This is a genomic window from Streptomyces sp. NPDC018610 (assembly GCF_044391765.1).
Lineage (GTDB): Bacteria > Actinomycetota > Actinomycetes > Streptomycetales > Streptomycetaceae > Streptomyces.
Map to the genome: position 1 here is coordinate 45541 of NZ_JBISAL010000018.1, position 45862 is coordinate 91402.

Sequence of the window (45862 nt, forward strand, 5' to 3'; positions counted from 1 at the left end):
GGGGGCCGGGGGGGGGGGGGCACCCGGGGTTGGCCGGGGGGGGGGGGGGGGGGGGGCCGCGGGGGGGGGGGGGGGGGGGGGGGGGGGGGGGGGGGCCCGCGGCCCCCCCCCCCCCCCGGCCGTCAGTGACGCCTACCGCTCCGCCCGGCCGGGAGTGAGGCGTGCCGTCCCGCCCGGCCAGGTCGGATGCGTCCGAAAGCAATCTTGCAGGCCTCTGCAACTTTACCTAGGGTGCCGAATACAGGAGAAATGCGACGGTCCGGGCATCGGATCCGTGAGCCGGCCGCCCCGCGGCGGACCGGCCGGCGTTCCCGGTCCCGTGCGGATGGCTCTCCCCCCACGAGAGGCGGCACTCATGACGATCGGCAATCCCCGGCCCTACCCCTTCGAGGTGACCGACGAGCTGTACGTCGAACCGCGTCTGGAACAGCTCCGCGAGAGCGAGCCGTTGTGCCCCGTGCGGCTGCCGCACGGCGAGGCCGCCTGGCTGGTGACCCGGTACGAGGACGTGAAGACGGTCCTGGGCGATCCGCGCTTCAGCCGGGCCCGGGCGGTGACCGAGGACGAGCCCCGGACGCGCCGGCACCGCGGCCTGCCCGGCAACATCCTCGAGTTCGACCCGCCCGAGCACACCCGGCTCAGGCGCGTGGTGGCCAAGGCCTTCACCGCCCGCCGGGTGGAGGAACTGCGAGTGCGCACCCAGGCGATCGCCGACGGGCTCGTCGACGCCATGATCGCCCAGGGGCCGCCCGCCGACCTGGTGGCGGGCTTCGCCCTGCCCCTGCCCGTCACGGTCATCTGCGAACTGCTCGGTGTACCGCTGGAGGACCGGACGCGGTTCCGTCTGTGGTCGGACGCGCTCCTGTCCACCACCCGCTTCACCCTCGAGGAGGTGGAGCGTCACGTCGGCGAACTGGCGGCGTACATGGCCGGCTTGATCGCCGAACGGCGCAAGGAGCCCAAGGACGACCTGCTCGGCGTGATGGTGGCGGCGCGCGACGAGGAGGACCGCCTGACCGAGGACGAACTCGTGGCCATGGGCGTCAGCGTGCTGGTGGCGGGCCACGAGACGACCGCGAGCCAGATCCCCAACTTCGTGTACACGCTGCTCTCCCACCCGGAGCAGCTGGCCCGGCTCCGCGCCGACCTGGACCTCGTGCCCCAGGCCGTGGAGGAGCTCATGCGGTTCGTGCCGCTCGGCGACGCCGGCATCGCCCGCTACGCCCTGGAGGACGTCGAACTGAGCGGCGGGGTGGTGCGCGCCGGCGAACCGGTCGTCACCTCCAACGTGTCGGCCAACCGCGACGGCGCCGTCTACACCTGCCCGGAGAAGCTGGACCTGACCCGGCAGGAGGCCTCGCACCTCGGTTTCGGCCACGGTCCGCACCACTGCCTGGGCGCGCAACTGGCCCGTATGGAACTGCGCGTGACGCTGAGCACGCTGCTGACCCGGCTGCCGGGCCTGCGCCTGGCCGGCACCGACGGCGACCTCGTGCCGAAGGCCGGCACTCAGGTCAAGGGCTTCACGAAGATGCTCGTGACCTGGGACGAGGCATGACCGGCCCGGCCGGCGAGGGTCCGCGGCCCCCGGGCCCGGACGGTCCGTACGGCGCGGAGGGGCGGCCCCCGGACACCGGTGCCGGCGAGGACATGTGGCGTGTACGGGTCGACGAGAAGGCGTGCATGGCCACCGGCATCTGCGCGGGCACCGCGCCCGGACGGTTCCGCGTCCACGACGGCGCCTCGCACCCCACATCCGAGATCATCCCTCCGGCGCCGGAGGTGATCGACGCGGCGGAGTCCTGCCCCATGGAAGCGATCCTGGTGACCCACCGCGGCACCGGCGCCAGGATCGCCCCCGAGGAGTGAGCGCGGCGGGCCCCCGGCCCGCCCGCCACGCCGCACCCCCCCGGCCGGCGGCACCCCGCCGTCGGCCGCGGGCGTGGCCGGCGCGACTACGCTACGGCCATGACGGGCGAGACGAGGACGTCCCACCGGGAGCGGAGCAAGGCCAGACGCAGGGAGGCGATCAGGCGTGCGGGCATGCGCCTGTTCGCCGAGCGGGGCTACGACGGCACGACCATCGCCGACATCGCCGAAGCCGCCGAGGTCGCCCCCCGGACGGTCTCGCTGTACTTCCCCTCCAAGCACGACATCGCCCTGTCCGTGCCCGACGAGATCGCCGCCCGGCTCACCGCCGTCTTCAAGGACCGGCCCGGATACGGGTTCCTGGACGTCGTCGACGCCTGGCTCACCGGCGAGGCGGACGCCCTGGACCCGGAACTGCTGGCGCTGCTCACCGCGATGTTCGAGGCCAATCCCGCGCTCAAGGCGCACGGCAGCAGCCAGCTCACCGAAGCCGTACGTCTCACCGGTCCCGCGCTGGCGGCCGCGACTGGCCTGCCCGAGGCGCACCCGATGAACGCCGTCATCGGCTCCGCCGTGGGCGCCGCCCTGAGCCAGTACTTCGGCACCGTCCTGCGCCACGACGACGCACCTGGGACGCATCCCCTGTTCATGGCCTGTCTGCGCGCCCTGATCGACGCCGCCCGGCAGGGCGCCCCGCGGACCTGACGGTCCCCGCGTACCGCCCCGCCCGTCCTCATCGGCACGTCACGCGTTACGAATGCGAATTCGGGGGCAAGGTGGTGGGGTGGCGGATGTGACACCTGAAGGACAGACCGACCCCCTCGGCACGGAGCGGCCCCGGGAGACCCTCGCGACGATGCCACGGCAGGTGCGCGAGGAGCTGACCCGCAGACTCCGGCGCAGCAGGCGCGCCCTGCGGAAGGAGGACGTCCAGGTCGTCGAGCCGCCGCTGCTCAGGCGGGCGGTCGGCGCCTCCGCCCTCGGGAACTGCATGGAGTGGTTCGACTTCGGCGTCTACAGCTACCTCGCGGCCACCATCGGCAAGGTGTTCTTCCCCGGCGCATCCCCGGGCGCACAGGTGATCTCGTCCTTCGCCACCTTCGCCGCGGCCTTCGTGGTGCGTCCGCTGGGCGGCCTGGTCTTCGGGCCGCTGGGCGACCGCCTGGGCCGGCAGAAGGTTCTCGCCACCACCATGATCATGATGGCGATCGGAACGTTCGCCATCGGCCTGATCCCGAGCTACGGCACCATCGGCATCGCCGCGCCCGTCCTCCTGCTCCTCGCCCGCATGGTCCAGGGCTTCTCCACCGGCGGCGAGTACGGCGGCGCCACCACCTTCGTGGCCGAGTACTCGCCCGACCGCAGGCGCGGCTTCCTCTCCAGCTGGCTCGACTTCGGCACCTTCGTAGGCTACGCGCTGGGCTCCGCCCTGGTCACGGTCCTGAACCTCGCCCTCACCGACGCCCAGATGCTCACCTGGGGCTGGCGCCTGCCGTTCCTGATCGCCGGCCCGCTCGGCGCCATCGGCCTCTACATGCGGCTCAAGCTGGAGGAGTCGCCCGCCTTCCAGCAGCAGCTGGACGAACACGAGAAGAGCCTCGCCCAGAAGTCGGCGGGCAGCGAGTTCAGGACCATCGTCAGGGAACACTGGGCGGCCCTGCTGGTGTGCATGGGCATCGTGCTGCTCTACAACGTCACCAACTACATGGTGACCGGCTACCTGCCCACCTACCAGACCGAGACCCTGCACCGCTCCAGCGGCTCCGCCGACCTGCTGGTGCTGATCGGCATGGTGTGGATCGTGCTGCTCATCACCTTCATCGGCCGGCTCAGCGACCATGTCGGCCGCCGCCCCGTGTACGCGGTCGCGGCGGCGGCGATGATCGTCCTCGCCGTGCCCGCCTTCCTGCTGATCAAGATGCACGGCACCTGGCCGCCGGTCCTCGGCGTGCTGATCCTGTCCACGCTCCTGGCCGGCTTCGCCGCGCCGAGCGCCGCCACCCTGCCCGCGCTCTTCCCGACCGCCGTCAGGTACGCGGCCATGGGCATCGGCTTCAACTTCGCCGTCGCCGCGTTCGGCGGCACCACCCCGCTGGTCACCGCCGCCCTGGTCGGCGCCACCGGCAACGACCTCATGCCCGCCTACTACCTGATCGCGGCCGGTGTCATCGGCCTGGTGACCGTGAAGTTCCTGCCGGAGAGCGCGCAGGTGCCGCTCCACGGGTCCCAGCCGATGGTGGGCTCCGAGCAGGAGCAGCGCGAACTGCTGACCACGTCCGAAGCGCTGTACCGCGACGCCCGCTCACGCAAGGCGGCCTGAGGCCCCGCCCGGGCGCCCGGGCGGGGCCCCTATGCTCCGAGACGGTCGGCGAGTTCGGTGAGCGCGGCGCCCAGGGGCAGGTCGAGGCGTACGGCGGCGAGGTCGTCGCCGCGTGTCGGGCCCTGGTTGACGATGGCGACCGGCTTGCCCTGTTTTGCCGCGCGGCGCACGAACCGCAGACCGGACATCACCGTGAGCGAGGAGCCCGCGACCAGCAGCGCCGAGGCGGCGTCGACCAGCTCGTAGCAGTGCGCGACGCGCGGCTTCGGGACGCTCTCGCCGAAGAAGACGACGTCCGGTTTGAGGGTGCCGGTGCCGCACACCTGGCAGGGCACCGTGTGGAAGTCCGCCTCCTGCTCGCGCGCCGGCTCCGCGTCGCCGTCGGGATTCATCCGGGCGGCGATGTCGCGAAAGCCCGGGTTCGCCTCCCGCAGCCGCTGGTCGAGGTGGGCTCGTGAGACGGTGTTGTGGCAGGTCAGGCAGATCACCCGGTGCAGGCTGCCGTGCAGCTCGACCGCCTCGCGCGTGCCCGCCGCCGCGTGCAGACCGTCCACGTTCTGCGTGATCACTCCCATGACGCGCCCCGCCGCCGCGAGGCGGGCGACCGCCCGGTGCCCGGCGTTCGGCCGGGCGCTGACGATCGTCTCCCAGCCGAGATGGCTGCGGGCCCAGTAGCGGCGGCGGCTGTCCTCGCTGCCGGTGAACTCCTGGTAGGTCATCGGCGTGTGACGGCGGCGGCTGCCCGTGGGCCCGCGGTAGTCGGGGATGCCGGACTCGGTCGAGATGCCGGCGCCGCTGAGCACGAGGACCCGCCCGGCGGCCAGGAGCCGTTCCACCGTCCGCTCCCCGTGGGCGTCGGGCGGCGCGGAGGGCCGCGGTGCGGCGGCACCCGCCGGGGGGTCGGGCAGCGCGCGTACGTCCATGCGGGCAGGGTACGCCGACGCGGAGCGTCCCGCCGCGAGCCGGCCCGCGTATCGGAGCCCTGCCCTCCGGCGTCCCCGCACAGCAGTCCGCCCCGCCGACCACTGTCGGCGGGGCGGACTGCTGTGCGGCGCGCTCGGCGCGCCAGGCGGGGGAGCGGGAGGCGTCAGGCGGCCGTCGCCGCGGCGGGCTGGGGCTCGCTGTAGACGGTCTCCAGGTCGTCGACCGACGAGGCCGACGCGTTGTCGTACTTCGTGCGGTCCAGGATCTTCTCGCGGGCGGAGACGAGGACCGGGATGAGGGCCTGGCCGGCGACGTTGGTGGCGGTGCGCATCATGTCCAGGATCGGGTCGATCGCGAGCAGCAGGCCCACGCCCTCCATCGGCAGGCCGAGGGTGGACAGGGTGAGCGTCAGCATGACCGTCGCGCCGGTCAGACCGGCGGTGGCCGCCGAACCGATCACCGAGACGAACGCGATGAGCAGGTACTCCTTGATGCCCAGCGACACGTCGAAGATCTGCGCCACGAAGATCGCGGAGATGGCCGGGTAGATCGCCGCGCAGCCGTCCATCTTGGTGGTCGCGCCGAACGGCACGGCGAAGGACGCGTAGTCCTTCGGGACGCCGAGGCGGATCGCCGCCTGCTGGGTGACCGGCATGGTGCCGACCGAGGAGCGGGAGACGAACGCCAGCTGGATGGCGGGCCAGGCGCCCTTGAAGAACTGCAGCGGGTTCAGCTTGGCGACGGTGGCGAGCAGCAGCGGGTAGACGCCGAACAGGACCAGCGCGCAGCCGACGTAGATGTCGATGGTGAAGGTCGCGTAGTTGCCGAGCAGGTTCCAGCCGTACTGCACGATCGCGCGGCCGATCAGGCCCGCGGAGCCGATCGGGGCGAGCAGGATCACCCACCACAGCGCCTTCTGCAGCAGCTCCAGGACCGACTCGGAGAGGGTCAGGATCGGCTGGGCCTTCGTGCCGATCTTCAGGATCGCGATGCCGGCGACGACCGCCATGAAGACGATCTGCAGAACGTTGAGCTCGGTGAACGGCGTGACGACGTCCGTCGGGATGATGCCGGTGAGGAAGTCCAGCCAGCTGCCGGCGTGGTCCGGCTTGGCGCCGTCGGCCGCGGTGAGGTCGGAGCCGGAGCCGGGGTTGGAGACCAGTCCGATGACCAGGCCGATGACCACCGCGATCAGCGACGTGATCATGAACCAGAGCAGGGTGCGGCCGGCCAGCCGGGCCGCGTTGTTGACCTTCCGCAGATTGGTGATGGACACCATGATCGCGAAGAAGACCAGCGGGGCCACGGCCAGCTTCAGCAGCTGTACGAAGATGCCGCCCACCTTGTCGAGGGTGGTGGCCAGCCACGACACGTCATAGGTGCGGGCGACGAAACCGAGGACCAGGCCGACGGCGAGGCCGAGCAGGACCTGGGCCCAGAACGGGACGGGTATCCGGAAGCCGGTCTTCGCGGGCTTGGGATCGGTGGTGTTCGCGGACACGGACACACTCCAGCTGAGGACGCACGGAAAGGGACGAGCAACGAGGGGCGACAAGGAAGCGGCGACCGTGAAGAGGCGTCGGCGCCCCGCTGCGACGGGGGATCGCGGTCAGGCGCGACAGGCCGCGGACACGCAGCGGCAGAGATCGACGTGCAGGCGCGCCACGAGCGGTACGCCCATGACGGCGCGCCCGGCCTCGCGGGAGGCGTCGGCGCGGTGCGCGGCTGCTGTCTTCATAAATGAAACGTTAACACTTGTACTTTGAGAACATCAAAGCCGCCCTTTGGGTACGGCGTCGGCGCCGACTCACGACAGCGACCGCACGGCCGCGAACGAGTCCACCAGGGCGTCGGCGTGGGCCAGGCCGCTCTCCTCGGAGATCTCCCTCAACGTCTGCGCACGGCGGACCGTCGCGAACACCACCCGGCCCTCCGACTCGGCGCAGCCGTACACCGCCGGCCGCGGCAGACTGTTGTAGGCCCAGTGCGTCGAGAAGTAGTAGGCGCCCGTGTCGTGCAGCACCACCAGATCGCCCTCGGCCAGCTCGGGCAGCTCCCGGTCGTGCGCCACCACGTCACCGGCGAAGCAGCAGGGCCCGGCCACGTCCTGCCGCACGACCGGCGTCCGCTTCGGGCTGCCGTCCGGTCCGTACGCCGACGCCCGCAGCGGCCAGGCCTCGGGCATGAACACCGTGCGCGTGGCGATGTGCGCCCCTGCGTGGGTGAGGGCGACGCGCCGCCCGCCGGCGTCCTTGACGTACTCGACGACCGCGGCGATGAACCCGTTCTTGGCGAGCAGGGACCGGCCGAACTCGGTGACGACGCGGTACCGCCCGTCGAGCAGGCCCGGCTCGGCGGCCTCGAGCGCGGCGACGTAGTCGGCGTAGGTGGGCAGCGTCCTGTCGTCGGCGAAGTTCACCGGCAGACCGCCGCCGAGGTCGAGACTGGTGACCTGACGGCGCCCGGCCCGCTCGTTGATCTCCTCGGCCAGCCCGTACGCGGCGGCAAGCCCCTCGGCGATCAGCGGCAGCGCACACCCCTGCGAACCGACGTGCGCGTGCAGCCGGGTCAGCCAGGGGCGGCGGAGGAAGGCGTCGACGACCCGCTCGCGGGCGCCCGCGTCCCGCAGCGCCACGCCGAACTTCGAGTGCCGGGTCGCGGTGCTCATGGCCCCGATGGACCCGCCGCCGACCTGCGGATTGACCCGCAACCCCAGCACGGAGGCGCAGCCGGGCGGACGCAGGGCCCCGATCCGTTCCAGCTCGTCGAGATTGTCGGCGTTCACCGCGACCCCCAGAGCGAGCGCCTCCGCGATCTCCGCACGCGTCTTGGCGGGCGCGTCGAGCACGATGCGCTCCGGCGGGAAACCCGCGTCCAGCGCCAGCCGCAGTTCGCCGGGGCTCGCGACCTCGCATCCCATGCCCGTCTCGCGCAGCAGACGCAGCACCGGCACCAGGGAGCACGCCTTCACCGCGAACGTGTGCAGCACCTCCGGCACACGTGTGAACGCCGCGTGCAGCCCGGCCACACTGTCGCGCACGCCTCGGACGTCGATGAACCCGGCCACGGGGTTCGCGGGACCGAGGATCCCTTCGGCCACGGCCTGCCGCAGGGCACGCTCGACGGGCAGCCGGCCGGGAACGGTGTCGGAATCGGGCATCCACGGGCCTCCTCGCTGGAACGGCGACATCACGGGCTCGGTCGCACGCGAGCCTCGCCCGGGCGACGGACCGGGCACCAGCGTCGCGCCCGGCCGCAGGGCACGTCTTCAGACCACCCCACAAAGCCGGAGGACTCCTTCGTACACCCGCACAACACGAAGCGGACGCGCGGCGCCGACGCGACCGGGCCGCTCACGCCGGCGGGGGAGCGGCCAGCCGGGCGGCCACGGTGACCAGCAGCCGGGTGTCCGGATCGTCCAGGTCGACACCATGCCGCTCGCGTACCCGCCTGAGCCGGTAACGCAGGGTGTTGGGATGGACGACGAGCCGCCGCGCGGCGGCCGCGACATCGCCCCCGGAATCGAGGAAGGCGGCCAGACTCCGCAGCAGCTCACCACCCGCGGCCGCGTCCGCCCGCACGAACTCGTGCACCGGCCCCGCGCCCGTCTCCCACACCGGACGCAGCGCGTCCAGCATGCGCAGGGCCTCCAGCGTCGTGCCCACCCCGGCCGCACCGGAGTGGCGCGGCGGCAGGGGACGCCCGGCGGCCACGGCGCGCGCCTCCCGCTCCCGAAGCGCCCTCACCACGAGATCGGCGCGCTCACGGGACCGAGCGGCCCGCACCGACGGGACGACCGGACCGGCCCCCAGCCACACCGGAGCGGCATCGGGCACGGCGTTGGCCAGCAGGTCCAGCTCGCGGACGAGGGCGAGAACCTCCTCCTCGTCCTTCCCTACCCCCTGCTCCCGATCGTCCCGGCCCCGGTTCACCCCCTGTTCCCGATCGTCCCGGCCCCGGTTCCTGACCCCGTCCTCGGCCCCGTTCCGGCCCCTGGCGTCGCGGTCGCCCGGAGGCGGACCGCAGACGACCAGCAGCACCAGACGGGCATCCTCACGCAGCACCTCGGTGCCCGGACGCGACGCCGCGGCCCGCAGGGCCAGCACCTCCAGCCCCCGGTCGGCGTCCGCCGCACGGCGCTCGGCCACGACGACCGCGCACGCCGTGCCGGGGGACAGGCCCAGCGCCCACGCGTGCGTGCGCCGGTCTCCCGAACCGCTCAGGAGACCGCGCAGCGCGGACTCCCGACGCCGCACCGTGCCGCTCTCCCGCAGCCGCTCGCCGGCCAGCAGCGGAGCCGCCAGCGCGGCGGCGGACCGCAGATGCCCGGCGGCGTCGGGAGCCAGCGCGCCGCCGTCGGCCGCGGCCCAGATCGAGCCCAGCACCTCCCGCCCGCTGCGCACCGCGACCACCAGCCGCTCGGGACCGTTCGCGTCGGCAGGCCGGTGGATCACCTCGGCGGAGGTCCACAGGGCGCGCAGCAGGCCGCTGTGGCGCAGCTCGGCGACCCGCCACGCGGGCACCCGGCCGCCGAGGATCGTGGTGCGGCGCAGCGGATCGGCCGTCTCCCCGGTGGCGGAATGGGCCAGGACCCGCAACCGCGTGTCCTCGATGGTGATGGAGCCGCCCACCTGGGCGGCCACGCGCGCCGCCAGCGCGGCGAGCGAGGAGACCGCGCCCGGGTCCGCGGTCGGCGCACCGGCCGGGCCGGGGTGTCCGGCGACGGCGTAGGACAGGGCGCTGCGCAGCAGTGCCGCGGTCTGGGCCCAGTCGGCGCCCTCGGCGCGCACGAGCAGGGCGACGCCGGTCTCCTCGGCGGCCGCGACCAGTCCGGCACGCGCCTGTGCGTCGGCCGCTTCGTCCGTGTGCTCGGGGCCGCTCAGCACCACGGCCGAGGCCCCGCGCCGCGCGGCCTGCCGGACCGTCTCGGGCAGGGCGGGCGCCCCGACGGCCAGGAGCAGGGCGTTCTCCCGGCCCGGCCGCAAGTCGTCCAGGCCCACGGCCACATGACCGATCGGCACGTCCTGACCGGCCGGCGCGCACAGCAGGCGTACGGCCTCCACGTCGTCGAAGGACAGCAGGGCACGAAGGCTCGCGGCGTCCGCGCTCCCGCCAGGAGCCCCGTCGGCCCGCGCCGTCTCGTTCACCGGCCCATCCTCCCGCCCTCGCACGCCCGGCGATCCCCGCCGTCATCGTCGCAGACGGCATCCGTCCGGGACACGTGTGAGCCGGCCAGGGCCCCGACGGCCCTCGGCGACGATTCCGACGGCGCCGAGGGGGATGGCCGGGGCGGGCCGCGACATCCGAGAGCCCCGTGGCCGGCGGGTCGGGCCAGTTCGCCGAGCGCCTCCCAGGTGCGCAACCGGTCGTCCGGACCGCCGAGTTCGCCCGCCGTGACGACGACCTCGGTGGCGCCCGCGTCGCGGTGACGGCGGACCGTGTCGGCCAGGTTCTTCTCGTCGCCGATGGCCGCGAGCTCCACGGGGTGGGCCACGCCGGACTGCTCGGTGACACGGGCGTAGGACCTGGTCGCTCCCACAGTCATGCCGGTGCCGACGCACCTGCCGTGCGAGGGGATTCCGCTCCTGGATGAACAGTGTGCGTCAGCCGGTGCGGCGGCGCGAGGAGCGAGCGAAACGGGCCGCCCCCGGCGAAGGGAGCGGCCCGTTCCTGTGCCCTCGAGGAAGGCGGTGGGATCAGAACAGGATGCGGTAGGTGTTCCAGCCGCCGTTGCCGATCTTCACGCGGGACGCGTACGGGGCGGCGGCGTTGCCGGTGCCCTTGTACAGGTACAGCGCGCCGGTCTTGTCGCGGGCGACAAGGTCGGTTATCCCGTCGATGTCGATGTCACCGACGGAGATCAGCTTGTTGTACGTGTTCCAGCCGCCACCGATCTTCACGCGGGACGCGAACGGGGCCTTGTAGTCGCCGGTGCCCTTGTAGAGCCACAGCACACCCGAGCTGTCCCGGGCGACGATGTCGTCCTTGCCGTCACCGGTCAGGTCGCCCTTGCCGGTGATCTCGTCGTAGGCGTTCCACCCGGAGCCGACCTTGTAGCGCTGGGTCAGCTTGCCGTTGCCGTAGCCGAGGTACAGCCACAGGACACCGGAGCCGTCCCGGGCCAGCAGGTCGTCGGCGCCGGCGCCGCCGAGGTTGCCGGCCGAGAACACCCGGTTGTAGATGTTCCAGCCGCTGCCGATCACCGTGTTCGTGGAAGTGTTCCACTCGGTGTAGGACAGCTTGCCGCTGGTCACGTCCCAGATGCCGTCGGAGAAGCCGTCGGAGTCCTGGTCGACCTGCGTCATGAAGCTGGTGTACTGCCAGCCGCTGCCGCCCGTGTCGTAACGGGAGTCCAGACCGCCCTCGAAGTTGGGGTCGTTCTCCCACAGCTCGCCCGCGCTGTCCACGCCGAACAGGGGGTTGATCTGGGTGTTGCCGAGCCCCGCACGGATGCCGGACTTCGCGGCGCCCGACGGCTTGGCGTCGAGAGCCTTCGAAGCGGAACGGCTTCCGGACGCGTCGGCGGCGAAGGCGGAGCTCGCGCCGGTCGCCACCAGAGCGGCGGTGAGTGCCGCAGCCGTGACACGCGCCACCGTGCGGCGCGTGTTCAGGCCGGAACTTTTGGCCACGTGGGCCCTCCAGTTGGTCGTGAGGATTGGATCGCGGACCGTCGTGCGGCCCGGTGAGACCCAGGGATACCCGACGATCATTTACACGTGTCCTTCACGCGTCAACCAGATTTGCCCCTGGCACGAAAGTGCTACAGAAGTGGGACGTAAGTGAAACATGAGCCGTGCAACCATTTCCGGACTCACCGTCACGAACGGGCCGGTCGGCGCGTCGAAGCCGGCCCGCCCCGACGGCCGATCGTCGGCAGGCCCGCCGCCGGGGGTGGGCTCGTCACTCCAGGCGTGAGGGGCACGGGGGCCCGGCCTGCCCGTGACCGCGGACGACCTCCTGCCGACCGGAAAGGCCGCGTCCGTCGAGGCGCCGGCCGAGTCGTCATGCACCGCCACCGCAGCGGGCGGGAGGTCGGGGAAGCGCCGGCGCCCGCCCCGGGGCCTGCCGGCCGGAAGCCGTCGACCAGGGCGGGCAAGGCAGACAGGGCGGACGCCGCGTCACCTCCGGCGTGTCACCCGGCTTCCCGGTTCAGGACCCGGCGGGCCGCCTCGGCCTCCGCCGCCGGCGGAGACAGCTCGTCGAGGGTGTCGAGTTCGTCGTCCGCCTCGAGCTCCCGCTCCCAGGCCGCGGCGAGCCGCTCCTGCTCCTCGCGCGATCTGGCGCCGACGGTCTCCCGGTGGTCCGGGTCCAGGGCCGCCAGGAATCGTCCGACCGAGTCCGTCGGCATACTGTGCTCCTTGTCGCGTTCATCCATGTCTTCCGGCCTGCCCTCGGCCGCACACCGGGCTCCCGTACCGCGGACCGACGCGCGGCCGGCGCGGACCCACTCCCGGTCCGCGCCGACGCGCACACGTCACTGGGCAGGTTCGGCCGAGTCGAGGTGGGCGAACACCACGACGTTCGACTCGTAGTCCTGGATGGTGCGGTTGTAGCTGCCGCCGCACGTGATCAGCCGCAGCTCCGGATCCGAAGTGTCGGCGTACACCTCGTCGTTGGGGAAGTCAGCCTTGCTGAAGGTGTCGACGGCGTCGACCTTGAAGCTCGCCACGACGCCGTCCGACCGCGTGATGTCGATGCGGCTGCCGGGCTCGAGCGTCGACAGCTGGGCGAACACCGCGGGCCCGGTCTTCGTGTCGACGTGGCCCACGACGATCGACGCACCGCGCTCACCCGGCGAGGCCCCGTCCTGGAACCAGCCGACCAGGTTGGTGTCCTCTGCCGGTGGCGGGTCGAGCTGTCCGGAGGCGCCGATGGACAGGCCGGTGAACGGCGCGTCCACGTCGATGTCCGGGATCGAGATCCGCTTCGGCGCCGATCGCGGCAGCGCGATGCCGTCGGGGCTGGCGGATGTCTTGGGGTGGGGGAAGGCTGAGGCGGCAGTCGTGGGGCGTGCCGGATACGGCAGGCTCGCCCGCGTGGTGCCGAGTGAGTTGTGGATCAGGACGAGACCCAGTCCGACCGCTGCTGCGGGCCACAACAGCCGACGTCGGCGAGGACCCGTCGTGCGCCCGTTCTCGGGCTGCTCCGTCTGGGACGGCTGCTGCACGGCCATGCTCGGTGCCTTTCATGAACCGGTGGTGATGGGGCGATGCGGGCCGGCGGTCACGCCGTCGCCTCGGCCCCTGCCACGCTCCGGGCGAAGCGCCCGGAGCGCGCGGGGCTACCGAACCCGCGACAGCGGAGCGTGGCCGTCCGGAACCCGGTCAGGCAACCGAGCCGTCCGAGGCACGCCGGCGTCGCAGCATGTAGGCACCGACTCCCAGGCCACCGAGCACCAGCGCGGCGCCCGCGCCCATGCCGTTCGTGGACTGGGCGAGACCGCCGCCGCCGGCGTGGACGCCGCCGTGGGGCTTGCCCTTGCCGCGGCCGCCTTCGTCGCCGCCGTGGTCGCCGCCACGGCCGCCTTCGTCGCCGCCGCGGTCGCCGCCGCGGCCGCCTTCGTCGCCCCCGCGGTCGCCGCCACGGCCACCTTCGTCGCCGCCGCGGCCGCCCTCGTCCGAGGAGCCGTTGTCGCCCATCGCCATGGCGAGTGCGCCGCCGCCGGCGTGGACGCCGCCGTGGGGCTTGCCCTTGCCGCGGCCGCCTTCGTCGCCGCCGCGGTCGCCGCCGTGGTCGCCACCGCGGCCGCCTTCGTCGCCGCCGCGGCCGCCGCCCCGCGAGGAGCCGTCGTCGCCGCCGTTGTCCTCGGAGTCCCCGCCCTTGGCCGTGGCGACGGTGCTGTGGGAGACCACGCCCGACGAAGCCGAGAGCGCGGCCGCGCTCACGGCACCGGCGCCGGGAGTGGAGAGTGCCACGGCGGTGGCGACCGCCGCGGAGGTGAACAGAGTACGGGTGATACGCATGGGTGTTCCCTTCGCCATTCGAGACGTCACGACTCCCGCCCTTCGGGATCACAGTCGCGACGTGATCACCTTGAGCGGGCTCGCGTCCGCGCACCACTTGAGAGCCGCATTCGGAGCACTGGGTGACTCGTGCCGGCCGTGTCCTCGGGGCGTCGCGGGAGCACATGTGCCACCCGACAGGTGACCGTGAGCAGGCCGTTCGGTCGCGCGGCGCAGCCGACGGGGCATCATCCCGTCGAATCCGATCTGCCGGTCCGACACCCCGCCGAAAGCCTGAACGCCGCTGACGGTGTGTGTGGAGAACGGACCCGGAGGTGTGTGCCCGCCGTGAGCCGTCCCCGGGGCGCACACCCGGTCCCCGATCCGGATGCCCGGTCCGCGACCGACGAGGGGGCACGGGTGGTCAGGAAGGTCGCGCGGACACGTAGCCCGCTACCCGATGTCCGGAGCCCGGAGCCCGGAGCCCGGAGCCCGGAGCCCGGACCACGCCACCGGCCGCGGCCCCCGGGCGCGCCGAGCCACCACCCCGACCCCGCATCACCACCCCGACCCCGCATCACCACCCTGCCCCTGCATCACCACCCTGCCCCCGCACCGGCACTCCGCGCCTGCACTCACACCTGGCCCACACCCGTCCCAGGCAATGCCCCCGGGCCAAGCCCACCCCGCGGCCACCCCCCGACACGGGGTACGGCGGACCCGCGGCCGTAAGCGGCATCCGCGATCCGTGGCTCCCGCGCCGACGAGAGCGCACACGTAGGCGGGCCCCGGCCGCCCGGCCTCGGGCAGCCACCGGCAACGAGCCGGGCCGGTCACCCGCCCCGTGAAGACCCGCTGGCGCAACACCACGACAGAGTCGAGCAGTTGATCTCGACGTCGTGCCACCCGTGCTCGAGGCCACCACGCTCACCTGGCGAATATCCTCGCCGAATGCCCGAAGCAGCCGAGAAGTTCGACACCGACACAGCGATGACCAACTGGAAGAAGTGGCAGGACGCGCCCTGGGGCCGACTGCGCTACACGGTCGCCGAGGCCAATCTGCTCCGCCACCTCGACGGCCTGGGCGAGGGATCCCTGCGCGTGCTCGACCTCGCCGGCGGGGACGGCGGCGACGCCGTCCGCCTCGCGGCCCGGGGGCACCATGTCACCGTCGTCGACCACGCGCTGCCTCGCCCCCGACGCGTCTCACGTCGCGGTGTGAGGCATGCCCCGCTAGTTGACGTGACGTCAGTGACCGACTGACGGTGATGCCTTCGGTCTTCGTTGGCCGACGGCAGCCCGCCTGCCTTCCTGTCCGTCGGCGGCACGCCGGCGTGCGTCACGCTGAGTGGACCGACTGCGCGAGTCCCGGCGCCCCCGACCGCTGATGCCCGTCGCCGTGCCCCGCCCCGCCCCGCCCACGGCCGGCGTCCGGCCGCCCCGTCACGGAGAGGGCCGCTCCACGGCCGGCGCCACGGCAGACGGTGCATCGGCCGCCGGGGCCACAACCGACGCCGTATCGGCCGATGCGGCCGCAGCCGACTCGCGAACGGCCGGCGGAGCCACAACGGACCCGGCGCCGGCCCACGGCGATTCGTCTGAAGGCTCCTCGGCCGAACGCTCCCGCGCCGGTGCGGGAGCCGCGGCCGCGAGCGCGCGCCCTCTCCCTCGCCCGGCGTTCGCGACGACGCCGGTGAGCGCGCCCGCGAGCAGCCCCCAGAAGGCGGAGCCGATGCCCAGGAGCGTGACACCGGACGCGGTGGCGAGGAAGGTGACGACCGCGGCCTCCCGCGACGACCGGTCGGACAGGGCCGTGCCCAGGGCGTTCTCGATCGTGGCCAGCAGGCCGACGCCCGCGGTGGCGAGCACGAGGGCCTGCGGCATGGCCGTGAGCAGCGAGGCGACCGTGGCGCCGAACACCCCGACGCAGAGGTAGAAGATCCCGGCCCACACGGCGGCGACGTAGCGCCTGTCCCGGTCCGGGTGCGCCTCCTCGCCGGTGCAGATCGCGGCGGTGATGGCGGCGAGGTTCAGACCGAAGGCGCCGAGCGGGGCGAGCAGGACGTTGACCGCGCCGGTCCACGTCATCAGTGGCGACACGGGCACGTCGTAGCCGGAGTTGCGCAGCACGGCGACTCCCGGCAGGTTCTGCGAGGCCATCGTCACCACGAACAGCGGCACACCGACGCTGACGAGCACCTTCCAGTCGAAGTCCGGCGCCACGAAGGCCGGCGAGGCGAGCGAGACGCGCAGGCCGTCCAGCCGCCATCCGCCGGTGACGACCGTGGCGAGGACGCCGGCGGCGAGTGCGACCAGCACCGCGTACCGCGCCGCGAACCGGCGCGCCAGGAGGTAGCACACGAACATGGGGAAGGCCACCGCGAAGTTCCCGTGCATCGTGCTGAACAGACCGGTGCCGAACCGCAGCAGCACCCCGGCGAGCAGGGCCGCGGTGAGCGACACGGGGATGCGGTCCATGACGCGGGCGAACCATCCGGTCACGCCGGTGACGAGGACGAGCAGCGCCGAGAAGACGAACGCGCCGACGGCCTGCCCCATCGTCACCCCGGTCAGGGCGGTCGCGAGCAGCGCGGCGCCGGGCGTCGACCACGCGGTGACGACGGGCGTGCGGTACCGCAGCGAGAGGCCGACGCAGGTGACGGCGAGCCCGACACCGAGCGCGAACATCCAGGAGCCGATCTCCCGCGGGCCCGCGCCCGCGGCTTTCGCCGCGGTGAACACGAGCGCGGCCGAGCTGGTGACGCCCACGGTGACGGCGATCAGGCCGGCGGCCACCGCCGACGGCGGGGCGGCCGCGCGGAGGCGGCCGGTGAAGGAGGACATACGGGGCAACTTCCGAGGACGGGGGGCGCGGCGGGTGTCCGGACGAGGACCGGCCCGGGGTGCGGCGGCGAGCGTTCCACATACAGAACGTTCTGTTTGTGGAACACTAGAGAGGAGGGCGGAACCCGTCAACCACGGCGACGAGAGCGGGAGCGCGATCCGGCGATGGGGCTGAACGACGAAGTGGGACGCAGGATCCGGGAGCTGCGCGCGGCCCGGGGCCTTTCGCTCTCGGAGCTGGCGCGCCGCTCGGGTGTGGGCAAGGGCACGCTCTCGGAGCTGGAGAGCGGCACGCGCAACCCGACGCTCGAAACCCTCTACGCGCTGACCACGGCGCTCAACCGGCCGCTCAGCGCGGTGCTCGACGACGATCCGCCGCCGCGTGCCGAGCGGCACGCGGCGGCCGTCTCCGGCAGCGCGGTCACAGCGGTCCTGATCGAGCGGCACGAGGACGACGACGCCGTCACCGACGTCTTCCGGATCACCATCGCCGCCGGCGCCACGCAGGAGTCTGCCGCGCACGTCCCCGGCACGACGGAGAGCCTGACGATCCTGAGCGGCACGGCCCTCGTGGGCGTGCTGGGCGCGCCGAGCACCGTCGGGCCCGGCGGGACGGTGTGCTGGCCGGCCGACACCGCGCACCTTTACCACGCCCCGCACGGCGACGTGCACGGCATCCTTCTCGTGCGCTACCGGGCCGCCGCGCTCTGAGCGGCGGCCCGGCGAGGCGGGAGGGCTGGTTCGGCCACGCGGGTGTCAGGGGGCGGGTGGCTCGTCGGCTGGTTCGTCCGCGGGACGGGAGAGAAGGGAGTCGAACGCGTCCATGCCGAGCAGAAGCAGCAGCATCGCCACCGGCATGCACAGCGCTATCACGACCACGACCATGGAGCCTCCCAGGGGAAGCGCGATCGGACCCCTGCGGCCCAGCCGCACACCTGCCGCGTGCGGCTGCGGGGCCCTCCTCAGGATGCCGTCCGACGGAGTGACGCGCATCTCGTCATCACCGGACCGGCCCAGAACGCCGACGCCACCGGCGCGGAGGCCGACCCCCGGCAGTGCCGGGCCGCCCCCTGGCATGACGAGGTGCTGATCGTCCCGGACGGACGCGAAGGCCGGGCCCCGGATGCCCGCCACCGCCACTCGGCGAACGTGCCGTTCCTGGGCCCGGACGAGTACATCCACTTCCTCGTCGACGTCCGGCTGCCCCCGGTCGCGTACCGGGACACCGCGCCGGAGACGGTCCCCGGTGGCCGAGCGGGGCGCACCGCGCGACTGACCGGAACGAGCCCCGACAGGCGAACCGGACCGACTCGTTCCCCCATGGCTCGGGTCCCTGGCTCGTGCCCACAGCCCGTTCCCGGCGGCCGGGGATGCCCAGCCGGGCTCTCAACTCCCCGTGCCACGCCCGTCGGTGGGGCCGGGCGCCCTCGCGACAGTCTGCGCGTACTCCCCGTCCACCGCTTCCAGCGAGGTCAGCAGGGCGCGCAGGCGTCCCGGAGGGAGCCCCGCCGCCCGGCGGACCACGCGGGTCATGTGGGACTGGTCGGTGTAGCCGAGTTCCCGCGCCAGCCCCGCCAGGTCGCGTTCGCCCTCGCCGAGCCGGTCCAGGACCCGGGCCAGGCGCAGCCCGTCGCGATGGGCGGAGACCGTGACGCCGGTGACGGCCGTGAAGACCCGGCTCAGATGATGCGGTGACGCGCCCACGGTCCGGCCCAACGCCTCCAGTCCGATGGTCGGTTCGGCGGCCAGCACGGCGCGCGCGTCGTCGACGAGACGACGGCGGGCGGCGGCGGAGGCAGGGCGGCCCGAGGCGACCCGCGCCGGGGCGAGCCGTGCGAAGACCGCGGCGGCCAACCGGGCGGTGTGCTCGCCGAGTTCGAAGGCGTCGGCGCCCCGGCGGGCGCGGGACAGCAGCATCCGGTGGGCCAGGGCCAGAGCCGGCGTCACCATGACCAGACCCTCCGGAACGGTGGGATCGCCGCCCAGCAGGTCCGCGACCCGGGGCTCGGAGAGAACGATCTCCGTGAACACGTCCGGGCCCAGCGGATGCGCGAACTGCTGCTCGGTGCCGAGACGTTCGACGTACACGCTGGCTGCGTCCAGCACATGCTCGACGCCGTCGACCCGGCCGCGCAGCACCCCGTTCCGCAGCAGCACCAGTCCGAACACCGGGGCGGGCCGCAACGGCGACCAGCCGCGCGTCGTGCTGCCGCAGCGCACATCGGTGAGGTGGACGTCGTCCTCGCGCAGATACGTTCGCCGGTTCCCGGCCATGCGCCCATCCTAGGGCGCGGACCCCTTGCCACGGCCCCCGCGAACCGGACACGAACGTACAAGCCGCGGGGTGCGCGGCCCCCGCACGGTGGTGCGCACATGTCACGACCTTCGACGCAGGGGGAGACCATGACCCACCGTCCCGTTCCGTCCGACACCCCGATGACGGGCGACGCCACGACGACGGGCGACGCCACGAGCCGCCGCACGGTCCTGCGGGGCGCCGCCACCGCCGGCATGGGGGCGCTCGCCGCGTGGGCCGACACCGGCGGCGCCCGCGCGGCGGCCGCGTCCCAGCGCCGCATCGGCGCCGCGCGTATCGTCACCCGCCACGCGGGCGCCTACGAGGTACTGGCGCTGCTGGACGCCCACGGGACGTTCCCCGGCAAGCGGCGGGACTGGTTCCCCGACGCGAGCGACGCGGACTGGGCGCGCGCGGAGCGGCTCGACCCCGCCGCCTTCGGCCCGGACGACACCTGGGAACTCGACTTCCGCTGCTACGCCGTCCGCCGGCCCGGCGGCCGCGTCACCCTCGTCGACACCGGGATCGGCCCGGCCGGCAGCCCCGCGTCGGCCTGGGCGCCGGTCCCCGGACACCTGCCTGCGGTCCTGCGGCACGCCGGCATCGACCGGCACGACGTCGACACCATCGTCCTGACCCATCTCCACGAGGACCACTACGGCTGGACGGTCGACACCGCCGGCACTCCGCTGTTCCCCGACGCCCGCCACGTGGTCCAGCGGGCGGAGATCACCGCCCTCACCGCCGACGACTCCGCCCGGGCATATGTGGTCGAGCCACTGCGCCGGGCCGGACTGCTGCGTGTGATCGACGGCCGGACCGCGGTACGGGGCGGCCCGGGCGGCTCGTCACTGACCGCCGTGCCGACACCCGGCCACACCGCCGGCCACCAGTCCGTCCTCGTCGACGGAGGCAGGGAACGCATCATGATCACCGGGGACGTGCTCGTGCACGCCGTCCAACTGGCCGCGCCGAGCGTCGCCTACCGGCTGGAGAGCGACCAGGCCACGGCCCGCCGCACCCGCCTGAACCTCCTCGCCGACGCCCGCGACCACGGCCACCTCCTGGCCACCGCCCACCTCAACCACGCGTTCGTCCGCCCCTGACGACCGCTCCAGCGGGCGCGCCCGAACCAGGCCCCGCTGCCATGACGCCGGCAGCGACCGCCTCACGACCGGCGACGCCACGCGCAGACGTCGAGCGGTGAGGCCGAGCGGCGGCGCACCCCCCCCCGCGCCCGGCCGACCGTGCCCGTACAGAACGGTCGGGCGCACCCGCGGCCCGCCCCGCACCCTCTCGGCAGCCTCACACCGCCGGCCGCAGGCCCCACGTCTGCAAGGCATAGGGCCGCCCCTTCTCCACCCCCTCGATCAGCGGCACGTCGAGCAGGCTGAAGCCCGCCTTGGTGGCCACGGCGACACTGGCCGCGTTCTCGGCCTCCAGCTCCAGGATCACTTGCTCCACGCCCAGTTGCTCGAACGCGTACGCGGCCATCACCCGCACCGCCCGCACAGCCAGCCCCTGGCCGCGGTGCGCCGGGCCGACCGCGTAGCCGATCTCCACGCCCTCGGGGGCGCGCCGCAGCATCACCTCGCCCAGGGGTGCGCGGCCGTCGACGGTGATGGCGAGTAGGACAGTCGTGCCCTCCGCCCGCAGCCGCCGCCCCCGTTCCAGCCGTGCGCGGGCGGCCGCTTCGTCGAAGGGGGAGACGATCGGCGTCCAGTACGCGATGTCGGGATGGTCGAACAGGTCCGGCATCGCGGCCAGGTCCGCCTCCGCCCAGTCGCGCAGGACGAGACCTTCCCCCGCGAGTTCGATCCGTTCGGCAAAGGGTGGCGTGGTGCTGTTCATGGTGCGGTACCTCCCCGGCGCGTGGGCGAGGCAGCATAACCGGGCCACCGCACAGCCCGCGAACCCGCCCGACGCCAGCGGCCGAGGCCACGCCGCGGTCCACCCCGGCCACCGAGGCGGAGGATCCCGAAACACGTCCCGCACCACTGGTCAGCCGTGGTCCTCCCATTCCGTCGACCGGTCGGCGGCGGGCGTACGACGTGCTCCGCCCCGGCGGCTGGCCGGCGCTGCTCGGCCACGTCGTCGTCCGCCGGCCGGTGGAGCCGGAGGTCTACGCCGAGACCGCGGACCTCCATGAGCCGGGACGTCCCGACGGCGACCCGCCCGCATCGCTCAGCGGACCGATCAGGCACCCCGGACCGTCCCGCCCCGGCAGAGACGACCGTACCCGAGCGGTGATCGAGTCCTCCCGCCGCTCCGCCGACTGCCCGAACCGGGCGCCTGGGACGGTCCATACGGGCACCAGCGACGGGGCGAACCGCGCCGCACGCACATGAACTGCGGTTTTGTGTCACCCCTTCGGGCATCACCGGGCAGCTTCAGGCCCGCTCTGGGCCCGCTCACGCGAAAAGGTGGTTGGTATAAATGTGCGTCAAGACCGGGCGCGCCGTGCCCGGACCGGTCGTACAGAAGACGAGGTGAATGCGATGAACGCCGCGGAGCGTCAGAGCCGGATCCTCGCGCTCGCCCGGCACCAGGGACGTGTCGAGGTCACCACCATGGCCGCCGACCTGGCTGTCGCGCCGGAGACCATCCGCCGGGACCTCGGCGTCCTGGAACGCCGAGGTCTGCTCCGGCGCACCTACGGCGGCGCCTACCCCGTCGAGGGCGCGGGTTTCGAGACGGGCCTGACCGAACGGGAGACCCTGCACGTCAAGGACAAGCGCCGGATCGCCGCGGAGGCGGTCAAGCTGCTCGGCGACGCGGAGACCGTGTTCGTGGACGAGGGCTACACCCCTCAGCTCCTCGCCGCGCTCCTCCCCGGCGACCGTCCCCTGACCGTGGTCACCGCGTCATTGTCCACCGCGGCCGCGATCGTGGACTCCCCGCAGCTCACCGTGCTGCTCCTCGGCGGCCGGGTCCGGGCGCGGACCCTGGCGACGGTGGGCTCCTGGGCCTGCGCGATGCTCGGGCAGTTCGTGATCGACCTGGCGTTCCTCGGCTCGAACGGGATCTCCAGGGAGCTTGGCCTGACCACCCCCGATCCGGTCGTGGCCGACGTCAAGGCCAAGGCGCTGGCCGTGTCGCGCCGCCGTGTGTTCATGGGGCACCACAGCAAGTTCGGAGCGAGCAGCTTCTGCCGCTTCGCCGAAGTGGGTGACTTCGAGGCTGTCGTCACCGACACCGGACTGTCCAGCGCCGAGGCGCACCGCTACTCACTGATGGGACCCCGAGTCCACAGGGTCTGAACGGATCTCAGGTCCGCCGGGCCTGACCCGCCGTCGCGCCGTCGGGTCCTGCCCGCCCGGGTCGCCCCCGCCGCCGGGGGGCGGCCCCGCCGAAGCCGTGCCGGCGACACCTCCGCGCCCGCACAGCCGGAACACGGCCGTGCGACCGATCCCACCTCCTTCGTGCCCTGCACTGCCCGTACCCGACAGCTGACGAAAGGGACGCTCATGACTTCACGACCGACCGGTCCACGGAAGGCGGTGCCGCTGTGCGCGCTGGCCGTGTGCGGCGCACTGCTCACGGCGTGCGCGGGCGCCGGCGGCGCAGGGGGCGGCTCCGGCACGCACTCCGTCAACGTACTGATGGTGAACAACCCGCAGATGGCGGACCTGCAGAAACTCACGGCGGACAACTTCACCGAGGAGACCGGCATCAAGGTCAACTTCACGGTGCTCCCGGAGAACGACGTCCGCGACAAGATCAGCCAGGACTTCTCCAGCCAGGCCGGCCAGTACGACGTGGCGACGATCAGCAACTACGAGACGCCGATCTACGCCAAGAACGGCTGGCTCGCCCCGTTGAGCGAGTACGCGCAGAAGGACACCGCCTTCGAGCAGAGCGACATCCTGCCCGCCCTGCGGGAGTCCCTCACGGTGTCCGGCAAGGTGTACGCCGAGCCGTTCTACGGCGAGTCGTCCTTCCTGATGTACCGCAAGGACGTCTTCCAGAAGAAGGGGCTGACCATGCCGGCCCACCCCACCTGGCAGCAGGTGGCCGCCCTCGCCGCCGAGGCCGACGGCGCCGAGCCCGGGATGAGGGGCATCTGCCTGCGCGGACTGCCCGGTTGGGGCGAGGTGATGGCGCCGCTGACCACCGTGGTCAACACCATGGGCGGCACCTGGTTCGACAAGGACTGGAAGGCCCGGGTCGACAGCCCCGCCTTCGCCGAGGCGACCAGGTTCTACGTCGACCTCGTACGCGCCCACGGCGAGAAGGGCGCCCCGCAGTCCGGGTTCGCCGAGTGCCTCAACAACATGGAGCAGGGCAAGGTCGCCATGTGGTACGACGCGACCTCCGCGGCGGGATCGCTCGAAGCCAGTGGCTCGCCGGTGGCCGGGAAGATGGGCTACGCGCCCGCACCGGTCGACCGGACGAAGAGCTCGGGCTGGCTCTACACCTGGGCCTGGGGCCTGCAGAAGGCGAGCAAACACCAGGGCGACGCCTGGAAGTTCATCTCCTGGGCGTCCAGCAAGAAGTACGAGGAACTGGTGGGCCAGCAGCTCGGCTGGTCCCGGGTCCCGGCGGGCAAGCGGAGCTCCACCTACTCCGACGCGCGGTACGTCGCCGCGGCGTCCGCCTTCGCCGGGGCCACCGCGAACGCCCTGAAGTCGGCCGACCCCGGCAACCCGGGTGTGCAGCCCCGCCCCGCCCCCGGCATCCAGTTCGTCGGCATCCCCGAGTTCACCGACCTGGGCACGCAGGTCTCCCAGCGGATCAGCGCCGCCATCGCCGGCAGGACCAGTGTCGAGCAGGCGCTGAAGTCCAGTCAGGCGCTCGCCGAGAAGGTCGCCGCCAAGTACGCGGACAAGTGATCCCTCCCGGTCCACCCGACGTTCCCCTCCCGTCTCCGCCCTCGCGGGACCGGGGACGGGAGCACAGCGGAGACACACGATGACCCTCACACACACGCTCACCGGGCGTGCCCGCACACCGCGGACCGCGGAACGGGCCAAACCCCCACGACGATCCCGCGGAGCATGGGTCCGGCGGGCCCCACTGCTCCCGGCCCTGATCTTCATGATCGCGGTCACCCAGCTGCCGTTCGTCGGCACCGTGGCGATCTCGTTCATGCGCTGGAACGCCCTCGACCCCGACGACCGTGCCTTCGCGGGCCTGCAGAACTACAAGGAGGCCGTCACCGACCCGAAGTTGCGTTCGGCCCTGCTGACGACCGTCACGCTCACGGCGACCGTGGTTCTGGTCAGCCTGGTCCTGGGCCTGGGACTGGCCCTGCTGCTCGACCGCCGCTTCCGCGGCCGCGGCATCGTCCGCACCCTGCTGATCACGCCGTTCCTCGTCGTGCCCGTGGCCTCCGCCCTGCTCTGGAAGCACGCGCTGTACAACGCCACCTACGGGCTGATCAACGGCTCGCTGACCTGGGTGTGGAGCCTGTTCGGCAGCGACGAAGCGCCGCAGCCCGACTGGCTGTCCTCCCTGCCGCTGATGTCCGTCGAGGCGTCGCTGATCTGGCAGTGGACGCCGTTCATGATGCTGATCCTGCTGGCCGGACTGCAGAGCCGTCCTATGGACGCGGTGGAGGCGGCCCGCGTGGACGGCGCGAGCACCTGGCAGGTGTTCCGCCACCTCACCTTCCCGCACCTGCGCCGCTACCTGGAGCTGGCGGCACTGCTCGGGAGCATCTACGTGGTGCAGAACTTCGACGCCGTCTTCACGCTCACCGGCGGCGGCCTGGGCACCGCCAACCTGCCCTACACCGTCTACGAGACCTTCTACCAGGCGCACGACTACGGGCAGGCCTCCGCGGAGGGCGTCCTCGTCGTCCTGTGCTCCCTCCTCGTCGGAAGCCTCGCCCTCAGGACGGTCTCGACCCTGCTGCGAGAGGAGACCCGCTGATGGCCGCGACCCTCGTCGGCCGCGCCACGGGCAGCCGCCGCGCCACGGCCGGCCCCGGCACCGCGGCCCGCCGCCGACGCGGTGCACTCGGCCTGCTGGCCTGGCTCTGCGGAGTCGTGTTCTTCCTCCCGGTCGCCTGGATGTTCCTCACCTCGCTGCACGGAGAGTCCGACGCCGCGACCAACCCGCCGAGCCTCACCGCGCCGCTCACCCTCCACGGCTACCGCGAGTTCTTCGGCGCGAGCACCGGCGTATCGCCCTGGCCGCCGTTGATCAACTCACTCTCCGCGAGCCTCCTTTCGACGCTCCTGGTGCTGGTGCTGTCCGTGCCCGCTGCCTACGCGCTGTCCATCAAGCCCGTGCGCAAGTGGACGGACGTCATGTTCTTCTTCCTGTCCACCAAGATGCTGCCCGCGGTGGCCGGACTCCTGCCGGTCTACCTGATCGCCGAGAACAGCGGCCTGCTCGACAACGTCGCACTGCTGGTCGTCCTCTACACCTCGATGAACCTGCCGATCGCGGTGTGGATGATGCGTTCGTTCCTCGCCGAGGTCCCCGTCGAGATCCTGGAGGCCGCCTCCATCGACGGCGCCGGACTGCCCACCGTCCTCGCCCGGATCGTCGCGCCGGTCGTCGCCCCAGGCGTCGCCGCCACCTCGCTGATCTGCTTCATCTTCAGCTGGAACGAACTGCTCTTCGCCCGTGTGCTGACCGGCGTCGTCGCCGGCACGGCGCCCGTGTTCCTCACCGGCTTCGTCACCAGCCAGGGCCTCTTCCTGGCCAAGGTGTGCGCAGCCGCCGTCTGTGTCTCCCTGCCGGTCCTCGTCGCCGGTTTCGCCGCCCAGGACAAACTCGTCCAGGGCCTGTCCCTTGGAGCAGTCAAGTGAAAGCCGCCGTCATCAGCTCGCCCGGTCAGGTCGGCGTCGAGACCGTCGACGACCCCGCACCCGGCCCCGGTCAGGTCGTGGTCGAGGTCTCGGCCTGCGGCCTGTGCGGTACCGATCTCCACATCCTCCAGGGCGAGTTCGCGCCCTCCCTCCCCATCGTCCCCGGGCACGAGTTCGCCGGCGAGGTCGTCGCACTGGGCTCCGGGGTGGGCAGCCTGGCCGTCGGCGACCGGGTCGCCGTCGACCCCTCCCTGCACTGCCACGAGTGTCACTACTGCCGCATCGGGCGCGGAAACATGTGTGAGCGCTGGAACGCTATCGGCGTCACCGTCCCCGGCGGCGCGGCGCAGTACGCGGTCGCCCCCGCCGCCAACTGCGTCAGGCTCCCCGAGCACGTGCGCACCGAGGACGCCGCCCTCATCGAGCCGCTGTCCTGCGCGGTGCGCGGCTACGACATCCTGCGCAGCACGCTCGCCAGTCATGTGCTGATCTACGGCTCCGGCACCATGGGCCTGATGATGCTCGAACTCGCCAAGCGCACCGGGGCGGCCACGGTCGACATGGTCGACATCAACGAGGACCGGCTCGCCACCGCCCGCGCCCTCGGCTGCGGCAACGCGGTGACCTCCGCCGACGCCCTGGAGCGCCCGCGCGGCTGGGAGGTCGTCATCGACGCCACCGGCAACGCCCAGGCCATCCAGGACGCCCTCGGACGGGTCGGCAAGGGAGGCACGTATCTCCAGTTCGGAGTCGCCGACTACGCGACCCGGGCCACCATCGACCCGTACCGGATCTACAACGAGGAGATCACCATCACCGGCTCGATGGCGGTCCTGCACAGCTATGAACGCGCCGCCGAACTGTTCGCCGCGGGAGTGCTCGACCCGGACGTCTTCATCAGCGACCGGCTGCCGCTGGCGGACTACGCCGAGGCCCTGCGGCAGTTCCAGGCCGGGAAGGGCCGGAAGATCCAGGTACTGCCGTGACAGGGGCCACCCGCCGCGGACACACCCGGGCCCGCCCCGCGCCGACACCCGCCGCGCACACGGGAGCCGCCGGGCCGCCGGTGCTCGTCGTCGGCGAAGCACTGGTGGACGTCATCGCCGGCCCCGACGGCCCGCGCCGCGGCCACCCGGGCGGAAGCCCCGCCAACGTGGCACTGGGCCTGGGCAGACTCGGCCACCCGGTCCGGCTCGCCACCCGCGTGGGCCACGACGACTTCGGCCTCCTGGTACGCGAACACCTGGAGGCCGGCGGGGTCGAGCTGGTGCCGGGCTCCGTGGCCGACGGCGCCACCTCCACGGCGACCGCCGTACTCGATGCCGCGGGCGCCGCGCACTACACCTTCGACATCACCTGGGCACTGTCGGCGGCCGTCGAGGGGGCACTGCGCGACGGCCCCCCGGCGCACGTCCACACCGGGTCCCTCGCCACCGCCCTGGCTCCGGGCGCCGATCAGGTCCTCGGCGCGCTGCACGCCCTGCGGCCCTCGGCCACCCTCTCCTACGACCCCAACCTGAGACCGGCGCTGCTCCGCTCCGCTGAGCGGGTGCGGGAACGGGTGGAACAACTCGTCGCCGTCAGCGACGTGGTGAAGGCGAGCGAAGAGGACCTGGCCTGGCTCCACCCGGACGAGAGCCCCGACCGGACGGCGGCCCGCTGGGCACGCAGCGGCCCGGCACTGGTCGTCCTCACCCTGGGAGCGAGGGGCGCCCGGGCCTGGTGGCGGCACGGCAGCCAGGACGTGGCGCCGGTATCGGTCCGGGTACGGGACACCGTCGGGGCAGGCGACGCGTTCACCGCAGGCCTCACCGGCCGATTGCTGCACGCCGGCCTGCTGGGAGGCGGCCCGGGAGACGAGGCGCCGACGGCACGCGCGGCCCTGCGCGCGGCGACGGACACCGATCGCCTGCCCCCGGTTCTCGGCGAGGCACTGGCGGCGGCCGCCCGGACAGCCGCGCTCACCTGCACGCGTGGGGGAGCGGACCCGCCCACGGCGGCGGAACTGGCGGCGTGAGCCAGTACGCGTTCCTCGAACCCTGGCGCAGGGTTCGCCTGGCCGGATCCGAACAGCCGGCCGGCGTCCCCTGCCGCACGGGACCGGCGCCGGCCGCTAGGTGATGGTGCTGCCGTAACTGAATGGGAAGCTGCTGGCCGGCTCAGACCGATGACGGAAGCCTCAGTGCATTGTGAAGCCATTGAGGACAGCGACCAGGAAAACGATCACGGCGACAAGGAACAGGCAACCGCAGCACCCACTTGCATTCTGGCCGGCCTGGAAGCCGCCTGCGGCCGCCCTTGTGTGCTTTCCACTGCCGAACGGCCCGGGTAAGTCTGCCATCGGCTGCCCCCTCAGCACGCGGACCTTGAGTGTCCGGGCCGGCGAGACCTTCGTCAAGAGGCTCACTTCAGCCCGGTGCTGCGCTGCCCCGACCGGTTCGGAAGCACGCAGCAGGCTGGGAAACGGGCCGGAATTTCATCCGGATTCGCATGGATACCGGCCCGAGGGCTCCACCCGGCGATGCCCGGCCACCACGGTCTGCGCCACCCGATCAGCCACGTGTGGAATCCCGAGGTTTCTCGTCCCTCCGCCAAGGGGCCAGGGAGTCTCCCCGCACGCACCGGCAGTGGAAACGAATCGGAGTTCTCCGACGCCACCCTCGGCCGCATCGCGTCGGTGTGCGGCTTCGGCGCCACCGACACCCTCAGACGTGCCTTTCACCGCCGTCTGAACACGATGCCGGTCAGGGCGCACCAAGTGTCGTGACCCACACCACAGTTGAGGTTGACCCTGGGGCAGGGTGCAGGCTCTCCGCAACGGCCCGGCACCGAGCGGGGCACACACGACATGGAGGCGCATCATGCCCAGCCATCCCACCCCCCAGGGCCCGGACCGGCCGGAACTGCAGAAGGCGATCGAAGAGATCGCGGCGTCCGGGATCCTCGGGGTGCAACTGCGGGTCGACGACGAGCGCGGCGCATGGGTGGGCAGCGCCGGACGCCGTGAACTGGGCGGAACACAGGGCCCGTTGACGGACGCGCACTTCCGGATCGGCAGCACCACCAAGAACTTCGTCGCGACGACAGTGCTGATGCTGGTGGCCGAGGGCCGGACCGGCCTGGACACGCCGGTCGCCGACCAACTGCCGCAGCTCGGCCTCGACCGCCGCATCACCCTACGGATGCTGCTCCAGCACACCAGCGGGATCTTCAACCACACCGGGGAGTACTACGAGGACGGGACGGTCGCCGCCGGCATCCCCTGGCAGGGCAAGGAGTGGGTGGACATGCGCTTCCACACCTACGAACCCGCGGAACTGGTCCGGTTCTCGCTCGACAGGCCGGCCCGGTTCGAGCCGGGGGCGGGCTGGAGCTACGCCAACACCAACTACGTGATCGCCCGGCTGCTGATCGAGGAGCTCACCGGCCGCCCGTTCGCCGAGGAACTGCGGCAACGGATCCTCGAGCCGCTGCACCTGACCGGCACGCTCGCGCCGGGCGCGTCCCCCGAGATCCCGGACCCCCACAACCACAGCTACTACCGCTACGACGACGCTGGGGTGGAGCACACGATCGACATCACCCGGCAGAACCCGTCCTGGGTCGGCGCCGGCGGCGACATGATCTCCACCACCGCGGACCTGCACACGTACTTCTGCGCCCTCATGGGCGGCAGGCTGCTGCCGGAGGAACTGCTGGCCGAGATGCGCACCCCCGAGCAGACCATTGGCTACGGCCTGGGAATCTTCGCTCAGGACCTGGGCGAGGGGCGCACCGTCTACCACCACAACGGCGGCCAGGGCGGCTCAGCGGCCCTGATGTACGCCTCGGCCGACGGCACCACGACACTGACCGCCGGGCTCAACTACGTCGACGACCCCGGCCTGTCGCTCGCCGCGCCCTTCCAGAAGGCCCAACAGCGGCTCGTCGAGGAGGTGTTCGGCACACTGGGCGCATGAGCAACGGAGTCACGATCGGGCAGGCCGCGGCCTTCGTCGGCGTCACCGTGAAGACGGTGCGGCACTACCACAAGCTGGGGCTCGTCGCAGAGCCGGAGCGCGACAGCTCCGGCTACCGGCGCTACGGCTCGGCCGACCTGCTGCGCCTGGTGCAGGTGCGCACCCTCGCCACCGCCGGAGTGCCGCTCGCCGACACCGCGCCCCTGCTGGCGGCGAACGGCGCGCAGTTCACCGCCGCGCTCGCCGAGGTGGAACGGCAACTCGACGACCAGATAGCAGAGTTGATCGTTCGACGCGAGACGCTGCGCCGGCTCGCCGACGGCGACCGGGCCCTGCTGCCCGATCGGGCCTGCGCCCTCCTGGACCGCATGCGCGCCCTCGGCTTCGCCGCCGAGTACGTCGCCATGCAGCGCGAGGCGCTGGTCCTCGCCAAGGCGCTGATCCCAGCCGGCTTCGACGGCTTCCTGGCCGTCCAGGAGAGCCGCCTGACCGACCCCGCCTACGTCGAGCTGACCCAGCGCGGCTGGGAGGCCGAGAGCTGGGACCCCGACGACCCGCGCATCGAGGAACTCGCGGCAGCCCTGGCCGACCACTACCTCGCCCACCCCGAACTCCTCGACGTCAGCGGCCCCATGCGGGCCTGGGTCACCGCCGCCGCCCGCTACCGGATGATCAACCATCACGGTGCGGAACAGGCTCCCGTCTCGGCCCGCCTCACCGCACTGACCGAACAGAAGCTCCGCGCGGCCGGCTTCCGGGTGCCCCGAGTACCGTGACCCGCCGACACATCGACGCCGCGGCCTTGCCGGCCGGCGCGGGCAGCTCGCACATCTCTGCCTCGTCCTCGTGGAGGAGCCCGTCCCGCGCTTCCGCACCGCCGGCACGCACCGGCCGGGACGGCCTGGCACGCCGTCGGCGACGAGGGTGACGCGGTGCGGGACGTCGCGACAGTCATCGGCCGACGACTGGGCCTGCCGGTCGAGGAGGTCGCGCGGGAGAACTTCGGCCCGTGCGGCCCGATCTTCGCCATGGACCAGCCGGCGTCCAGCGCCCACACCCGCGAGGCCCTCGGGTGGCAGCCGACCCACTCCGGCCTCCTCGAGGACCTGTAGACCCTTCAGCCCTGACGCTCCCCGATCCTGACCGGCGTTTCCTCAGCACCACACTCAGCGGCCTGAGCGCCGCAGCCGGCACAGGGGCAACGGCGGATCTGTTGATCAAGGAGGTATGGCGACGGACGAGCAGTGGATCGCGATGCGGTACGCCGTCGCAGCGGTACGCGCGGCGGGGCACAGCCCCGCCCGGCGTGAGCAGGCCGGCCGGTTCCCCGCTCTGCACTACCTGTCCCGCCTCGATGCCCCGGTGGTCGGCACTGCGTTGCACGCTGTGATGCCGCTGGGAGGGCGGGCGACGGCCGATGAGTTTCGCCGCGATCCGCGGTCAGAGATCACGGTTGGTGCGCTGTGGTCGCGCGTGTGGTCCCATAGCGCACCGGACCGGATCCGCTGAGAACCGAACTCGAAGAGCCGAGGAACCTGAGATGCGTATCGTGATCAGCACCGCCTTCGTATCGCTCGACGGCGTGGTGGAGGCCCCGGGCGGCGAGCCCGGTTACCGGAACTCCGGGTGGACGTTCAAAGACGTCGAGTTCTTGCCCGAGGCCTTCGACATCAAGGGCAGGGAGCAGCAGGAAGCCACCGCGATGCTGATGGGCCGGACCAGCTACGAGGCGTTCAGCGCGGTGTGGCCCGACATGGAGGACTTCGCCGGCTACAAGGTGATGCCGAAGTACGTCGTGTCCACCACCCTCGCCGAAGGCGACCTGGTGTCGAACTGGGGTGAGACGACGATCCTGCGCTCGCTCGACGAGGTCGCCGCGCTGAAGGAGACCGAAGGCGGGCCGATCATCGTCCACGGCAGCGCCTCCCTGAACCAGGCGCTCTCGGACGCCGGCCTGATCGACCGCTACCACCTGCTGGTCTTCCCGCTGCTGCTCGGCGCGGGCAAGCGGCTCTTCAGCGCCACGGACAAGGACACCCAGAAGCTCAAGCTGGTCGAGCACGAGGTCTACGCCAACGGTCTGCAGAAGAACGTCTTCGACGTCGTCCGCTGACAGCGGGCTCCCGCACCTGCTGGGCCGTCACGCTTCGGACATGGCAGCGGGCCAGGCAGGTGTGTCGTCGGAGCCACCCTTCGGCGAACAACGGCCGACCGGCGCAGGAGCCGGAACTCGGCAGGTCGCCTTCTCCAGCCGAGCTTCGAGCGGGTGATCCGGCAGAAGCTCCCGACTGCTGCTTGGATTCACCAAGTAGCGCGGCTACGCTTCATGATCAAGATCAGGGCGGACGGTCATGCGGAGGCGGTCTTCTCTTCCGGCGCAGAAGCCTCGGCCGACGTCGGCGCCCATGGCAGCCGGACGCACAGAGGGTGACCACGGGGCAGGCCGGCCGGATGCCGACCTGTCACAGGGTGACGGCGTGAACGCTCGCCGAACCCTGCGCGAGCAGCCGGCCCGGCCGGCCGCAACCTCATGGCCACTACAGGAGGCACCATCACATGATCGAGCCGTCGACGTCGTCGCCCGAAGACCGCAGTGGCAGTCCTGCCATCCGGGTCGGCGCTCTCGTGCCGCTGTCGCGGCCCGGCTGGACCGAGGCGGGCCGACACCTGCTCGCCGGTCTCGAGCTGGGCGCCGAAGAGGTCAACGAAGCGGGTGGGATCGGCGGACGAACACTGGAGCTGGTCGTCCGTGACACGGCGGCGGACCCGCAGCGGGCTGCCGCCGCCGTGGAGGAGCTGGCCGAACTGGGCGTGGCGGCCGTGGCGGGGGAGTACCACAGCGTGGTCGCTCGCGCCGCGGCCGGCAGGGCCGATGCCCTCGCCGTACCGTTCCTGTGCTCGTCGGCCGTTCTCGACGAGCTCACCGAGCACGACACCCAGTGGGTCGCGCGCCTGTGTCCTCCCCAGTCCCGCGGCTGGCGCCTCTACGCGGACCACCTCCTCGGCTCGGGCCACCGCCGTATCGCCGTGGCGGCCCAGCCGAGCGTCTACTGGGCCACCGGAACCCGCATCCTGCGTGACCACGTACTCCCACACGGTGGCACCGTCATCGAACTCGACGCCGGCGCACTGGACCCCACGGCCCTGTGCGACGAACTCGTCAGGCGAAGGGCGACGGCCCTGCTTCTCCTGGTCGGCCACCCCGAGCCGGCCATGCCCATCGTCACAGCCGCCCGCCGCGACGAGCGCCTCGCCGGCCTCCTGATCGGTGCTCCCGCGGGGCAGCCGGAGTTCACGCAATGGGCGACCACGCTCGGCGCGGACGGCGCCGCCGTGCCGTTCCTGCGCTACCTGCCCGAACGCCTCACCCGGCTCGGCCTGCGCGTCGAGGCGCATCTTCGAGACCGACTGCCTGAAGCACCCTCCTTCGTCGCGTACGAGGGGTACGACGCGATCACCGTCCTCGCGGATGTGCTCCGCTCCCACGGCACGGACCGGAAGCGCATCGCCGCCGCCTGGCCGCACGTCGACGTCGAGGGCACCCGCGGCCGGATCCGCTTCTCCCGCCCGTCCGGCAGCAGGGTGTGGCAGTGGGCCTGGCCGTCCCTGCAGATAACGGACCGGGACCCGGCCCACCCGGGCCGCTTCCGCGTCCTGAGCGCCAAGGCCCAGGATGACGTCGCGGGCTGACGGCCTCGGAGTCAGGGGGGAACACGATGAGCCGGGCCCCAGCCGCGCCGACCGCGGGCGTTCACGCAAGAAGGCGGCCGGCGGCGAGGGCCTGAGCACCGCCGGGCGGGAGAGGTGTTCGGCGTGTCCGCGCTGGCCACCCTGGTGGCCGGTGTCGTGATCGAGCGCAGCGGTGAGGATTCCGGCTTCCGCCTCCGGCGCGGCGGTCGGCATCCGGCGGACGCCTTCCCCTCACGATCGTGTCGATCGGGGAGCCGGACTGTATGAAACCGTCGTCGGTGACTGCGCTGAGCACGCGCACGCCCTCCCGTGCCGCACTGCTCCGCGAGCCTGCTCGGAGTTCTCCAGGGTCACTCGGGGGACGGCGGCGTCCTGCGTGTGTCCTCCCACATGCGCTCCACCAATCCTGGGCGTTGCTCGATCACGACGGGTGAACCCCTTGTTCCCGTGTGTGGGAGGCGACACGGCGGAATGGTTCCGCCCGGCACGCCGGTCCGGGGAACATGGTCGCGGACGCCAAGGGCCGGGGTCGCACCGTTGTCGGGGGACGCGACCAGGCCACGCCATCCTGGGGGGATGCCATGAACACAGCCGCACGCGCACGGACGGCGGACAGGGGACGCGGAGTGCTGGAGGGGGCGTTCGCGCTGCTGGAAGCCTTGCGGCAGCACGGCGACGAGGTAGGGGTGACCGAACTGGCGGTTGCTTGCGGAGTGCCCAAGAGCACGGCTCACCGGCTGCTGGAGCAGTTGGTGGCCCTGGGGGCCGTGGAGCGCCGTGGCGTGTGCTACCGGCTGGGCGCGCAACTCTACCGGCTCGGGCAGGCGTGGCAGCCGCACCCGGGACTGCGTATGGCGGGACGTCTGCCGCTGCACCGGCTGAGAGCCGCCACCGGGGGCGGTGCGGTACTGGCGGTGATGCACGAGGAACGGGCTCTGACGGTCTGTTCGGTGCCCGGCCGGACGGAGCCTCTCGTGCCGGTCCGTAACGGTGAGGCGTTCTCGCTGGACACGGCGCTGGGCAAGGCGCTGCGAGGCCCGGTGCGCGGCGGCGTCGTCCTGGACCGGGAGGATGTGGTGGCGGGGGTCTGCTGCGCCGCGTTGCCGGTGCGGCTCCCGGCGGGGGCCGTGGTGGGGGCGGTGGCGGTGATGGTCGAGGCCGGCCAGAGGCTGGAGGTGATGGCGGACCGGGTCGCCGAAGCAGCCGCCGCCCTCACCCGTGCCTTGGGACGGTACGGGAACGAGGCGTGTCCGTGAGGGCGTGAGCGACCGCGTTCCGCTCAGCGGAACGCGCGTAGATGCGAGGCGATGACGCCGGGCAGGGTGGATGTGTGCCGGGATGGCACGGGTCTCGCGGGACAAGGCGGGGCCACCATCGCAATCAAGGGGGAATCAGCCATGCGTGGAATCGCTCGAGTGGCCACGGCCGCTCTGCTCTCGTTGGGCGGCGTCGCCGGATTCGCCGCGGCGGCCCAGGCCGAGCCGATCGACTACGTCCGCGTCGAACTGCTGGAGCTGACCTGTCACCAGCAGAGCGAGGGTGATCACGATGAGGCCTACCTGAAGATCACCGACGCCAACGGCAACGCGGTCAAGGTGTGGCCGGGAAGCCTCAAGTACCAGACGATGGGCCCGGGTTACGTCCGGTCGATGACCGACGGAAACGGCAACGCGGCCCTCGTCCTCGGCAAGCAGCAGGCGCGCACCATGACGCTGTGGGACTACGACACGACCAGCGGCGACGACAAGCTCGGTTCGACGCAAGTGACGGGCAGTGAGGCGGGTGCCGAGACCCAGTACCGCTCGCTCGAGGGGTCCGGCGGCGTCTACACCATCGCCTACCGGGTCATCGACATCTGACGGTCCCGGCGCCCTCGCGTCGACGGCCTGCCGGGCGGGTGCTCCTCACCCGCCCGGCGCCGGAACGCGCGCCGCCGTCGGCCGACGCCAACCTGCCCACATCGCGCGCGCCGCCGACAGTCTTCGCAGGCTGCTCGACTGGGCGCGCACCGGTGTGGAGACACCCCGGTAGGCGAGCATGGACGTCCGCGCCGCGGAGATCGAGGCCGGGGCAAGGTGGCCGGTCGCCGATCTGGTCGTCGACGTGGAAGACGGTGCCGACCGCTTCGAGGCGGCGGTACGCTCTCTGCCCCCGGTGGCCTGGCACGCCGAGGTCCGGATGCGCACCGGCGAGCTGCGCACGCCCGGCGAACCGAATCCCACCCGGCTGCGCGAACTGGAGATCCATCACGCCGATCCGGATGCCGGCTATGGCTTCTCGGACATCCCGGCCGAAGCCGCCCCGTGGATCATCGGGGACATCGCCGACGCACTCGCCCGACGACAGGACACCCCCGCGCTGCGCCTGGAGGCGACTGACAGCGGCTTCGCCCGCACTGTGGGGTCGGGCAGCGGCCCCACGGTCAGTGGACGCCAGGCTGACCTCCTCGCGTGGACGCGGCCTGCCCGCCGCGGCGTTGCGCCGTTCGCGCTCGTCGCGCACTGCGTGGACTGACCCGTAGTGAGCGGCCCTGAGGGCGTGCGGCTGGGCGAGCGGGCGACTGCCTGTCGCCGTAGCTCCGACGACGGGCGGAGATCACCCCGTACGGGTGATCCGGGCGGCCCCGCCGGTGCACGAGTCTTGTGGCGTCTCGCGCCGGCGTACCGATCGGCAGGCGAGCGGTGCCACGAGGAGGCGTCATGACCGTACCGCGTGACCCGGAGGCGTCCGGTGCGACGGGGGTCGTGTCCGACGGCACGGTGCCCGGCGCCGACCACGTGCCGGTAGGTGCCGCGGTCTCGTGGGTCTGGATCGTGGCGTCGGCGCTGGCGGCGCTGGTACCCGGGGTCATCGTGCTCGTCTGGCCGGGAGAGACCCTTCACATCCTGGCGGTCGCCGTGGGCCTGTACCTGTTGACGGCCGGTGTGTTCCGGTTCGTCACCGCACTCTCGCGCGAGGAGCCGGGCGAGCGGCTTCCTCGGCTGCTGGTCTCGGTGCTGTTCGTCCTGGCGGGAGTGCTGTGCCTGAGGCATCCGCTGCAGACAGTCGCGGCCCTGTCTCTCATCACCGGGAGCGTCTGGCTGGTGTCCGGCATGCTGCTCGCGCACACGGCGCTCACCGTCAGGGACCTGCCCCACCGTCCTCTGGTCGGCGGCGCCGCAGCGCTGGGCATCGTCGCCGGCATCGTGGTGCTGGCCCTGCCGTCCCAGTCGGCGACCGCCCTGACCCGGCTGCTGGGCCTGTGGCTCGTCCTGCTCGGCCTGGTCGAGATGGCCTACGCCGTCGCATGGCGTTCGGTGCTGCGACGAAGTCCGGGGCAACGTGCTCCCGAACGCACCGGCACCGTGTGATCGGCGTGACCGCGATCGGCGGGAACCCGCCGGGTCATGCGCCCGACGACCACGGGCACCACCGTCGGCGGCGTCCCCGTTCCGTCGCGACACCTCACCCCCCGCCGGCGGCGGCGTCACAGCGGCCCCCGCCGGCTCCCGGTCCCCGGCCGTGCCGGGCCAGAAGAAACGAGGCAGAAACATGACCGCGACACACTCCACCAGCTCACGCTCCACCAAGCAGGCGTGGGCCACCGGCCTGATGGCCTTCGCCGCCGTCATACTGGGCATCGCCGGACTGCTCGACATCTTCCGCGGCATCATGGGCATCGCCGAGGACGACGTCTTCGTCACCACGCCGGCCTACGTCTTCCGGTTCGACCTGACCGGCTGGGGCTGGATCCACCTGATCCTCGGGGCACTCGCCGTGATCGTCAGCCTCGGACTGTTCCAGCGAGCCACCTGGGCGCGCGTCGCCGGCGTCGCCATAGCCGCCTTCATCGTCCTCGCCAACTTCCTGTCCCTGCCCTACTACCCAGTCTGGTCCGTCGTGGCGATCGCCTTCTCGGGATTCGTCATCTGGGCCCTGTGCGTGGCCCGGCCCGAGGGGGACGCGCAGTCTCCCGGCACCGCGCGCCGCGCGCCGTGAGACGCAGGCTCGCGACGGCCGACAGGCACCACCCCAGCGGCATGGCACCGGCGAGCCGGGCGGAGGCGGCTGTGCGCGGGAAGGAGGAAGCAGCGGGCACGGCTGCCAGGTGCCACCACCCCGGCCGCCCGACGGGCAGCAGCACCGCGGGTCCCACGCTGCTGCACCGCAGTTCCCACGCGCATGGGCGTACCTGGCCCTGCTCGGAACGGCAGCGGCCGTCCTCGTGCCACTCGCCGGAACGTGAGTGATGGTCCGCGCCGTCCGCTGGCCGCCACCGAACAGCGCGGGCCATTCGATTCATGCCACCGAATCGAGCCGCCCGGTGCACGCCTGCCGGATCTTGCTGAGGTCATCCAGCACTTCCTCGCTCGCGGCCGCGTCACCCGTCAACGCTGCGATCACCCTGGAGGAAGACTCACATCACCTGCTCAGCCCAACATGCGTCAGGTTCACGCGGCTCCTACCGTGGATGAAGTAAACGGCCGACGCGTGAGGTTCCCGTGGTCGACGGATGACGTGTGTCGGCTTTGCACAGCACCGGAAGGCGGTCCGGACATGGCCACACGGTCAGACACCCCCGTTCTCGACACGCTCGCCGCTATGACGGTCGACTCGATCGAGCGCTGCGGCCTGGACGAGAGGACGTTCATTCTCACCCGTCTGGCCGCGCTCGCGGCCACGGACGCACCGGCGATCTCCTACCTCGCGCATGTCGATCCCGCCATGAAGGCCAACCTGACCGCCGAGCAACTGCAGGACGTTCTCGTCGCCATCGCCCCAGTCGTCGGCACGGCACGCGTCATGTCGGCCGCGACGCACATCACCCAGGCACTCGGCATCACCATCGCATTGGCCGAAGCCGAGGCCGAGGCAATGGCCGAGGCGGAAGCCCAGAGCCGGAACAAGCTTTGAGCGAGCTGTCTCGACTGTCCCAGGTCGGTACGTGCCTGTCCTCGTCGTAGCACGGGGGCAGCAGCAGCGGAACACGGCAACCGCCGTGAGGGCGAACGGACTGATGACTCGTCACCGACCTGGCCGAAGGACGGCGGGACTGAGCCACCGAGATACTTCAGGACGTGTCCGACGGCCGGTCCACGCGTGCCGTGCAGGCCGCGGCGAGCCAGGTCGCCGCAGGCCGCTCCCCCGCGGCGGGTGAGGCGGGACGCCCGTGCCTGGGTTGCCATGGAGGAGCAGCGGGGCGTGCGCCGGCCGGCCTACCGCCCCGCCTGCTCCGGCTGTGTACCTGAGCTGGACGACTCTGCGAGGTGGACAGCGTGAAGCACTGGCGGGCTCTGATCGTCCTCGGTACGGCGCAGTTCCTGATGGTCCTGGACACCTCCGTCATGAACGTGTCCATCACTCAGCTGGTGGAGGACTTCCACACGGAGGTCACCGCCATCCAGGCCGTCATCACGTTGTACGCGCTCGTCATGGCCGCGTTCATGATCATCGGTGGCAGGTTGGGGGACATTCTGGGGCGCCGCCGCATGTTCCTGCTGGGGCTGGTCGTCTATGGCGTGGGATCCGCCCTGACCGCTGTGGCACCCACGCTGTGGGTCCTCACGCTGGGCTGGTCCGTCATCGAGGGGCTCGGAGCCGCCATGGTGCTGCCGGCCATGGCCGCCCTCGTCGCGGAGTCGTATCGCGGGAAGGACCGAGCCGTCGCCTACGCGGTCATCGGCGGGCTCGCCGGCGCCGGGATCGCGGTCGGCCCGTTGCTGGGCGGCTGGGTGACGACATACCTGACGTGGCGGCTGGTCTTCGTCGGTGAGGTGGTGGTCGTCATGGCCGTCCTACTGTGCCGCCGGGTGATCGCGACGCCCCCTCCGGTCGGCCGACGCCCTCGATTCGACGTCATCGGCGCGGTGCTCTCCGCGGCCGGCCTGGGGCTCGGCGTGCTCGGGGTGCTGCAGAGCAGCACCTGGGGATGGGTGCAGCCGCGCAACCCGCCCTTCACCGTCCTCGGCTTCGCCCCGACGCTGTTCGTCATCGGCGCCGGGGTGGCCGTCCTGGCCCTCTTCCAGCACTGGGAGAAGCGGCGGGAGAACCAAGGCGTCGACCCCTTGGTGCACCTGTCCCTGTTGGGCAGACCTGTCCTGCGGTCCGGCCTGATGACGCTACTGAGCCAGAACCTCATCCTGCTGGGACTGTTCTTCACCATCCCGCTGTACTTGCAGGTGGTTCAGGGGTTCGACGCCTTCGAGACTGGCCTGCGTCTGCTCCCGGTGTCCGCCAGCATGCTCGTGACCTCCCTGTCCGCGTCGTCGCTGGGACGGGTATGGGGGCCGCGCCTGGTGGTCCGGCTGGCCCTGGTGACCCTGGCGGTGGCCATCGTGTGGCTGCTGGCCACGATCGACTCGGCCATCGACGATGCGCAGTTCGCCGGAGCCATGGCCCTGCTGGGGGTGGGCGTCGGCCTGCTCGCCTCGCAGCTGGGCAACGTCGTCCAGTCCGGCGTCGGTGAGGAGGAACGCAGTGAGGCCGGAGGGCTCCAGTTCACGGCGCAGAACCTGGGCTCCGCGCTGGGCACCGCGCTCATCGGGTCCATTCTGATCGGTGCACTCGCCCACGCCTTCACCACGCAGGTGGACGACAATCCCCAGCTGTCCGAACAGACCCGTGAACAGGTCGGTGTCGCCCTCGAGGCCGGGATCACCTTCGTCCCCACCGATCAAGTGCGCTCGGCGGCCGAGCGTGCCGGGCTACCGCCGTCCGAGGTCGACGCCGTCGCGGACTCCTACGCCTCCGCGCAGCTGAACGGCCTGAAGGCGGCGATCCTGGCCACCGGCGGCATCGCTCTCGCCGGTTTCCTGGTCACTCCGCACCTGCCGAGCGCCCGGGAAGGCCGTCGGCGGCCGGACACAGGGGCTCCGGCCGGGGCCGAGGGATCGGCGCGCTGAGTTCAGGGGAGTCACCGGTGTCCGAAACCAGAGCCACGACCGGCCGGGCCGCGGCCCACGCGGAGCACCGGGCCCACGCGGACTACACGGGCGGCGTCCACGGATCCATCACATGCTGGATGGTGTGGGCCGCGTTCGCCCCAGGTCCGGCGTGCGCCGAGGCCCGTGAGGCCGTGGGGGCCGGCCGGAGTGCGTGGTGGCGTCCCGCCGGCCCCTGGGGGTCCTCAGGCCGCCGGGCGCTTGGCGCGGGCGGTGAGGCGTTCCCAGTTGCGGTGGCCGATGTCGGCCTTCTGCTCGTCGGTGAAAGGCGAGTTCTCCAGGAAGGAGCGGGCTTCACCGTTACTGGTGTCGACGTAGGGGAAGCCGCCGGGACGGAAGCCGTAGGTGAAGGGGTAGTCGGTGGAGTACAGCATCCGGTCGGTGCCCATCACTTCGGCGGTCCAGCGCAGGTAGCGGGGGCTGTTGGTGCCGCTGCCGGCGACCCAGAAGTTCTGCTTGAAGTAGTCCGCCAGGGGTTGGCGCAGGCGGCCTGCTTCACCGAAGAAGCCGGTGTGGTCGAGGTAGAACAGCGTGACCTCGCCCCAGTGCCCGGCGATCACCTGCAGGTCGGGGAACCGGTCGAAGACCCCCGAGAAGATCATGCGCAGGTACTGGAGACCGAGGTCGTAGTACCAGCCGAGTCCGGCTCCGGCCAGAACGGGCCCCATGGGCTCGGGAAGATCGGAGTAGTAGGCGTCGATGACGGGCTGGACCGGTGTCTGCGGGTGGAAGTGCAGCGGCACGGCCAACCGCTCGGCCATGGCGTACAGCTCGTCGTTGTCCGGATGGTCGGCCGGCTTGTCCCCGGTACGCCCGTACAGCATGGCGCCGGGAAAGCCCAGCTCGCATATGGCGCGCTCCAGTTCGGCCGCGGCCGCGGCCGGCGACTGGGTGGGGATCGCGGCGAACGCCTGGAAGCGGTCGGGGCGGGAGGCGACGATCTCGGCAAGCTGGTCGTTGGCCTCGCGGGCCACCGCGACGGCGTCGGCCTCGGGCAGGTCCTGCACGCCCGGAGACGACAGGGACAGCACGGCGACGTCGATGCCCTGATCGTCCATGTGGGCCAGCCGCTGCTCCCCGACCTCGTGCAGGTTCTCGGCAATGGGGTTGTCGCCGAAGCCGCGAGCGGGGATCTGCGGCGATCCGGCTCGCTGGTACGCCGCGTAGACGGCGGGCACCACGACGGTCTCTTCCACCCCGATGATCCGCAAACGGTCAGACAATGGCTTCTCCTCGTACCGGTGTTTCCCATGGAAGACCCTTGACGTTATCATTGATAGTATCAATGGAATCGCGGCAGCAATAACGGCGATATCACCGGGGTTCCGGCGACGGTATCGTTGCTTCCATGCCTGTTGAACCGACCCGACCGACCCCTGCCCGGCGCGCCGCGGAGCCGGGCACCGCCGCACGGGAGCAGACGCGCCGCCGGATCATCGAGGCCGCGACCGGGCTGCTGGAGCGCGGGGGCCGCGACGCGGTCACCACCCGGGCGGTCGCTGACGCCGCCGGACTGCAGCCGCCGGCCCTCTACCGGCTGTTCGGCGACAAGGAGGGGCTGCTGGACGCAGTGGCCGAGCACGGCTTCACCCGGTTCCTGGCAGCCAAGCAGCAGATCGAACCCGCACCGCACGACCCGCTCAAGGAACTGCGCGTCGGCTGGGACACCGTGGTCGAGTTCGGACTGGCCAACCCCGCGCTGTACACGCTGATGTACGCCGAACCCGCCCGGTCCACGGCCGTCTTCCGGATCGGCCTCGAACACCTCATGGACAAGATCCGCCGCATCGCCGCCGCGGGTCTCCTGCGCACGGAAGAGGCACTCGCGGCCCAGATCGTCCATGCCACCGCCAGCGGCGCCATCCTGACCTGGCAGTCCGTCCCCGAGGCCGAGCGAGACCCCGCGCTCCTTGTCGCCCTGCGCGAATCGATGATCACCACCATCACGACCCAAGAACCGGCTGTGGAGGAACCGGGGCCGGGCGGCGCTGCCCGTGCCCTGCGCGCGGCGCTGCCGGGCCAGACCGCCCTCAGCCAGGCCGAACAGCAACTTCTGGTGGAATGGCTCCAGCGACTGTCCGCGTAGCCACTCCCCACGACCTGCCTCAAGCCCGTGATCGTCGGTGGGCCGATCCCGAAACCGCGGTCGCCGATGGCGGTGAGGACCAGGCCGAGCGGGTCCTCAACGCCCTCGCGGTACGTCCGACGGATGGGGTCGCGCTTGCCGCGGCACCATCCCGGGCGAGCCCTTGGCGGGACTCCCGCACGGTGAGCGAACTCGCCGCGCAACGCATGGGGAAGGACGCGGCCGTGCCGCCTTGCACCGCGGCGCGGGAGGGAGGCGTGCGAAGGGCCGGCGGTGAGGGACCGCGGCCGTCAGTGCGGTACCTCGTCAGCGCTGCGAGGCTCACGCCGTTCTTGCTGGTTGAGTCTGTGTCGTTGGATGAGGAGCGGCGGTAGACCTCTTTGCGGGCCCGCATGATGTTGCCGAGGGCGGCGTGTTCGGCGGTGGCCCGCCAGGGTGTGAAGGACAGTGAGTCCATCTTCTCCAGGTTCTCCGGGCCGGAGATGTCCTGCTGGGGGAGACGCGGCTCGGCCACGGTGACGGTCGGCGAGAGTCGCTCGGGCCACTCCACGGTGGTGTCATCCACCGGCATGCGTTCCAGGTCGGTGCGGAGCTGTACCTGGATGTCGAAGCTGTAGGGCCGCTCCCGCAGTTCGGCTTGCAGGGCGGGCCGGACGACTTCCGCCGCGGAGGCCGGATCGATGGTGCGCCGGACCACCGCGGCGGCGGCGTCCGGGTCGGCTCTCGAAGGCGCCGTCGCCCCCACATCTCCATCCTCACCACGCGAGCCTGGTCCCGCATCCTCACCCCTGGTCGATGCGGCCACCCGGGACGGCTCTCCGAGAACCGCTGCACCGGCATGCGCTGATCGATCTCGGGCGGCCGGACCCGAAGCACTCCCGAGGACAGCTGTGAGCAGGGCCAGGAAGATGGAAGAGGCGGAGACGCCGGCGTCGCCGTTCCGAGGTAGCGGCTTGCGCCGCGGCCGATCACGCGGCCGATCGTTCGTGCCGCACGGACGGCCCGCTCACCGCGGCTTCCGCCGCATCAGCACCGCTGGATCGTCATCCGGAGGCAACCATGGGCGCAGTTCTCGGTGACGTGCTCGGTTTCGCGGCGGCTGTCGCGGTCAGTCCCCTGCCGATCATCGCTGTCATCCTCATCCTCGCCACGCCTCGGGGCCGCCTGAACGGCGTGCTCTTCACCACCGGCTGGATCCTGGGTCTGTCGGCCCTGGGTGCGGTGATGCTGGCGGTCGCTTCGCCGGCAGGCGCCTCCGCCCACAGTCACCCCGCCACATGGGTGGGAGCGCTCAAGCTGGCCCTGGGCCTGTTCCTCGTCGTCTTCGGCGGCAGGCAGTGGCACCGGCGCCCGAAGGATCCCTCGCAAGCCCGGCTGCCGAAGTGGATGAGCGCGATCGACCGCCTCACGCCGGTCAAGATCTTCGCACTCGGACTGGCCCTGGCAGCGCTCAACGCCAAGAACGCGCCGTTGACCATCGCCGCGGGTGCCGCGATCGGCTCAGCGGGACTACCCGTCGGGCAGCAGATCGCATCGCTGGCGATCTTCGTGGTCATCGCCACCCTCGGCCTGCTGGCCCCGCTGGCGGTCTTCCTCCTCGGAGGAGAGCGAGCCAGGACCACGCTCAGTAACTGGAAGGAGTGGGCGGCTCAGCACAATGTCGCCGTGATGGCCGTGCTGTTCTTCGTCCTGGGGCTGAAACTGCTCGGAGACGGCATCTCGATCCTCACCTCCTGACAACCGAGGAACTGGCGAACCAGGTCAAGACGCCTTGGTCGTGCCGGCCGCCCGCAATCACGACGCCGCCCTGCTGAACGCCGGAGCACAGACCGTGCGCCGGGCGGCCGGTGAACTCGGCCGCATCCACCGCTACGCTCTGCCCGGCGGCGATCGCCTCACTCTGGCCCTCGGCGACGTCGTCCGGGTGCACACCAACGACTCCGGCTCTTGCCGCGGCGCCGATCCGGGATTCTGACCGATGGTCAACGGACTTCGATGGGCGCTGGTTCGTGCGTGCTCCGGGCCGGTGCATCATATGACCGCGCACCTACAGGCCAAGCCACCCGTACAGGCGCGGGTGCTGGGTTTCCGCCTGGCAAGGGTCATCGCCGCCCGAGCCGAACGCGGCGGTCGTACTGGACCCCTCAGCTTCGGCCGGGTCGTAGGTGGACCCGTACGGGTCGGAGGACAGTGTGAGGCCCCCGGTGGGGCAGTCCTCGCCGACCGGCTGCACGGCCCACCAGGCGAACAGGCACAGTCCCGCGACGGCGCCGAAGGTGGCGAGCCGTCGGCGCCGGGTCGATATGAAAGGCGAGGTCATCCCCGGATGGTACGGAACGGCATCGCGTCCGCCAGGGGGCCCCTGCCCTTTCGGCATTTGAACGAATGATGCAGCGGCCGCTGCGATCCTCTTAACCGTGGTGATCAAACTTCGATGACACGAACTCGCGTCCATCGCAGTTCGTTGACAAACGGTCAAGGTTCGATGACACAGGACAGCGGTCCACGGTCTCGGGCGCGGTCGAAGGACACAGAACGTGAACAAGGGATCTGATATCGAAATGGACGCGACCGGCTTCCCCGACGACCTGGTGCAGACGCAAGCCGCCTCGAACGCCACTCGCGACGCGCTCGCACGACCGACGACAGCCCCCGTTCGCACCGTAGGGTCGGAACATGTCGACCGACGACCTCCCGGCCCCCGCCGCTGGCACTGGCAGGACTGCACGGACGTGTCCAGCGCGGCGCCGACCAGGACGGCCAGGCCGATCAGGGTGCACCGGGCGGTCGAGTCGGCATCCAGCCGCTGGCCGGCGACGCTGTGCAGGTGCACCAGGCCGGGGAGTTGGACGATCGACGAGCCGGTGACGGTCGTGGTGTCCGCCATGAACACCACCGTGCCGACGGTGTTCACCCAGCCGGTGAGGAAACCGAGCCAGGGGTTGAGCGTGCGGCCCACCCAGCGCTAGCTGCTGCCGGCGTCCGGCTCGGCGGTGTGGGGTGGGGAAGTGCGAGCCATGAGACCGGGCGGGTCGAGACACGTCCATGCTGTTGTCATAAGGGTGCGACGGTGACCGCCCGGGAGTCCGGACTGCGGCTTCCCGGACGTCGGGTCAGCCGGGGGCGTGACAGGGCCCGGCGGACGGGATCGGCGTTGGCGGAGGCTGACGGCGGGCTCGGGCCCGGGGCGAAGCTGTTTTAGAGGTGGAAGCAGAGCGGGGTGCCGTCGCGTCGGCCGGTCGCGTAGGCCG

Annotated in this window: 46 protein-coding genes and 1 pseudogene; 30 read left to right on the forward strand and 17 right to left on the reverse strand. The window is 72.0% G+C overall.

Translation table 11 applies throughout. From position 1 onward, the window contains the following. Positions 1 to 355 precede the first annotated feature (355 nt). The 4 genes from ACH5A8_RS33360 to ACH5A8_RS33375 all read left to right on the forward strand — a co-directional run bounded on the left by ACH5A8_RS33360 (position 356) and on the right by ACH5A8_RS33375 (position 4189). Positions 356 to 1558 (forward strand): cytochrome P450, encoded by a 1203-nt coding sequence (locus ACH5A8_RS33360; protein ID WP_399007743.1) that lies wholly within the window; start codon positions 356 to 358, stop codon positions 1556 to 1558. Then, positions 1555 to 1869, forward strand: coding sequence for a ferredoxin (locus ACH5A8_RS33365; protein WP_399007744.1), 315 nt, complete (start codon positions 1555 to 1557; stop codon positions 1867 to 1869). The genes ACH5A8_RS33360 and ACH5A8_RS33365 overlap by 4 nt, the downstream gene beginning before the upstream one ends. A 99-nt stretch (positions 1870 to 1968) precedes the next feature. Then, on the forward strand, positions 1969 to 2574 hold the full coding sequence (locus ACH5A8_RS33370) for a TetR/AcrR family transcriptional regulator (RefSeq protein ID WP_399007745.1): 606 nt from the start codon (positions 1969 to 1971) through the stop codon (positions 2572 to 2574). Positions 2575 to 2626: 52 nt separating this feature from the next. Further along, positions 2627 to 4189, forward strand: coding sequence for an MFS transporter (locus tag ACH5A8_RS33375; protein WP_399007746.1), 1563 nt, complete (start codon positions 2627 to 2629; stop codon positions 4187 to 4189). Between the two features lie 29 nt (positions 4190 to 4218). Here ACH5A8_RS33375 and ACH5A8_RS33380 read toward each other — a convergent pair whose 3' ends face one another. The 10 genes from ACH5A8_RS33380 to ACH5A8_RS33425 all read right to left on the reverse strand — a co-directional run bounded on the left by ACH5A8_RS33380 (position 4219) and on the right by ACH5A8_RS33425 (position 14076). After that, positions 4219 to 5112: an NAD-dependent protein deacetylase gene (locus ACH5A8_RS33380; RefSeq protein ID WP_399007747.1), complete on the reverse strand. Its 894-nt coding sequence runs from the start codon at positions 5110 to 5112 to the stop codon at positions 4219 to 4221. A gap of 164 nt (positions 5113 to 5276) precedes the next feature. Further along, entirely contained in the window at positions 5277 to 6614 is a 1338-nt protein-coding gene (locus ACH5A8_RS33385; protein WP_399007748.1) for a dicarboxylate/amino acid:cation symporter, read from the reverse strand. A gap of 108 nt (positions 6615 to 6722) precedes the next feature. Next, positions 6723 to 6851, reverse strand: coding sequence for a hypothetical protein (locus ACH5A8_RS33390; RefSeq protein WP_399007749.1), 129 nt, complete (start codon positions 6849 to 6851; stop codon positions 6723 to 6725). A gap of 69 nt (positions 6852 to 6920) precedes the next feature. Next, positions 6921 to 8273 (reverse strand): diaminopimelate decarboxylase, encoded by a 1353-nt coding sequence (locus ACH5A8_RS33395; RefSeq protein ID WP_399007750.1) that lies wholly within the window; start codon positions 8271 to 8273, stop codon positions 6921 to 6923. Positions 8274 to 8466: 193 nt separating this feature from the next. Next, positions 8467 to 10260, reverse strand: coding sequence for a helix-turn-helix domain-containing protein (locus tag ACH5A8_RS33400; protein ID WP_399007751.1), 1794 nt, complete (start codon positions 10258 to 10260; stop codon positions 8467 to 8469). After that, positions 10257 to 10658, reverse strand: a complete 402-nt coding sequence (locus tag ACH5A8_RS33405) for a hypothetical protein (RefSeq protein WP_399007752.1) — start codon at positions 10656 to 10658, stop codon at positions 10257 to 10259. Before ACH5A8_RS33405 ends, ACH5A8_RS33400 begins: the two co-directional genes overlap by 4 nt. Positions 10659 to 10809: 151 nt before the next feature. Beyond that, on the reverse strand, positions 10810 to 11742 hold the full coding sequence (locus tag ACH5A8_RS33410; protein WP_399007753.1) for an FG-GAP repeat domain-containing protein: 933 nt from the start codon (positions 11740 to 11742) through the stop codon (positions 10810 to 10812). A 503-nt stretch (positions 11743 to 12245) separates the two neighbouring features. Next, positions 12246 to 12461, reverse strand: coding sequence for a hypothetical protein (locus ACH5A8_RS33415; protein ID WP_399007754.1), 216 nt, complete (start codon positions 12459 to 12461; stop codon positions 12246 to 12248). Between the two features lie 126 nt (positions 12462 to 12587). Next, complete coding sequence (locus tag ACH5A8_RS33420; protein ID WP_399007755.1) at positions 12588 to 13286, reverse strand: class F sortase; 699 nt, start codon at positions 13284 to 13286, stop codon at positions 12588 to 12590. A 151-nt stretch (positions 13287 to 13437) separates the two neighbouring features. After that, on the reverse strand, positions 13438 to 14076 hold the full coding sequence (locus tag ACH5A8_RS33425; protein ID WP_399007756.1) for a hypothetical protein: 639 nt from the start codon (positions 14074 to 14076) through the stop codon (positions 13438 to 13440). Between the two features lie 930 nt (positions 14077 to 15006). Between ACH5A8_RS33425 and ACH5A8_RS33430 the strand changes: the two genes are divergently transcribed. Next, positions 15007 to 15318 (forward strand): hypothetical protein, encoded by a 312-nt coding sequence (locus ACH5A8_RS33430; protein ID WP_399007757.1) that lies wholly within the window; start codon positions 15007 to 15009, stop codon positions 15316 to 15318. Between the two features lie 180 nt (positions 15319 to 15498). On the opposite strand, the gene ACH5A8_RS33435 is transcribed toward ACH5A8_RS33430, so the two are convergent. Then, the gene (locus ACH5A8_RS33435) at positions 15499 to 16899 is read right to left on the reverse strand and encodes a benzoate/H(+) symporter BenE family transporter (protein ID WP_399007758.1); all 1401 of its coding nucleotides are present in this window, start codon (positions 16897 to 16899) and stop codon (positions 15499 to 15501) included. A gap of 165 nt (positions 16900 to 17064) precedes the next feature. Here ACH5A8_RS33435 and ACH5A8_RS33440 point away from each other — a divergent pair, with 165 nt between their 5' ends. Continuing rightward, on the forward strand, positions 17065 to 17610 hold the full coding sequence (locus tag ACH5A8_RS33440) for a helix-turn-helix domain-containing protein (RefSeq protein ID WP_399007759.1): 546 nt from the start codon (positions 17065 to 17067) through the stop codon (positions 17608 to 17610). Between the two features lie 45 nt (positions 17611 to 17655). Here the strand turns inward: ACH5A8_RS33440 and ACH5A8_RS33445 are convergent, their stop codons facing one another. Together ACH5A8_RS33445 and ACH5A8_RS33450 are read right to left on the reverse strand one after the other, a co-directional pair. Further along, positions 17656 to 17784 (reverse strand): hypothetical protein, encoded by a 129-nt coding sequence (locus ACH5A8_RS33445; RefSeq protein WP_399007760.1) that lies wholly within the window; start codon positions 17782 to 17784, stop codon positions 17656 to 17658. Between the two features lie 501 nt (positions 17785 to 18285). Continuing rightward, the gene (locus tag ACH5A8_RS33450; protein ID WP_399007761.1) at positions 18286 to 19173 is read right to left on the reverse strand and encodes a helix-turn-helix domain-containing protein; all 888 of its coding nucleotides are present in this window, start codon (positions 19171 to 19173) and stop codon (positions 18286 to 18288) included. Between the two features lie 129 nt (positions 19174 to 19302). On the opposite strand from ACH5A8_RS33450, the gene ACH5A8_RS33455 reads away from it, so the two are divergent. Beyond that, on the forward strand, positions 19303 to 20301 hold the full coding sequence (locus tag ACH5A8_RS33455; protein ID WP_399007762.1) for an MBL fold metallo-hydrolase: 999 nt from the start codon (positions 19303 to 19305) through the stop codon (positions 20299 to 20301). A gap of 199 nt (positions 20302 to 20500) precedes the next feature. On the opposite strand, the gene ACH5A8_RS33460 is transcribed toward ACH5A8_RS33455, so the two are convergent. Then, complete coding sequence (locus tag ACH5A8_RS33460) at positions 20501 to 21046, reverse strand: GNAT family N-acetyltransferase (RefSeq protein WP_399007763.1); 546 nt, start codon at positions 21044 to 21046, stop codon at positions 20501 to 20503. Between the two features lie 647 nt (positions 21047 to 21693). On the opposite strand from ACH5A8_RS33460, the gene ACH5A8_RS33465 reads away from it, so the two are divergent. The 19 genes and pseudogenes from ACH5A8_RS33465 (at position 21694) to ACH5A8_RS33555 (ending at position 40486) form a co-directional block, all read left to right on the forward strand. Continuing rightward, the gene (locus tag ACH5A8_RS33465) at positions 21694 to 22455 is read left to right on the forward strand and encodes a DeoR/GlpR family DNA-binding transcription regulator (protein ID WP_399007764.1); all 762 of its coding nucleotides are present in this window, start codon (positions 21694 to 21696) and stop codon (positions 22453 to 22455) included. Between the two features lie 207 nt (positions 22456 to 22662). Further along, a complete protein-coding gene (locus ACH5A8_RS33470) occupies positions 22663 to 24027 on the forward strand; it encodes an ABC transporter substrate-binding protein (protein WP_399007765.1) in 1365 nt (454 codons plus the stop codon). A 79-nt stretch (positions 24028 to 24106) separates the two neighbouring features. Continuing rightward, positions 24107 to 25069 carry a carbohydrate ABC transporter permease gene (locus ACH5A8_RS33475; protein WP_399007766.1) on the forward strand — a complete coding sequence of 321 codons (963 nt, stop codon included), beginning with the start codon at positions 24107 to 24109 and terminating at the stop codon, positions 25067 to 25069. Further along, complete coding sequence (locus ACH5A8_RS33480; protein WP_399007767.1) at positions 25069 to 25956, forward strand: carbohydrate ABC transporter permease; 888 nt, start codon at positions 25069 to 25071, stop codon at positions 25954 to 25956. The genes ACH5A8_RS33475 and ACH5A8_RS33480 overlap by 1 nt, the downstream gene beginning before the upstream one ends. Beyond that, positions 25953 to 26942, forward strand: coding sequence for a zinc-dependent alcohol dehydrogenase family protein (locus tag ACH5A8_RS33485; protein WP_399007768.1), 990 nt, complete (start codon positions 25953 to 25955; stop codon positions 26940 to 26942). The genes ACH5A8_RS33480 and ACH5A8_RS33485 overlap by 4 nt, the downstream gene beginning before the upstream one ends. Beyond that, positions 26939 to 27973 (forward strand): carbohydrate kinase, encoded by a 1035-nt coding sequence (locus tag ACH5A8_RS33490; RefSeq protein WP_399007769.1) that lies wholly within the window; start codon positions 26939 to 26941, stop codon positions 27971 to 27973. The genes ACH5A8_RS33485 and ACH5A8_RS33490 overlap by 4 nt, the downstream gene beginning before the upstream one ends. 844 nt (positions 27974 to 28817) lie before the next feature. Continuing rightward, positions 28818 to 29915: a serine hydrolase domain-containing protein gene (locus ACH5A8_RS33495; protein ID WP_399007770.1), complete on the forward strand. Its 1098-nt coding sequence runs from the start codon at positions 28818 to 28820 to the stop codon at positions 29913 to 29915. Further along, positions 29912 to 30691, forward strand: a complete 780-nt coding sequence (locus ACH5A8_RS33500; protein ID WP_399007771.1) for a MerR family transcriptional regulator — start codon at positions 29912 to 29914, stop codon at positions 30689 to 30691. The genes ACH5A8_RS33495 and ACH5A8_RS33500 overlap by 4 nt, the downstream gene beginning before the upstream one ends. 108 nt (positions 30692 to 30799) lie before the next feature. Further along, positions 30800 to 31027 (forward strand): annotated as a pseudogene (locus tag ACH5A8_RS33505) (3-beta hydroxysteroid dehydrogenase); the annotation flags it as partial. A 115-nt stretch (positions 31028 to 31142) separates the two neighbouring features. Beyond that, positions 31143 to 31424: a hypothetical protein gene (locus tag ACH5A8_RS33510; RefSeq protein ID WP_399007772.1), complete on the forward strand. Its 282-nt coding sequence runs from the start codon at positions 31143 to 31145 to the stop codon at positions 31422 to 31424. A gap of 31 nt (positions 31425 to 31455) precedes the next feature. Continuing rightward, a complete protein-coding gene (locus ACH5A8_RS33515; protein ID WP_399007773.1) occupies positions 31456 to 32028 on the forward strand; it encodes a dihydrofolate reductase family protein in 573 nt (190 codons plus the stop codon). 443 nt (positions 32029 to 32471) lie between these two features. Beyond that, positions 32472 to 33605, forward strand: a complete 1134-nt coding sequence (locus ACH5A8_RS33520) for an ABC transporter substrate-binding protein (RefSeq protein WP_399007774.1) — start codon at positions 32472 to 32474, stop codon at positions 33603 to 33605. A gap of 581 nt (positions 33606 to 34186) precedes the next feature. Continuing rightward, a complete protein-coding gene (locus ACH5A8_RS33525; RefSeq protein WP_399007775.1) occupies positions 34187 to 34861 on the forward strand; it encodes a helix-turn-helix domain-containing protein in 675 nt (224 codons plus the stop codon). Positions 34862 to 35002: 141 nt separating this feature from the next. Then, positions 35003 to 35464 carry a hypothetical protein gene (locus ACH5A8_RS33530; protein WP_399007776.1) on the forward strand — a complete coding sequence of 154 codons (462 nt, stop codon included), beginning with the start codon at positions 35003 to 35005 and terminating at the stop codon, positions 35462 to 35464. Between the two features lie 178 nt (positions 35465 to 35642). Continuing rightward, the gene (locus ACH5A8_RS33535; protein ID WP_399007777.1) at positions 35643 to 36119 is read left to right on the forward strand and encodes a maleylpyruvate isomerase family mycothiol-dependent enzyme; all 477 of its coding nucleotides are present in this window, start codon (positions 35643 to 35645) and stop codon (positions 36117 to 36119) included. Between the two features lie 185 nt (positions 36120 to 36304). Further along, entirely contained in the window at positions 36305 to 36955 is a 651-nt protein-coding gene (locus ACH5A8_RS33540; RefSeq protein ID WP_399007778.1) for an HdeD family acid-resistance protein, read from the forward strand. Between the two features lie 181 nt (positions 36956 to 37136). Next, on the forward strand, positions 37137 to 37583 hold the full coding sequence (locus tag ACH5A8_RS33545; RefSeq protein ID WP_399007779.1) for a hypothetical protein: 447 nt from the start codon (positions 37137 to 37139) through the stop codon (positions 37581 to 37583). A 558-nt stretch (positions 37584 to 38141) separates the two neighbouring features. After that, positions 38142 to 38498 (forward strand): carboxymuconolactone decarboxylase family protein, encoded by a 357-nt coding sequence (locus ACH5A8_RS33550; RefSeq protein ID WP_399007780.1) that lies wholly within the window; start codon positions 38142 to 38144, stop codon positions 38496 to 38498. A gap of 362 nt (positions 38499 to 38860) precedes the next feature. After that, positions 38861 to 40486, forward strand: a complete 1626-nt coding sequence (locus ACH5A8_RS33555; protein WP_399007781.1) for an MFS transporter — start codon at positions 38861 to 38863, stop codon at positions 40484 to 40486. Between the two features lie 224 nt (positions 40487 to 40710). On the opposite strand, the gene ACH5A8_RS33560 is transcribed toward ACH5A8_RS33555, so the two are convergent. Then, positions 40711 to 41748 carry an amidohydrolase family protein gene (locus tag ACH5A8_RS33560; RefSeq protein WP_399007782.1) on the reverse strand — a complete coding sequence of 346 codons (1038 nt, stop codon included), beginning with the start codon at positions 41746 to 41748 and terminating at the stop codon, positions 40711 to 40713. 125 nt (positions 41749 to 41873) lie between these two features. Here ACH5A8_RS33560 and ACH5A8_RS33565 point away from each other — a divergent pair, with 125 nt between their 5' ends. Then, positions 41874 to 42611, forward strand: a complete 738-nt coding sequence (locus tag ACH5A8_RS33565) for a TetR/AcrR family transcriptional regulator (protein WP_399007783.1) — start codon at positions 41874 to 41876, stop codon at positions 42609 to 42611. A gap of 19 nt (positions 42612 to 42630) precedes the next feature. Here the strand turns inward: ACH5A8_RS33565 and ACH5A8_RS33570 are convergent, their stop codons facing one another. Beyond that, a complete protein-coding gene (locus tag ACH5A8_RS33570; protein ID WP_399007784.1) occupies positions 42631 to 43356 on the reverse strand; it encodes a hypothetical protein in 726 nt (241 codons plus the stop codon). A 314-nt stretch (positions 43357 to 43670) separates the two neighbouring features. Here ACH5A8_RS33570 and ACH5A8_RS33575 point away from each other — a divergent pair, with 314 nt between their 5' ends. Together ACH5A8_RS33575 and ACH5A8_RS33580 are read left to right on the forward strand one after the other, a co-directional pair. Continuing rightward, positions 43671 to 44348, forward strand: a complete 678-nt coding sequence (locus ACH5A8_RS33575) for a GAP family protein (RefSeq protein WP_399007785.1) — start codon at positions 43671 to 43673, stop codon at positions 44346 to 44348. Positions 44349 to 44382: 34 nt separating this feature from the next. Next, the gene (locus ACH5A8_RS33580; RefSeq protein WP_399007786.1) at positions 44383 to 44586 is read left to right on the forward strand and encodes a hypothetical protein; all 204 of its coding nucleotides are present in this window, start codon (positions 44383 to 44385) and stop codon (positions 44584 to 44586) included. A gap of 72 nt (positions 44587 to 44658) precedes the next feature. Here ACH5A8_RS33580 and ACH5A8_RS33585 read toward each other — a convergent pair whose 3' ends face one another. Then, positions 44659 to 44931: a hypothetical protein gene (locus ACH5A8_RS33585; protein WP_399007787.1), complete on the reverse strand. Its 273-nt coding sequence runs from the start codon at positions 44929 to 44931 to the stop codon at positions 44659 to 44661. 412 nt (positions 44932 to 45343) lie between these two features. Between ACH5A8_RS33585 and ACH5A8_RS33590 the strand changes: the two genes are divergently transcribed. After that, a complete protein-coding gene (locus tag ACH5A8_RS33590; RefSeq protein WP_399007788.1) occupies positions 45344 to 45580 on the forward strand; it encodes a hypothetical protein in 237 nt (78 codons plus the stop codon). Positions 45581 to 45862: the final 282 nt, after the last annotated feature.

What these genes read in the sequence shown, in the direction of transcription:
- ACH5A8_RS33360 (WP_399007743.1), top strand. Translation starts at nt 356, where the DNA reads ATGACGATCGGCAATCCCCGGCCCTACCCCTTCGAGGTGACCGACGAG.
- ACH5A8_RS33365 (WP_399007744.1), top strand. Translation starts at nt 1,555, where the DNA reads ATGACCGGCCCGGCCGGCGAGGGTCCGCGGCCCCCGGGCCCGGACGGT.
- ACH5A8_RS33370 (WP_399007745.1), top strand. Translation starts at nt 1,969, where the DNA reads ATGACGGGCGAGACGAGGACGTCCCACCGGGAGCGGAGCAAGGCCAGA.
- ACH5A8_RS33375 (WP_399007746.1), top strand. Translation starts at nt 2,627, where the DNA reads ATGCGAATTCGGGGGCAAGGTGGTGGGGTGGCGGATGTGACACCTGAA.
- ACH5A8_RS33380 (WP_399007747.1), bottom strand. Translation starts at nt 5,112, where the DNA reads ATGGACGTACGCGCGCTGCCCGACCCCCCGGCGGGTGCCGCCGCACCG.
- ACH5A8_RS33390 (WP_399007749.1), bottom strand. Translation starts at nt 6,851, where the DNA reads ATGAAGACAGCAGCCGCGCACCGCGCCGACGCCTCCCGCGAGGCCGGG.
- ACH5A8_RS33395 (WP_399007750.1), bottom strand. Translation starts at nt 8,273, where the DNA reads ATGCCCGATTCCGACACCGTTCCCGGCCGGCTGCCCGTCGAGCGTGCC.
- ACH5A8_RS33405 (WP_399007752.1), bottom strand. Translation starts at nt 10,658, where the DNA reads ATGACTGTGGGAGCGACCAGGTCCTACGCCCGTGTCACCGAGCAGTCC.
- ACH5A8_RS33415 (WP_399007754.1), bottom strand. Translation starts at nt 12,461, where the DNA reads ATGCCGACGGACTCGGTCGGACGATTCCTGGCGGCCCTGGACCCGGAC.
- ACH5A8_RS33420 (WP_399007755.1), bottom strand. Translation starts at nt 13,286, where the DNA reads ATGGCCGTGCAGCAGCCGTCCCAGACGGAGCAGCCCGAGAACGGGCGC.
- ACH5A8_RS33425 (WP_399007756.1), bottom strand. Translation starts at nt 14,076, where the DNA reads ATGCGTATCACCCGTACTCTGTTCACCTCCGCGGCGGTCGCCACCGCC.
- ACH5A8_RS33430 (WP_399007757.1), top strand. Translation starts at nt 15,007, where the DNA reads ATGCCCGAAGCAGCCGAGAAGTTCGACACCGACACAGCGATGACCAAC.
- ACH5A8_RS33435 (WP_399007758.1), bottom strand. Translation starts at nt 16,899, where the DNA reads ATGTCCTCCTTCACCGGCCGCCTCCGCGCGGCCGCCCCGCCGTCGGCG.
- ACH5A8_RS33440 (WP_399007759.1), top strand. Translation starts at nt 17,065, where the DNA reads ATGGGGCTGAACGACGAAGTGGGACGCAGGATCCGGGAGCTGCGCGCG.
- ACH5A8_RS33445 (WP_399007760.1), bottom strand. Translation starts at nt 17,784, where the DNA reads ATGGTCGTGGTCGTGATAGCGCTGTGCATGCCGGTGGCGATGCTGCTG.
- ACH5A8_RS33450 (WP_399007761.1), bottom strand. Translation starts at nt 19,173, where the DNA reads ATGGCCGGGAACCGGCGAACGTATCTGCGCGAGGACGACGTCCACCTC.
- ACH5A8_RS33455 (WP_399007762.1), top strand. Translation starts at nt 19,303, where the DNA reads ATGACCCACCGTCCCGTTCCGTCCGACACCCCGATGACGGGCGACGCC.
- ACH5A8_RS33460 (WP_399007763.1), bottom strand. Translation starts at nt 21,046, where the DNA reads ATGAACAGCACCACGCCACCCTTTGCCGAACGGATCGAACTCGCGGGG.
- ACH5A8_RS33465 (WP_399007764.1), top strand. Translation starts at nt 21,694, where the DNA reads ATGAACGCCGCGGAGCGTCAGAGCCGGATCCTCGCGCTCGCCCGGCAC.
- ACH5A8_RS33470 (WP_399007765.1), top strand. Translation starts at nt 22,663, where the DNA reads ATGACTTCACGACCGACCGGTCCACGGAAGGCGGTGCCGCTGTGCGCG.
- ACH5A8_RS33475 (WP_399007766.1), top strand. Translation starts at nt 24,107, where the DNA reads ATGACCCTCACACACACGCTCACCGGGCGTGCCCGCACACCGCGGACC.
- ACH5A8_RS33480 (WP_399007767.1), top strand. Translation starts at nt 25,069, where the DNA reads ATGGCCGCGACCCTCGTCGGCCGCGCCACGGGCAGCCGCCGCGCCACG.
- ACH5A8_RS33495 (WP_399007770.1), top strand. Translation starts at nt 28,818, where the DNA reads ATGCCCAGCCATCCCACCCCCCAGGGCCCGGACCGGCCGGAACTGCAG.
- ACH5A8_RS33500 (WP_399007771.1), top strand. Translation starts at nt 29,912, where the DNA reads ATGAGCAACGGAGTCACGATCGGGCAGGCCGCGGCCTTCGTCGGCGTC.
- ACH5A8_RS33510 (WP_399007772.1), top strand. Translation starts at nt 31,143, where the DNA reads ATGGCGACGGACGAGCAGTGGATCGCGATGCGGTACGCCGTCGCAGCG.
- ACH5A8_RS33515 (WP_399007773.1), top strand. Translation starts at nt 31,456, where the DNA reads ATGCGTATCGTGATCAGCACCGCCTTCGTATCGCTCGACGGCGTGGTG.
- ACH5A8_RS33520 (WP_399007774.1), top strand. Translation starts at nt 32,472, where the DNA reads ATGATCGAGCCGTCGACGTCGTCGCCCGAAGACCGCAGTGGCAGTCCT.
- ACH5A8_RS33525 (WP_399007775.1), top strand. Translation starts at nt 34,187, where the DNA reads ATGAACACAGCCGCACGCGCACGGACGGCGGACAGGGGACGCGGAGTG.
- ACH5A8_RS33530 (WP_399007776.1), top strand. Translation starts at nt 35,003, where the DNA reads ATGCGTGGAATCGCTCGAGTGGCCACGGCCGCTCTGCTCTCGTTGGGC.
- ACH5A8_RS33535 (WP_399007777.1), top strand. Translation starts at nt 35,643, where the DNA reads ATGGACGTCCGCGCCGCGGAGATCGAGGCCGGGGCAAGGTGGCCGGTC.
- ACH5A8_RS33540 (WP_399007778.1), top strand. Translation starts at nt 36,305, where the DNA reads ATGACCGTACCGCGTGACCCGGAGGCGTCCGGTGCGACGGGGGTCGTG.
- ACH5A8_RS33545 (WP_399007779.1), top strand. Translation starts at nt 37,137, where the DNA reads ATGACCGCGACACACTCCACCAGCTCACGCTCCACCAAGCAGGCGTGG.
- ACH5A8_RS33550 (WP_399007780.1), top strand. Translation starts at nt 38,142, where the DNA reads ATGGCCACACGGTCAGACACCCCCGTTCTCGACACGCTCGCCGCTATG.
- ACH5A8_RS33565 (WP_399007783.1), top strand. Translation starts at nt 41,874, where the DNA reads ATGCCTGTTGAACCGACCCGACCGACCCCTGCCCGGCGCGCCGCGGAG.
- ACH5A8_RS33575 (WP_399007785.1), top strand. Translation starts at nt 43,671, where the DNA reads ATGGGCGCAGTTCTCGGTGACGTGCTCGGTTTCGCGGCGGCTGTCGCG.
- ACH5A8_RS33585 (WP_399007787.1), bottom strand. Translation starts at nt 44,931, where the DNA reads ATGACCTCGCCTTTCATATCGACCCGGCGCCGACGGCTCGCCACCTTC.